At 53.0% G+C, this 56,576-nt stretch carries 62 protein-coding genes and 2 pseudogenes; 34 read left to right on the top strand and 30 right to left on the bottom strand.

Features of this window, described 5'->3' with window-relative positions; translation table 11 throughout:
• Positions 1–54: 54 nt before the first annotated feature.
• The 28 genes and pseudogenes from WFM45_RS23715 to WFM45_RS23850 all read left to right on the top strand — a co-directional run bounded on the left by WFM45_RS23715 (position 55) and on the right by WFM45_RS23850 (position 31,071).
• Entirely contained in the window at positions 55–1,215 is a 1,161-nt protein-coding gene (locus tag WFM45_RS23715) for a site-specific integrase (RefSeq protein WP_022649981.1), read from the top strand.
• 19 nt (positions 1,216–1,234) lie between these two features.
• Positions 1,235–1,711, top strand: coding sequence for a hypothetical protein (locus WFM45_RS23720; protein ID WP_333018135.1), 477 nt, complete (start codon positions 1,235–1,237; stop codon positions 1,709–1,711).
• Positions 1,712–1,857: 146 nt separating this feature from the next.
• Positions 1,858–2,694 (top strand): hypothetical protein, encoded by an 837-nt coding sequence (locus WFM45_RS23725; protein WP_336957471.1) that lies wholly within the window; start codon positions 1,858–1,860, stop codon positions 2,692–2,694.
• Positions 2,695–2,799: 105 nt separating this feature from the next.
• Entirely contained in the window at positions 2,800–4,005 is a 1,206-nt protein-coding gene (locus WFM45_RS23730; RefSeq protein ID WP_022649984.1) for a conjugal transfer protein TraF, read from the top strand.
• A 135-nt stretch (positions 4,006–4,140) separates the two neighbouring features.
• Positions 4,141–4,530 carry a hypothetical protein gene (locus WFM45_RS23735; protein ID WP_336957474.1) on the top strand — a complete coding sequence of 130 codons (390 nt, stop codon included), beginning with the start codon at positions 4,141–4,143 and terminating at the stop codon, positions 4,528–4,530.
• Positions 4,531–4,600: 70 nt separating this feature from the next.
• Positions 4,601–5,074, top strand: coding sequence for a DotD/TraH family lipoprotein (locus WFM45_RS23740; RefSeq protein WP_336957476.1), 474 nt, complete (start codon positions 4,601–4,603; stop codon positions 5,072–5,074).
• On the top strand, positions 5,071–5,877 hold the full coding sequence (locus tag WFM45_RS23745; protein ID WP_022649986.1) for a type IV secretory system conjugative DNA transfer family protein: 807 nt from the start codon (positions 5,071–5,073) through the stop codon (positions 5,875–5,877). The genes WFM45_RS23740 and WFM45_RS23745 overlap by 4 nt, the downstream gene beginning before the upstream one ends.
• 12 nt (positions 5,878–5,889) lie before the next feature.
• Positions 5,890–7,050, top strand: coding sequence for a plasmid transfer ATPase TraJ (traJ, locus tag WFM45_RS23750; RefSeq protein WP_336957478.1), 1,161 nt, complete (start codon positions 5,890–5,892; stop codon positions 7,048–7,050).
• Positions 7,047–7,334, top strand: coding sequence for a hypothetical protein (locus tag WFM45_RS23755; protein WP_022649988.1), 288 nt, complete (start codon positions 7,047–7,049; stop codon positions 7,332–7,334). Before traJ ends, WFM45_RS23755 begins: the two co-directional genes overlap by 4 nt.
• 71 nt (positions 7,335–7,405) lie before the next feature.
• A pseudogene (locus WFM45_RS24680) lies at positions 7,406–9,676 on the top strand (LPD7 domain-containing protein); the annotation flags it as partial.
• A gap of 1,289 nt (positions 9,677–10,965) precedes the next feature.
• Complete coding sequence (locus tag WFM45_RS23765; protein WP_022649990.1) at positions 10,966–11,316, top strand: hypothetical protein; 351 nt, start codon at positions 10,966–10,968, stop codon at positions 11,314–11,316.
• Positions 11,317–11,405: 89 nt separating this feature from the next.
• Entirely contained in the window at positions 11,406–12,023 is a 618-nt protein-coding gene (locus WFM45_RS23770) for a DotI/IcmL family type IV secretion protein (protein ID WP_179297403.1), read from the top strand.
• A 10-nt stretch (positions 12,024–12,033) separates the two neighbouring features.
• On the top strand, positions 12,034–13,014 hold the full coding sequence (locus WFM45_RS23775; RefSeq protein WP_336957484.1) for a DotH/IcmK family type IV secretion protein: 981 nt from the start codon (positions 12,034–12,036) through the stop codon (positions 13,012–13,014).
• Complete coding sequence (gene traO / locus WFM45_RS23780; RefSeq protein ID WP_022649993.1) at positions 13,014–14,321, top strand: conjugal transfer protein TraO; 1,308 nt, start codon at positions 13,014–13,016, stop codon at positions 14,319–14,321. The genes WFM45_RS23775 and traO overlap by 1 nt, the downstream gene beginning before the upstream one ends.
• On the top strand, positions 14,305–15,075 hold the full coding sequence (traP, locus tag WFM45_RS23785; protein WP_022649994.1) for a conjugal transfer protein TraP: 771 nt from the start codon (positions 14,305–14,307) through the stop codon (positions 15,073–15,075). Before traO ends, traP begins: the two co-directional genes overlap by 17 nt.
• Positions 15,075–15,599, top strand: coding sequence for a conjugal transfer protein TraQ (gene traQ, locus WFM45_RS23790; RefSeq protein ID WP_022649995.1), 525 nt, complete (start codon positions 15,075–15,077; stop codon positions 15,597–15,599). Before traP ends, traQ begins: the two co-directional genes overlap by 1 nt.
• A gap of 34 nt (positions 15,600–15,633) precedes the next feature.
• Complete coding sequence (locus tag WFM45_RS23795; protein WP_022649996.1) at positions 15,634–16,038, top strand: DUF6750 family protein; 405 nt, start codon at positions 15,634–15,636, stop codon at positions 16,036–16,038.
• Positions 16,039–16,221: 183 nt separating this feature from the next.
• Positions 16,222–16,947 (top strand): hypothetical protein, encoded by a 726-nt coding sequence (locus WFM45_RS23800; protein ID WP_063864836.1) that lies wholly within the window; start codon positions 16,222–16,224, stop codon positions 16,945–16,947.
• 86 nt (positions 16,948–17,033) lie between these two features.
• A complete protein-coding gene (locus WFM45_RS23805) occupies positions 17,034–20,087 on the top strand; it encodes a hypothetical protein (protein ID WP_022649998.1) in 3,054 nt (1,017 codons plus the stop codon).
• A 581-nt stretch (positions 20,088–20,668) separates the two neighbouring features.
• Positions 20,669–21,871, top strand: a complete 1,203-nt coding sequence (gene traW, locus WFM45_RS23810) for a conjugal transfer protein TraW (RefSeq protein ID WP_022650000.1) — start codon at positions 20,669–20,671, stop codon at positions 21,869–21,871.
• Positions 21,868–22,410 (top strand): conjugal transfer protein TraX, encoded by a 543-nt coding sequence (traX, locus tag WFM45_RS23815; RefSeq protein WP_022650001.1) that lies wholly within the window; start codon positions 21,868–21,870, stop codon positions 22,408–22,410. The genes traW and traX overlap by 4 nt, the downstream gene beginning before the upstream one ends.
• Before the next feature lie 57 nt (positions 22,411–22,467).
• Positions 22,468–24,627 carry a DotA/TraY family protein gene (locus WFM45_RS23820; protein ID WP_047625721.1) on the top strand — a complete coding sequence of 720 codons (2,160 nt, stop codon included), beginning with the start codon at positions 22,468–22,470 and terminating at the stop codon, positions 24,625–24,627.
• Between the two features lie 61 nt (positions 24,628–24,688).
• Positions 24,689–25,321: a plasmid IncI1-type surface exclusion protein ExcA gene (excA, locus tag WFM45_RS23825; RefSeq protein WP_022650003.1), complete on the top strand. Its 633-nt coding sequence runs from the start codon at positions 24,689–24,691 to the stop codon at positions 25,319–25,321.
• Between the two features lie 320 nt (positions 25,322–25,641).
• Positions 25,642–26,850 (top strand): secretion/conjugation apparatus DotM-related subunit, encoded by a 1,209-nt coding sequence (locus tag WFM45_RS23830; RefSeq protein WP_022650004.1) that lies wholly within the window; start codon positions 25,642–25,644, stop codon positions 26,848–26,850.
• A complete protein-coding gene (locus tag WFM45_RS23835) occupies positions 26,831–28,087 on the top strand; it encodes a hypothetical protein (RefSeq protein WP_126530067.1) in 1,257 nt (418 codons plus the stop codon). The genes WFM45_RS23830 and WFM45_RS23835 overlap by 20 nt, the downstream gene beginning before the upstream one ends.
• Positions 28,088–28,090: 3 nt before the next feature.
• The gene (gene trbC / locus WFM45_RS23840) at positions 28,091–30,391 is read left to right on the top strand and encodes an F-type conjugative transfer protein TrbC (RefSeq protein WP_022650006.1); all 2,301 of its coding nucleotides are present in this window, start codon (positions 28,091–28,093) and stop codon (positions 30,389–30,391) included.
• Positions 30,392–30,464: 73 nt separating this feature from the next.
• Complete coding sequence (locus tag WFM45_RS23845) at positions 30,465–30,734, top strand: hypothetical protein (RefSeq protein WP_022650007.1); 270 nt, start codon at positions 30,465–30,467, stop codon at positions 30,732–30,734.
• Positions 30,735–30,867: 133 nt separating this feature from the next.
• The gene (locus WFM45_RS23850) at positions 30,868–31,071 is read left to right on the top strand and encodes a hypothetical protein (RefSeq protein WP_123839396.1); all 204 of its coding nucleotides are present in this window, start codon (positions 30,868–30,870) and stop codon (positions 31,069–31,071) included.
• A 66-nt stretch (positions 31,072–31,137) separates the two neighbouring features.
• Here the strand turns inward: WFM45_RS23850 and WFM45_RS23855 are convergent, their stop codons facing one another.
• Both WFM45_RS23855 and mobA read right to left on the bottom strand, forming a co-directional pair.
• Positions 31,138–33,837 (bottom strand): relaxase/mobilization nuclease domain-containing protein, encoded by a 2,700-nt coding sequence (locus WFM45_RS23855; protein ID WP_336957494.1) that lies wholly within the window; start codon positions 33,835–33,837, stop codon positions 31,138–31,140.
• A 21-nt stretch (positions 33,838–33,858) separates the two neighbouring features.
• Complete coding sequence (mobA, locus tag WFM45_RS23860) at positions 33,859–34,194, bottom strand: plasmid mobilization protein MobA (RefSeq protein ID WP_311382344.1); 336 nt, start codon at positions 34,192–34,194, stop codon at positions 33,859–33,861.
• 230 nt (positions 34,195–34,424) lie between these two features.
• On the opposite strand from mobA, the gene WFM45_RS23865 reads away from it, so the two are divergent.
• Complete coding sequence (locus WFM45_RS23865) at positions 34,425–34,733, top strand: molybdopterin-guanine dinucleotide biosynthesis protein MobC (protein ID WP_336957498.1); 309 nt, start codon at positions 34,425–34,427, stop codon at positions 34,731–34,733.
• Between the two features lie 91 nt (positions 34,734–34,824).
• On the opposite strand, the gene WFM45_RS23870 is transcribed toward WFM45_RS23865, so the two are convergent.
• A complete protein-coding gene (locus WFM45_RS23870; protein ID WP_022650011.1) occupies positions 34,825–35,391 on the bottom strand; it encodes a DUF5983 family protein in 567 nt (188 codons plus the stop codon).
• 82 nt (positions 35,392–35,473) lie between these two features.
• Positions 35,474–35,716 carry a hypothetical protein gene (locus tag WFM45_RS23875; RefSeq protein WP_022650012.1) on the bottom strand — a complete coding sequence of 81 codons (243 nt, stop codon included), beginning with the start codon at positions 35,714–35,716 and terminating at the stop codon, positions 35,474–35,476.
• 784 nt (positions 35,717–36,500) lie between these two features.
• Here WFM45_RS23875 and WFM45_RS23880 point away from each other — a divergent pair.
• Positions 36,501–36,728, top strand: coding sequence for an XRE family transcriptional regulator (locus WFM45_RS23880; RefSeq protein ID WP_369798832.1), 228 nt, complete (start codon positions 36,501–36,503; stop codon positions 36,726–36,728).
• A gap of 18 nt (positions 36,729–36,746) precedes the next feature.
• Here the strand turns inward: WFM45_RS23880 and WFM45_RS23885 are convergent, their stop codons facing one another.
• From WFM45_RS23885 to WFM45_RS23980, 19 genes and pseudogenes are all read right to left on the bottom strand, one after another.
• Positions 36,747–37,577 (bottom strand): N-6 DNA methylase, encoded by an 831-nt coding sequence (locus tag WFM45_RS23885; RefSeq protein WP_336957504.1) that lies wholly within the window; start codon positions 37,575–37,577, stop codon positions 36,747–36,749.
• A 40-nt stretch (positions 37,578–37,617) separates the two neighbouring features.
• A complete protein-coding gene (locus tag WFM45_RS23890; protein WP_022650015.1) occupies positions 37,618–37,881 on the bottom strand; it encodes a hypothetical protein in 264 nt (87 codons plus the stop codon).
• 87 nt (positions 37,882–37,968) lie between these two features.
• Positions 37,969–38,328, bottom strand: coding sequence for a hypothetical protein (locus WFM45_RS23895; protein WP_022650016.1), 360 nt, complete (start codon positions 38,326–38,328; stop codon positions 37,969–37,971).
• 45 nt (positions 38,329–38,373) lie between these two features.
• Positions 38,374–38,646 (bottom strand): hypothetical protein, encoded by a 273-nt coding sequence (locus tag WFM45_RS23900; protein ID WP_022650017.1) that lies wholly within the window; start codon positions 38,644–38,646, stop codon positions 38,374–38,376.
• An 879-nt stretch (positions 38,647–39,525) separates the two neighbouring features.
• Complete coding sequence (locus WFM45_RS23905) at positions 39,526–39,648, bottom strand: type I toxin-antitoxin system Hok family toxin (RefSeq protein WP_176483648.1); 123 nt, start codon at positions 39,646–39,648, stop codon at positions 39,526–39,528.
• Positions 39,596–39,745 (bottom strand): annotated as a pseudogene (locus WFM45_RS23910) (DUF5431 family protein); the annotation flags it as partial. The gene WFM45_RS23905 and the pseudogene WFM45_RS23910, both read right to left, overlap by 53 nt.
• Before the next feature lie 190 nt (positions 39,746–39,935).
• Positions 39,936–40,166 (bottom strand): hypothetical protein, encoded by a 231-nt coding sequence (locus tag WFM45_RS23915; protein WP_022650019.1) that lies wholly within the window; start codon positions 40,164–40,166, stop codon positions 39,936–39,938.
• Positions 40,157–40,888 carry a plasmid SOS inhibition protein A gene (locus WFM45_RS23920; RefSeq protein ID WP_194514673.1) on the bottom strand — a complete coding sequence of 244 codons (732 nt, stop codon included), beginning with the start codon at positions 40,886–40,888 and terminating at the stop codon, positions 40,157–40,159. The genes WFM45_RS23915 and WFM45_RS23920 overlap by 10 nt, the downstream gene beginning before the upstream one ends.
• Positions 40,888–41,310: a conjugation system SOS inhibitor PsiB gene (gene psiB / locus WFM45_RS23925; RefSeq protein WP_022650021.1), complete on the bottom strand. Its 423-nt coding sequence runs from the start codon at positions 41,308–41,310 to the stop codon at positions 40,888–40,890. Before psiB ends, WFM45_RS23920 begins: the two co-directional genes overlap by 1 nt.
• Positions 41,311–41,352: 42 nt before the next feature.
• The gene (locus WFM45_RS23930) at positions 41,353–43,338 is read right to left on the bottom strand and encodes a ParB/RepB/Spo0J family partition protein (RefSeq protein WP_285934772.1); all 1,986 of its coding nucleotides are present in this window, start codon (positions 43,336–43,338) and stop codon (positions 41,353–41,355) included.
• A gap of 68 nt (positions 43,339–43,406) precedes the next feature.
• Positions 43,407–43,652: a DUF905 family protein gene (locus WFM45_RS23935; protein WP_032623592.1), complete on the bottom strand. Its 246-nt coding sequence runs from the start codon at positions 43,650–43,652 to the stop codon at positions 43,407–43,409.
• A 697-nt stretch (positions 43,653–44,349) separates the two neighbouring features.
• Positions 44,350–44,604, bottom strand: a complete 255-nt coding sequence (locus tag WFM45_RS23945; protein ID WP_022650024.1) for a DNA polymerase III subunit theta — start codon at positions 44,602–44,604, stop codon at positions 44,350–44,352.
• 162 nt (positions 44,605–44,766) lie between these two features.
• Positions 44,767–44,958 carry a hypothetical protein gene (locus WFM45_RS23950; RefSeq protein WP_022650025.1) on the bottom strand — a complete coding sequence of 64 codons (192 nt, stop codon included), beginning with the start codon at positions 44,956–44,958 and terminating at the stop codon, positions 44,767–44,769.
• A 42-nt stretch (positions 44,959–45,000) separates the two neighbouring features.
• Positions 45,001–45,501, bottom strand: a complete 501-nt coding sequence (locus tag WFM45_RS23955; RefSeq protein ID WP_336957514.1) for an antirestriction protein ArdA — start codon at positions 45,499–45,501, stop codon at positions 45,001–45,003.
• A gap of 390 nt (positions 45,502–45,891) precedes the next feature.
• Positions 45,892–46,671, bottom strand: coding sequence for a hypothetical protein (locus WFM45_RS23960; protein ID WP_022650027.1), 780 nt, complete (start codon positions 46,669–46,671; stop codon positions 45,892–45,894).
• A 362-nt stretch (positions 46,672–47,033) separates the two neighbouring features.
• Positions 47,034–47,456 (bottom strand): DUF1380 family protein, encoded by a 423-nt coding sequence (locus tag WFM45_RS23965; RefSeq protein ID WP_336957516.1) that lies wholly within the window; start codon positions 47,454–47,456, stop codon positions 47,034–47,036.
• A gap of 55 nt (positions 47,457–47,511) precedes the next feature.
• Entirely contained in the window at positions 47,512–47,733 is a 222-nt protein-coding gene (locus tag WFM45_RS23970; protein WP_022650029.1) for a hypothetical protein, read from the bottom strand.
• A complete protein-coding gene (locus WFM45_RS23975; RefSeq protein ID WP_022650030.1) occupies positions 47,730–48,422 on the bottom strand; it encodes a DNA methylase in 693 nt (230 codons plus the stop codon). Before WFM45_RS23975 ends, WFM45_RS23970 begins: the two co-directional genes overlap by 4 nt.
• Before the next feature lie 396 nt (positions 48,423–48,818).
• Positions 48,819–49,286 carry a hypothetical protein gene (locus WFM45_RS23980; protein ID WP_194514670.1) on the bottom strand — a complete coding sequence of 156 codons (468 nt, stop codon included), beginning with the start codon at positions 49,284–49,286 and terminating at the stop codon, positions 48,819–48,821.
• 365 nt (positions 49,287–49,651) lie between these two features.
• Between WFM45_RS23980 and umuD the strand changes: the two genes are divergently transcribed.
• Positions 49,652–50,080, top strand: coding sequence for a translesion error-prone DNA polymerase V autoproteolytic subunit (gene umuD, locus WFM45_RS23985; RefSeq protein WP_022650032.1), 429 nt, complete (start codon positions 49,652–49,654; stop codon positions 50,078–50,080).
• The gene (locus tag WFM45_RS23990) at positions 50,080–51,351 is read left to right on the top strand and encodes a Y-family DNA polymerase (protein ID WP_336957522.1); all 1,272 of its coding nucleotides are present in this window, start codon (positions 50,080–50,082) and stop codon (positions 51,349–51,351) included. Before umuD ends, WFM45_RS23990 begins: the two co-directional genes overlap by 1 nt.
• 3 nt (positions 51,352–51,354) lie before the next feature.
• On the opposite strand, the gene WFM45_RS23995 is transcribed toward WFM45_RS23990, so the two are convergent.
• Positions 51,355–51,744, bottom strand: coding sequence for a plasmid partitioning/stability family protein (locus WFM45_RS23995; protein ID WP_022650034.1), 390 nt, complete (start codon positions 51,742–51,744; stop codon positions 51,355–51,357).
• 4 nt (positions 51,745–51,748) lie between these two features.
• Positions 51,749–52,720, bottom strand: coding sequence for a plasmid segregation protein ParM domain-containing protein (gene parM / locus WFM45_RS24000; protein WP_022650035.1), 972 nt, complete (start codon positions 52,718–52,720; stop codon positions 51,749–51,751).
• A 236-nt stretch (positions 52,721–52,956) separates the two neighbouring features.
• Between parM and WFM45_RS24005 the strand changes: the two genes are divergently transcribed.
• Both WFM45_RS24005 and WFM45_RS24010 read left to right on the top strand, forming a co-directional pair.
• On the top strand, positions 52,957–53,595 hold the full coding sequence (locus WFM45_RS24005) for an AAA family ATPase (RefSeq protein WP_022650036.1): 639 nt from the start codon (positions 52,957–52,959) through the stop codon (positions 53,593–53,595).
• Positions 53,595–53,873 (top strand): hypothetical protein, encoded by a 279-nt coding sequence (locus WFM45_RS24010; RefSeq protein ID WP_022650037.1) that lies wholly within the window; start codon positions 53,595–53,597, stop codon positions 53,871–53,873. The genes WFM45_RS24005 and WFM45_RS24010 overlap by 1 nt, the downstream gene beginning before the upstream one ends.
• Before the next feature lie 98 nt (positions 53,874–53,971).
• Here WFM45_RS24010 and WFM45_RS24015 read toward each other — a convergent pair whose 3' ends face one another.
• From WFM45_RS24015 to WFM45_RS24035, 5 genes are read right to left on the bottom strand one after another with little or no spacing between them, the layout of a single operon-like run.
• The gene (locus WFM45_RS24015; RefSeq protein WP_022650038.1) at positions 53,972–54,751 is read right to left on the bottom strand and encodes a site-specific integrase; all 780 of its coding nucleotides are present in this window, start codon (positions 54,749–54,751) and stop codon (positions 53,972–53,974) included.
• On the bottom strand, positions 54,748–55,080 hold the full coding sequence (locus tag WFM45_RS24020) for a hypothetical protein (protein WP_336957527.1): 333 nt from the start codon (positions 55,078–55,080) through the stop codon (positions 54,748–54,750). The genes WFM45_RS24015 and WFM45_RS24020 overlap by 4 nt, the downstream gene beginning before the upstream one ends.
• A 25-nt stretch (positions 55,081–55,105) precedes the next feature.
• Positions 55,106–55,771, bottom strand: a complete 666-nt coding sequence (locus WFM45_RS24025; RefSeq protein WP_022650040.1) for a hypothetical protein — start codon at positions 55,769–55,771, stop codon at positions 55,106–55,108.
• A 30-nt stretch (positions 55,772–55,801) separates the two neighbouring features.
• A complete protein-coding gene (locus WFM45_RS24030) occupies positions 55,802–56,131 on the bottom strand; it encodes a hypothetical protein (RefSeq protein ID WP_022650041.1) in 330 nt (109 codons plus the stop codon).
• A gap of 59 nt (positions 56,132–56,190) precedes the next feature.
• Positions 56,191–56,496: a hypothetical protein gene (locus WFM45_RS24035; RefSeq protein WP_336957530.1), complete on the bottom strand. Its 306-nt coding sequence runs from the start codon at positions 56,494–56,496 to the stop codon at positions 56,191–56,193.
• Positions 56,497–56,576 lie beyond the last annotated feature (80 nt).

Raw genomic sequence — 56,576 nt, forward strand, 5'->3', positions numbered from 1 at the left:
TGTTATTGCATTTTTCGCACAAGGCCTTATTTTCTTCGCCTTTTGGGAGTAATGATGTCTTCTGTTGCGCGTATTAGAAAAATGTCTCTCAGTCGGGGCCTCGATAAGTATTACGAGTCGGTATCAGTTCACAAAAAGGGACATCTTCAGGAATTTTACCGGGTCAACGTCATTAAGCGTCACCCACTGGCTAACCGGAACATGGATGAGATCACCACAGTTGATATTGCAGCCTACCGTGATGAAAGGCTGATGCAGTTCAACCCAAGGACTGGGAACCCTATCACTGGCAATACAGTAAGGCTTGAACTGGCGCTTTTATCATCTCTATTCGGGATCGCTCGCGTGGAATGGGGAACCTGTCGAAGCAACCCAGTCGAACTGGTACGTAAACCTAAAGTATCCAAAGGTCGTGATCGCCGCCTGACATCCAGTGAAGAGCGCAGACTGTCCCGTTATTTCCGGGAACGAAACTTAATGCTGTATATAATTTTTCATCTCGCGCTTGAGACAGCCATGCGGCAGGGTGAAATCCTTAACCTGCAATGGGAATACATCGACCTGCAGCACGGCGTAGCACATCTGCCCGATACCAAGAATGGCTCATCACGAGATGTTCCTCTCTCACGTAAGGCTCGTAACCTGCTTCAGATGATGCCGGCCCAGCTAAAAGGTAAGTTGTTTTCCTATACGTCATCCGGTTTCAAAAGCGCCTGGCGGAATGCCCTCAAGGAACTCTCTATCGAGAATCTGCATTTTCATGATCTACGGCACGAGGCCATCAGCCGTTTCTTCGAACTCGGTACGCTGAACGTTATGGAGGTCGCAGCTATATCAGGCCATCGCTCGATGAATATGCTAAAACGCTACACCCATCTGAGAGCTTACCAGCTGGTCAGCAAGCTGGACGCGCGACGGCGCCAGACTCAAAAGATCGCCCCCTACTTCGTGCCCTATCCTGCCCAGGTCGAGCAGGACAGCGAAGAATCAGGTGACATCAAGGTAATGCTATGCGATTTCGAAAATCTGACAGTATCAGCGCCGACTCGCGAACTTGCTTTGGCCCGCGCCAGCGAACTGCTACTGCGGACACTGGCTCTTGCAGCCCAGCGCGGCGAACGAGTCCCCGCGCCGGGAGAGCTTCCTGTCAGGACAAACAATCACATCATGATATGTCCGCTTAACCCCGACCTGGCACTGTCGGCCCAGGTATAACTTTTCTTCTGGAGGGGCTGTGTTTCTGATTTTCCTTTCAGCAGTACCACTAACGCTACTGCTGTATTGCCCGATAATGACAATCGTCAGTGCCGTGACGCCCTGGAAAGGGTTCCGAACGGCCTTGGTTCGACATCGTAAGAAGCATTACACAACCCTGCATCTGTCGACATTTGACCGGGTTGGCCATCTTAATCTCCGGCGTGCGGCACGCTTTCACCGGAGCTTTCTGGTCACGTTGCAGCTGGCGCTACAAAGAGACAGCACGCCGGTGTACTTCACATCCCATCTGATGCGACCGGCACACCTGAAAAGCATGACTATCCTGATGTCAAAAATGGGGGAAACGCACCGCTGGCGCTGCACCACAGTCACGATACCTCCAGCCATCAGAAACGGGATACGGCTGCAAACATTTTTACAGGAATGGCGCTGGATAACCGTACCTGAAACCGGCGTGCTTGTACTCATTCGGCCGCGCCGGAAAGCTCGCTAAAAAAGCAAATACACAAACGTAATTAAAACGAACACGCAAACGCAGTCGATCTACACGATCGAATTAACTCGTTATACATACGCGTCACGATTAATTATTCTTTAACCCACTGAGTAACAAAGTTTAATTTCACTTAAGGGGGCCATGTGACAAACAGTCTCACAGCAATTTTCACCTCGCTTCTGGCGCTCCCCGACCTTGATCGGAACAGGATTGCAGAACTGCTTCAGCGCAATGATAAGAAGCCCATGCAGACCACATCACTTCGGTTGCGACCTGGTACCCGTCAACTGATTGATGAGCTGTCAGGCAAAATTGGAATTTCTCAGTCAGAGTTGCTGAGTATGGTAATTGAAGGCTCTTTTCGCGATATCTTCCTGCCATTCAGTAATACTGCAATCAGCGTTATAGACCGCTTTGAGCTACTGATGCAGTCACACGAGCTTAGCCCGACAGACATCGCAGAACTGCTGTCGTCATGGAATGTTCGGGTTAGTGTGCTACAGGACAGGGAACGTACAATGGACTATCTGTCCACCCCGCTTCTCCAGGCGCTCGCTGACTGGTTTTTCGTTTCTCCTGGCTGGTTGCTTGGAAGCAACGTTCCCCCTGTCGACACAGGCAGCGCGAGTCATCAATGGCCACAAACGGAAGAAACTTTCCGGGAGGTAATTATTCCTTCAGCCGAAAATAATAATGACAGCATTATTTTCTGGAAGACTGAAAATACAACTGAGGATAAAGATCAGGAACGAAACGGCATATTAATTAAGAAGAAAATATCTTCATCTCAGCTGACATATTTTCCGGTGCTATCCATTATTACGCGCACCCTGAATACAGAGCAGGAATGCTGGAAAGAGCGACTCCTCAGGGAACACGCAGCAACAGGTACTATCCGCCTCGTCACCTTAGGTGCAGGGCTGGCAACAGCACTTGAACACGGAACAACGTTACCCGTACTTATATTCAGACAGCTTTAAACCACGCTGAAAATCTGAATTAAAAAAGAAAAAGGAAATTTTGATGCTGCCGCATCAGGACCTTCTTTTGCCCTAAATCCAGACAGGACTACAGGAAATTTACTTATGAAAAAGACTCACATTGCAAAAACACTGATATCTTTCGCCGTCATGATGGCATTTCATGCGGGAGCTGCAACCTCTTATATGGAAGCCCGCAGCGATGCGATGGGCGGGACTGGCGTAGCTTCCGCACATTACGGTACAGCTGCCTTATCCAACCCGGCACTCCTGACGAAATTTGGCGCGAACGATGACTTCAGCCTGGTGCTGCCGTCCGTAGGTGTCCAGGTAGCAGACCCAGATAATGCCATCGATAATACCGATGACGTAAAGGATCTGTGGAACAATTTTGACAATGCAGTTGACCGCCAGAGCGGTGTCAGCGAAAGTGCAGCCGCATTACGCAACAAGTTGGAAGACCTGAAGGACGTAAAAGCAAACGGACAGGTCGGGGCATCTGTCATTGCTACCACTCCTAATAAAGTGCTTCCATTTGCGGTTGTCGTGAAGTCCTGGGGCACCGTTTCCGTAAACGGCAAGGTCAGTGATCACGATCTACAGTATCTCGATAATATCGCCAGCGGCGCCATCCCGTCAGATACGGTAGACAAGGATGCACTAACGTCCCGCGCTTATGGTCGGGCTGCCGTTATCACCGATGTCGGTGTGGCTATGGCGCACGAATTTGAAACAGCGGGACATAGCTGGTCACTGGGGATCACGCCCAAGTATCAACGCATCGATCTTTTCAACTACAGCGCAAAGGTAAACGACTTCGACAAAAATGACCTGAATTCGGATGACTACCGCAATACTAAAACCGGATTTAACGCCGACATCGGTCTGGCAACAAACCTCGGCGACAACTGGATGCTGGGTCTCGCGGTACAGAACATCATCGCCCGCACCGTTGACACTAAAGCAGTGAATGGTGAGAAAGAAACATTCAAAGTAAAACCACAGGCCACTGCAGGCGTGGCATGGAGTAACAGTATCCTGACCACCGCTCTCGATGTGGATCTGACCGAAGCAAGCCGCTTTGAGCGGGATGACAAACGCCAGTTCGCCAGTGTGGGTGCCGAACTGAATGCCTGGAACTGGATGCAGGTACGCGCGGGTTATCGTCAGAACATGGTCTCCAGCGAGGGCAACGCTTTCACTGCGGGTCTGGGCTTCTCTCCTTTCGACGTAGTACATCTGGACCTGACCGGTATTGCAGGAACCGATCGTACCTACGGTGCGGTCGCACAGTTGCAGTTCACGTTCTGATAGTTTAGGGGAAGCCCGCAATGGGCTTCCTCTGCCGTTTCTTTGTGTGTTATCCCCTGTGCACTGGCTGTAATCCCCCCGAACTTTCTCCCGCTGAGACCGTTGAAGATGAAATTTTTCCGATATGTACATGTATTGCATCAGATCAGCAGTGTTGCTTTCAGCAGCCTGATAACTGCGCCAGCCACCGGTTTTTTTATTCTGTTCATGTTATTTGGATTCAACCACTCGCTCGCCGACACCTTCCTTGAACAGGCCCGATCACTTACCGGTGATGCACCACCAGGCATGGTAAGAGAATGTAAACAATCAAACGATAGCGGCCCGCCATCTCCTCTTGTAATGCCTCAGGTATGCAAAACGGTATTAATTGATGAGGATGACTGGAAAGAGCGTGTTGACGATACCATCAGGCAGTTTTATCTCACTTTCTCTGTATTCGGACTTTTATTCTGGATGACCGCAAATAATCAACCATCTGAATTAATTGGCTGGATACGCAGGAAAAGTAAACATCAAAATTAACGGCATCATAAGCCTCGCCCACTGAATCTTCTGGCTTTAATCTCCGTCGCCCCCCGGCAAGGTAACTACCATGAATTGTTTAATGCTTCCCGGCATGTTGGCCATCTCCCTGCTCGCCGGCTGCCAGTCCTGGACTACGCCATCAACGTCTCCAGTTTCTCCTTCCCCCGACCGTTACGGCGCGGCCTCATCCGTTGCCGTTACCCGTCACACACAGTATCAGATGTGGAATAACGGTGTCTGGTCCGGTTCGAAAACCGCGCCATCATCCATGGAGATCGTTCGCTCCAACAGCGCTGACGTCTCTTTCGACTGGGAAGGTGATGCTGTGGAGCTACTGGATGAACTGGCGCGGGCACGTGGCCTGCAGTTCAACTACAGCGGCGTTCGCCTGCCCTTGCCCGTAACATTGCACGTTCGTGGCATGACGTTCAGCAATGTGTTGCGCGTTATCGAAGCGCAGACCGCATGGCGCGCAACCCTGAATCAGTACCCTGGGCTGCTCCAGCTCAACTTCATGCAACCGGAGACCAGAAAGAAATGAAATGCTTTCTCTTGTTACTATTCCCTGCTCTGCTCCTGACTGGGTGTGCAGGAGAGCGGCCGGCTTCACCGACAGATACAGGGGCACCACCTCCGGATATGCAGGCCTGGCTCAACCCGGAGCGACAAAGACCAGAAGGTCTGTCCGAAACGCGCTGGCAAATGCTTACTGATGCTGGCAGAACACTGGGATTCCGGGGAGGAAAATCCCAGCGGGCATGGGAGTTAACCCAGGCACTCAACGCCCGCGAATCCACCCTCAATGCCCTTTACGATTTCCGTCCACTTATCAGCCCTGAAGGCTGGCTTCCTCCGGTTATTGATGAAGCGCAGGACGTAGCACACATCACTCCTGATCAAATTCGCACAGCCTCAAAAGTCTGGACCATCATCCGACCGGAGCGATTCGTCAGTAACCCGCCCAGCTGGCGCAGCTGGTTACTACGCGGTCTGGCCACCACGGCAACCCCTGGCACAGAAGGTCTGGTTGTGCCGGAAGACAGCGCCCAGAGAAAGGTCTGGGAAGACGCACTGAAAAAAGGCTGGCAGGAAGGTCGCGAAAATGCCGATCTGACCTTTGAGGCCAGCATGAATCAACTCACCCGGGACTATCGCGGCATGATGCTTTATTCCCTGCTCTGGCGACGGGGCATGATTTCCCGGCCGGAAGTCACCGAGCAGCAGCAGACTGTTACTGGCAGTGGTCAGAAGCTCGTTACCGGCGATCGTGTTCGCCGACTCAAATCACATGCATCGTTTGAGCTACAGAAATCACGCTGGCGCCCGTCCGTTACCATCCAGTAAGGAGTTTTCCTCGTGAACATATCAGCTATCCCTGACTCGTTCGGGCTTTTCCCGTTCAGCGGTGCCTATACCGCCGACGAGTTCAGGACATTTTTTGCCTGGTGTTCGGCACATGGAGTCAGTGATGTGGATCTGGTTGGCGGCTCACCAGTTTCAGTGAGTCGTTATGGCCGACGTGAGAGAGTCTCAGACACCATACTGCCGAATATCATGCTGGGAAATATGCTTGACGACCTGCTGGGGCCAGAAGTGCGCCCCCGAGTGCAGGGTGGAAGACCGCTGGACAGAGCCATTCAAATCGACGGCGACATGCATGGGCGATATGGCCTGGAAAGGGGGGAACGCGTGCGGCTACGCGCGCACATCATCCAGGGGACATCTGCCCGGGAAGAAAAGGCTCTCTCCGTCACTCTGCGTGTGATCCCCCACATCATTCCCGATTTTCTGAAGCTGGGTATCGAGCCCGATCTGGCGGCGGCAATGCTGCCAAAAACCGGGCTGGGTCTTATTTGCGGTGAAACGGGTTCGGGTAAATCAACGTTGCAGGCGTCGTTGTATCGCCACTGCCAGGACACACAGCCCGATCGCAAAATTGTGACCTACGAAGATCCAGTAGAGTACATTCTCGGCCGCCCCGACGACCTTCTGCCGCCGCATCAGGCTCAGGTAAGACGTGACGTCGCAAGTTTTGCAGATGGGCTTCGCTCCGCAATGCGCCGAAACCCGGAGGTCATCGGTATCGGGGAAATTCGTGACACGGAAACAGCAGAGGCTTCTGTCCAGGCTGGTGAAAGCGGACATTTAACCATCGGTACACTGCACTCTAAATCACCAGGTGAAACCCTGAACCGACTGCTTGGTCTGTTCCCGCCTCAGATTCGTGATGCACGCGCCTGGGAGATGCTTGGGATGTTACGGTTTATCGTAGTCCAGGTACTTGTCAGAACGACAGACGGCAAACGCCGGGCTCTCCGGGAATACATCGTCTTCGAGGATGAGCTACGCGATGCACTACAGAATCTCCCGTCAGAGAAGTGGCCGGCCCACATCGATAACATCCTGAGACTGGAGAAAAGGCGCATTATCGATCAAGTGCGTGAAGGTTACGTAACGGGTGATATAGACAGACACGAAGCGGCACTCTACCTACCGACACAGGAGCTTAGACATTGAAACGAGAAGGATTCTGGCGCTATGCCACACCGCCTGTCACCTTTTTTGGTATCCCGCTGCCGTTCCTGTTGCTGTATCTGGTCTGGTTTCGCTGGCCGTCCATGAAGACGCTGTATATCTGTTCCGCCATTCTGGGATTCTTTGTTGCCCTGAATTTCTTTGGCTGGAGTGTACGGGCTATCTGCCTGCGCGTAATAAGTACCTTCAGGGGAAAGATTGCCTCCGGTCGCCCCTGGTGGTACCGGCATTTTGTTGAAAAACCACGAGACTGGACTGGTCTCTGAACCCGATGTAACCCGTTCGTTCCCCATAGCGCTCCCGCGCTACTCCCTCAATATCTTCCAGGAATGTGACCATGCAAAAAAGTCACCGCGTATGGCTTGCCGTACCTCACGAAGAGAAGGACGACGCCATCAACGCCCACCCGCGTCTCAGCGATGGGCAGAAAGCCCTTAAATGGGACGATGAGCACCGCCTCTGGTATGCCCGACCAGGAGCCGACCTGACCAGGTTCGAGCGATGGATGCCCCGCCCCCATGAACTGTCGATGAATGCGGACGATCCGGTAACAGAGTTTGCTCAAAAACTTGAAGAAGCAGGGCTGCTGGTTAAGGGGCTCCCCGTGATGGATGGAAGCCTTCAGCGCGTACCGACGAAACAGGACAAGAAAGGTTCGAAAAGCGGAGCTTACAAGGCTTACCTGGACGGGCGCCCTGCCGGATGGTACCGCGATTATCGCAGCGCCGACGCTAAACCGACGCAGTGGGTGTTTTCAGGTGGTGGCGAGATGGATCCGCTTGCGCGTCTTCATCTCCGTGCACACGCCCAGCAAACGCGTGAAGAAAATGCCCGTGCTCTGGAGCAACAGTACAACCGGCAGGCGGAGTACGCCGCCCGATATGTTGACCGCTACCCGCAGGCTACAACGAACGCCTATCTGACCCGTAAGGGTGTGGAGGCTGCGCCGGGTATAAGAATCAACGATAAGCAAGAACTTGTGATCCCCTTCAGCAATGCGCATGGCGACATACGCTCTTACCAGCGTATTCCGCTCACCGGCGGAAAAGACGCCCGCATCCTTAAAGACAGTGAAAAAACAGGTAACTGGTTTGCACTGGGGACGCCACAGAATGGCCTGCCTTTGCTGTTTGCTGAAGGATATGCCACAGCAGCCTCTCTGCATGAGGCATCAGGTCTGCCGGTACTGATGACGGTTGATGCGGGAAACATGATTGCCGTTGGCCAGAATGCTCGTGCCGTTTGGCCTGACAGTCCTTTTATTTTCTGTGCAGACAATGATCATCAGCTGAAGAATGCGCAGACAGGACAACCTGAAAATAAGGGCATCCTGAGCGCTGAGAAAGCGGCAGAACTCACGGGCGGCAGAGTCATCGCCCCTGATTTCACCGAAGAAGAAAAAGCACGCTTGCTGACGGACTTCAACGATCTCGATATCAGCAGGGGCAGAGAAGCCTTCCGTGAGCACATCAGCGACCGCCTCAGGTCTGCCGGCATCGATATCCGGACAGACTACGCACCCAACGATGCACAATTTCTCTCACAACAGGACCCAAAAATGGAAAATCTGGAAAGTCAGGAATCCGGCCAGTCTTCGATTGCCCCGGATGAACCTGTCGTTATTCCGTCTGAAAGCCACAGGCAGGATGAGTCAGTAAACCCAGCGCCTCCCGCCCCGCCTGAACCTGAAATAATCTCTCCGGCAGCGGTGATGCCGCCCGATGAAGCCAGTATCAGTGCGGCACCGGTTGAGAATAAGGCTGAACACGATGAACCCGCCCCCACGTCCCTGCGAGACGCTGATGTTTTAATTCCTGATACGCAGAGCACCACGGACGTGACGATCGCGACATCTTCTGCGGATGCCGGTCAGCGTAGTCATAGTGCCATCGAATCAGGATCGAATATACCGGTCCCTGGCCTCGATGATTATGCAGACATACGCGCGCAGATGGACGACCCACAATTTGCTGAATGGGTGAACAGTCAGTCTGATGACATTCCCCATATGCCTGCTCAGGAACGACAGACAGACCATGAACTGTCAGAAACGGGCAAACAAACCCTGAAGCCTGAGGCAGCGTCACATGAAACAGACGCTGAGTCTCCGGAGCCGATCGTTCCTGAATTACCAATCCCTCCACAGTCCCCCGGAGCAACATCAACCGGGCAAAAACAGGAGCAGACGCAAACTGCCGATGTGGATCCAAACACGTCAGAGCCCTCCCCGGGCAGGAAGGAAACGGCAGAGAGTGAGATGCATGAAGCGGATGGGCTTGTCTACGGACCGCGAAGGCCGGAACCGCTTCAGCGAGAAGATCTCGATGAAATCATTAAAGCCCTGTCAACGGAAGAACAGCGTGACAATAAGGTGCTTTACCGTCTCGACGGGGAAGATGCGTTTCACGATCTCGGCAACCGTCTCGAAATGTGTAACGGTGCGAGTGAGGACAAGCGCAAGGTGCTCGCCGCGCTGGCCGTGGCATCACGCTATTACGGCGGTGTGGTGGAGCTCACCGGCAGTACGCAGTTTAAAGAGCAGGCCATGCGGCTCATTATTGAATATGACCTCGATATCCGAATGAAGCTGCCTGCGCAGCGCGCGCAGCTTGAGACTATGCGGCAACAGTTTGGGGCAACCAGGGATTCAGTCACAACACATATTCCTACGCCGGATCTGAACCGACAGACTCCATCACCTGATGCCGCATCGCCAGTGTCACCGGCAACAGCCGCCCCCGAAGCTGTTACCCCTGACGCTCCGGGCATACCCGTGCCCCCCGTATCACCCACGCCGTCAGCACAGGCAACTGCCGCAAAGCAGCCTGCCGTTTCACCCTCAACAGAGCCTGTAGCGCCTAAGCAGGCCGACAGCATCCGGGTCCCTGATATGCCCGCTGAGCCCGCCCCCTCTGCACTGAAACCAGGCCAGAGCGTCACGGCGGTCCTCAAGAACTTTGGTGAAGCGATGTACGAAAATAAAGAGCAAAAGGGCAAGAGCTTCTTTATCGAGCTACAGAACCGCGGTGGAAGTCATACCTACTGGGGGCAGGATTTACGGGAGTTGATCGCGCACCACAAAACCGGCGATGTGGTCACGCTGACGCTCAATTCCCGTGACAGCTGGCAGGTACCTGGTGAGGAAAAAGAGCGCGTAAAAAATAACTGGTCATTGACGTCCGCCTCAACAGGTCTTGCCGTGGCACATGATCGACCGGAGCAGGGACAGCCTCTTCAGGCTTTCCCGGTCGATACGTTTGGCCGCCTCACACAGCAAATCCGACAGGCTTGGCCTGAGTACACCACAGACCTGAAGCTGCCACCTCGCCTGGAAGAGCGTCAGTTTTATCTGGGCGAAGACAGGCATCCTGTAAAGTCACCGGTAGCCGCGGCCAGCATTTCGCCACCGTCCACGGAAGCACCAGACAGGCTGGTACCCGTCATGGCCTCTATGGACACACAGTCAAACCAGTTAGATCTGCTGCTTGTCCAGTCTGCGGGGGAACACCTGCAGGGGATGGTTCGTCTGGATGGCACGCTGTATCCGGCACTGGCCACGCCAACCACAGACAACAGTCAGCTGGTTATTAATGCCATCACCGATGACGGTCCCCGCTTTGTAGGCTACGGACAGGCGGTGAATTTCGAACCCGACGGCACCACCCGTGCCGCACCTCAGCTGATGACGTTCCACCTGAAAGGTCGGGAAGAGGATACACCGCTTCCCGCCCGGCTCTACACACCGGAAAAACAGGCAGATACCTTGTTCCAGCGCCTCGGTTTTGAACAGACCTGGAAACAATGGGATGACGCCCGAAAGCCGGAGGGCAGACAGGAAAAAGCGCTTCATCAGGAACACTCCCACAGCCCCGGCCGCTAAGCCGATAAGGAGAGAGAATGCGATATCACATGCTTAAAGCCGGACTTTTGTCCGGCTTCATGCTTTTTTCTGCCGCCGCTGCGGCGGCAACCTGCCGAGCAGGAAGTGCTGCTGAAGCGGGTAGCCAGGCTGGTTATGAGCGAGCCAGGGCGGCCGCAACAGCCTGGGAACAGCGCGAAAGCAATGTCTCATCCTCCCTGCAGTCCTGTCTGTCCCGTATCAAGAACGTCAAGGTGACCCTGCCGCAATTCCCCGGGCTCGATGAAATCATTTCGCAACTGGAAAATAAGGTCTGCGAAGCGGCCCTGGATAAAGTCAACGAACAGATCCCAGACAACATCGATCCCTGGAAAAACTTCAACTCCTGAAACCTATGACAAAACAGACACAATCAGCCCCCCCTGCAAAGGGGCGGGCCCCCTCCCCTGCGGAGGATCCGCTGAAAAACGCCGTGAACATGATGAAAACGGCAGAAAAACGCCAGAAAATGGCACCAGAGCTGATGAAGAGTAACCTCCTGCTGGGGAGTGGCCTGCTTATCAGCATCATCCTCAATGCTGGCCTGACCTGGGCTCTGATACAACAGCCACGGGATTACTTTGCCACCGACAGTGGGCGCCTGGTTCGCCTGGCTCCCACTTCCGAACCAGCATGGAGCCAGGACGATGCCATCGCCTTTGGCAGCAAGGCTCTGATGCGGGCCTTTAACCTGGACTTCGTTCATTATCGTGAACAGGTATCCTCTACAGCATCGCTGTTCTCTGAAGCAGGACACGCCAGTTACATCCAGGCGCTAACCAACTCCAATATCTACGATGCCCTGAAACGCGAGCGTATGAATCTTACCGGTTCCGTAGGGGCTGGTGTCGTCATCCGGCGTGGGCGTCTGTCTGACGGAACCTGGTTCTGGACAATGCAGTATCCGGTACGTTTGCGCCTGGTTGGGCAGACGACCAGCAAGCCTGAACAACCGTTTGTTTTCGAAATTACCATCCAGCGCGTAGATCCACGACAGAAACCCGTCGGGATGGAAATCCGCCAGATGATCTCACGCAACGCTCCCCGCAATCTCTGAGGCTCCCGCCATGAAACTTCGTTATCTCATGACCACACTACTGCTGTGTGGTCCGGCCCTCGTAGCCGCCGCTGACAATACTGGCTGGCAGGATGCCAGGACGCCTGGTGCAACAACTGCCGCCGCTCCTCAGGGGGCAGAAGCGCAAACAACAGGTGTACCGGCAACCCGGATTAGTGGAGAGCTCCCGCCCCCGGAACAAAGCTCGCCGCTGGTAGATGAGGCAGCAGGTTTAGACTCGCCTCTGTCAGCGGATGAGATACGCGAATTGAGGCTTCGACTGACCGACAACGAGCGTTCTGTAAATGCCCCAATGATAAGCGTGGTTCCGCGTATCAGTTCATTAACCCTCAATCTTTCTCCAGGCGCCAGTATCCCGCTGGTACGCACGGCCATGAATAACCAGAGCGTCGTCACCCTGACGGACATCAGTGGCGCACCGTGGCCACAGTCAGATCCGCCAATTAATGCCAGCCCGAAGAGTTTTGATGTGAAGTTCAATGCTGGAACCAACATGCTGGCCATAACACCACTGCGCCCGTGGGCTGCGGGGAATATTTCCGTATATCTGAAAGGGCTTGATGTTCCAATCATGATCAATGTGACAAGTGGTGAGACAGACACCCGTACTGCCAGTCAGGAGATCGACAGTCGGCTGGATTTACGCGTCCCGCGTCTGGGTCCTGGCTCAGCAACCCCGGGCGTACCCGTCGATAAAATCGCACTCCACAGCGCCACGTTGCAGGCTTTTCTGGATGGCACACCACCAGAAGATGCCCGTCGCCTTAAATTCCAGGGCAACGTCCCTGACACTGCGATCTGGCAAAGCGGTGATGATCTGATGGTCCGTTCCCGCGCAATGCTGCGCGACGAGTTTGAACAGACACTCTCTTCAGCGGATGGTACGCATCTCTGGAAACTCCCCGTCACCCCGTTACTGACCTTCTCAGTAAACGGGAAATCCGTTCACGTCACGCCGGAGCTTCAGTAATGAGCGCAGAACAGGATGCCGGTAAGAACGGCAAAAAACTTTTTTCAATAATTGGATTTAGTGCCCTGGTTTTAGTGACCGCGGGTTATCTGGCCATGTCGTGGCTGACACATGACCCTTCAGGAACAGATTCTGCCGTCAACCTTAACGGTACGGCCTCAAGTGCCGTAACCACCACGACGGAGAGCCCGCGTTACCGTGAACTGCTTAAAGCCTCAAACGATTTAGGCGCGCAGGAAGCCGCACGGACCGATTCATCCTTCATCGCCAGTCTCCCGGTCGGCCTTGAAGTCACGGAACCCCCTCCGGATAAGGTGCCAGAAACAAAACCGGTGGACCTGCCACCTCCGCCGCCAGCAGCATCACGCCATGCGGAAAACCCGGCCGGAGAAGAGCAGGCAAACGAAAAGCGCCAGGCTCAACTGCAAAAACTGCTTAAGCGGATCAGTGACGCACAGACTGGCGGCGATGCACCGGTGCTGGCAACTGCCCTGGCAAGTGTTACGCAGACATCGCCAGCGACTGGCACAAGAAACCTGGCAGAGACAAAAACTGAAACAGAGAGTGCACAGGTCTTCATCCACGCACTTACGCGTGCGGCCGGTTATATGGAGACTGCCGTGGATTCAGATAACCCCAACTCAGAGGTTGTTGCGGTTATTCCTGCCGGGCCGCTGGCTGGCGCAAGACTTCACAGTTCGTCAGCAAAACTTGCCGGCAATGGACTGGATATCAGATTTACCAGTATGAGTTGGAACGGCATGGAGCTGAACGTCAATGCAAGCGCACAGAGTGAGAAAAACCTGATGTCTTCTGTGGCCTCCGATGTTAACCATCGATGGGGAACACACATCGTTCTGCCCGCTGTACTGGGAGGTCTTGGTGATCTTGGCGGTCTGTACAAGGATGCTAACACTCAGGTTATGCAGTCCAGTGTCGGTACCGTCACCGGACGAGTGGGTAAACCTGATGGCAGCACAGTGGCTGGCGTAATGGTTGGCGGCACAGCCCAGACCGGGGCGGAAGTCATCAAACAGGAGATGGCCCGTGAGCCGTTCCGCCAGGTCACCGTGAAGCAGAAAGAAGTTATCTCCATTCTCTTCGTTGACTCGGTTACTTCTGACGACATTGTCAGCAGTAATAAAGCGGCTCGTCCCGCAATCAATAGCACCTTATCAGCACCCGCTGCCGCAGAGCAGCAAACCGAAACCCGCCTGCAGGAAGCCATCGCGCGCCGCCAGGCTGAAATCCGTCGTCAGTATGGCGATACCGTACCCGTGAGGAACAATGATGAACCAGAAAATTGATATGCCTGAAGAAGAAACACTGGAAAGCGAGGATGATTTTGGCGCGCCAGATCCTCGCGAGAAACCGCCCTTCTGGAAGCGAGACCTGCTGTTTGGCTATTCTCTGCCGTGGCTTCTCGGGATAACGCTTCTGGCAGTGGCCAGCCTCTGGTACCTGTTCGGTCCATCACTGTCATTGACGAATAATACGCCGTCTGAAACCAGCTTCAGTGAAGTTGAAAATACACTCGACGGTGCACAGCATAGTACGGTTGAGTCTGTTCCGCAGCAGGCTGTCTCGCCAGCCGCGGCGCAACCGGCGGCACATACGTCCCTGCCAATGGCTCAGGACGACAGGGCGAGCATGATGACGGATATCCGTGACGAGCTGAACGATCGTGACCGCAAGATAAATGACTCTCTGACGTCGCTTAAAGACAGCGTTACGCGCCTGTCTGATGCTATCAAAAGGGATGAGGCTTACGCAGTAGAAACGCGTGCACAGCTTAATGAGCTGACACAGAAGCTGGCTGTTCTGGAAACCCGCGTAAGCACCTCTGATGCCTCAAAAACAGCTTCCCGGCCCCAAAAACGGCAGACAACCAGTGCTGTTGCAGGCATGAAAATCATGTCGCTGGAAGCAGGAATGGCGTGGATCAAATGGCAGGGCAGTACCTGGTCAGTCCGGGAGGGGGATACGCTGGGTAAAGTCACTATTCGTCAGATTGATCCTGCCACGCGCTCTGTGGTGACAACCGGAGGAACCCTGCGCTAATGGCACTGGATGCCGTCACGCTAATAGAGAATCTTGCTTCGGGCATCTTCACCGCTGGGCTGGATTTATTATTCAGCTGGTCCGAGATGATTGGTTTTTTTGGCCTCATCGCACTTCTGACCCGGCAACGTTCCAGTCGAAGTCCATTGTCCCCGGGCAAGTTTGCTATTGGCCTTTTTTCCTGCGCCGCGCTGGTATCTCTCCCCTCCATCATTAATGCCAGTGGTGCGCAGCTTGGCTTTGGCGCCACATCTTTTGATGCAATCGCGTATGTGCAACCCGCCACCTACGGCGTTGCTGCCGGGGCTGCTAACGCCGTACTTTCTCTGGTCCGGCTAGCAGGAGTGGGGTTTGTCTATGCGGCACTCGATATGTTTCGACGATCAGAGCTTGAGGGGCACACCGCACTCAGTTCAAGTGAAAGCATTCGCGCTGCGACAGTAAAACTGTTTGCAGGGACCGGTATGGTCTTTTCACCTCAGCTCATCGATGCCGCACTTGCCACTCTCGGCCTCTCTTTTTAACACACTTCGTTTTTTTATAACCCAAGGAGACACTATGTCACTTTTCCGTGCTATTTCCGCGCGTCTTTATGCCGTCGTTATTTTCTGCCAGCTGACCATGATGCAGTGCCGCGAGCGCATGATTCAGGGGCTGTGTGCTCTGGTCACGTTCCTGTTACCCGGCATGGCCTTCGCTGATGGCGATCTCGCCGATATGTTTGGTAGCGCCGCCTCTGGTGCCAAAAGCGGTAAAACTTCCGGCCTGGAAATTGCCCAGGCGATCGGTGTGTTCATCTTCATCGGTTCCCTGCTGTCCTTCAAAAAAGTGGGCACCAATCCGCAGATCACTGTGGGCCGCTGCTGTGCAGGTCTGGCCATCGGCGCACTACTGGCCGTAGTCCCTGAAATTATGGGACGAACCCAGAAACAGCTCGGTACCAGCTCTGTCAATATCAGCTAACCACAGGAAAGGGTCGGTGTTTACCGACCCTTTCAGGAGAAAACGATGAGCAAAAAGAAAAAGACACCTGACTGTCCATGGCTACATCCGCTTCCGGTTCCTGATGTTGTCCATTCCACAGCCCCTTTACTTCCTCCCCCCGAGAGCGTTTCTGGAGGGCGGTGTTATTGCTGTAGTGCTGACATGAAACATCTGTTTGTGTTACCGGAATCCCTGCCATTATCCCGACTTGCGGAAGACGCGCAGGATGCCAGGACCCGACTTGTCAGAGCGAAAGACACGCTGGCTCAGCTGGAGTCACGTCCCACCCCGCAGGTACCGGTTGAATATGAGAAACACGCCCGGGCTCTGAAAGCTGCCCGGACCGGGATGCAGCACGCATCACTTGCCGCCCGCCGGATTGCTTTGCGACACATCCCCAAAACACTGCTGACCGACACCAGTCTGCTGTCTGACATCGAACATGCTGAATTAGAACGGCTCACGACACCGTTTCACCTCTGTTACCTCTGCCATGCCTGGCATGCCCTCAACGGATTTGCTGCTGCTCAGGGGGTCATGGTCTGGCTACCGGACCTGCACCCACGTAATGTTGTTGCCCTGAACCGAAAAGCCCTGCAGGCCGTCTTCAGCACCAGACCAGGCGAGGTTCGGGAAGGCCGTCGGGTACTGTCGGAACTGACCCGCCATCGTCTTCCTCTGGAAGAACGTTTCGGGGGATGGCGACCAGCTGACTATGCAGATGCACTTAAACGTTTCCCGCCAGTCATGCGCGATGAAATGCGACAAAAAATGAACGGAGTGGCGTTGATCCTGACACCTGATTCAGTGACGGACAGTGACGTTCTGTCAGGAGCCTCGCAGACAACAATATTATCCTCACAGTCATCTGGTACCACTGTCACGTAAACCTAACGCAAGCCTTATCCCGCAGATGCGCCCACAGAAGCGCCTCGCCCATCAATACACGCCATTCCGGTGGAGTCTTCGCAGCTATGAATATCAACCGCCTTGTCTTCACTATTGAAGACGTTATGAATACCTGTTCCCGTTTCGCCGTCTCTGCTGACTTTGTCGACTACTGCGACATTCGTACGGTGATCGGACTGGACAAACAAGATCTGGAGCTCAGACCCTGGCTGGAAGCCCCTTATATAGGTGTCACCCATCATGGCTATTTCCTTTCTGTATTCGAAATATCCGGGGCATTGCGTGAAATGTCGGAAACAGCCTCAGACGATCATCCGGATGCGTTTGAAGGAATGATCGCGCACCTCGCGTCCACGCTCAGCACCACCTGGAAAAATATCGGCCATAAACTGGCCTTCATTTTCGAACGTGACCCGGAAAAAGGGCGTGACGAAGTCAGCGCCATGATCGCCCCGCAAATGCGTTCAATTCAGCACATCGGCGTCCAGCTGGATGACCTGCTTAATGAGAAGATCAATGTCATTTCTCCGTGGCTTGTTCGTGAGCGCTGCTGGCTTGCCGTCTGGAGCTCTCCGACACTGGTGAGTCATCAGGAACGAACCGATTTTAACGCCACCGTTCGGGCCATTCAGGATAAAGCACCTGTCGCGCGCTTTGGTCAGGAGCCCTGGCGCTGGCAAATGTCTGGTCTGAAGATCCGACACGACAGCTTTATCACCACTCTTGAAAAAGCACTCGTACGCGGTGGAGACGGCTTGCTTGTCCGCCTGCTTGATGTGCCTGAGTTCTGTAATGAAATCAGACGTGAAACAGCACGCAACAGCACATCGGCCGCATGGCGCCCGGCATTACCGGGGAAGGCTGCGCCAGCGGGTGCGCTTCAGGAGGGCGACGCTACAGCACTGCTAGCTCCCTTCCTGAATCTTCAGGTATTTGGTTGTACGCCAGAAACAGAAGGTAATCTGGTGCATGCAGGGGGGCTGTGGCACGGCATGGTGGCCATAACACTTCCGCCTCAGCATCCCCGCCCCTTCAATGAGCTTGTGAAATTGGTTCCACGTTCCGTTCCCTGGCGCATACGAATCGACATCATGCCTGGCGGGATGAAAGCGCTGGGCTGGAAAAAGACTATTTCATCATTTGGACAATTTATTCCCTCTATTCGCCCACTTTACGACGCTTTCACACAGCTGGCTGCAACGGATGAACGCGATCCGGTCTGCGTGATGACCATTGTGGCGTCCACCTGGGGGCATACCCGGGAAATATGCTCCCGTAATCAGATGCTGCTTGAATCAGCGTTGCAGGGCTGGGGAGTCTGTAACACGACCACCACATTCGGTGATCCTCGCAGGGGATGGGTCAACAGTATGCTGGCCGCGTCAGCGGGCTCCGGCCCTGTTCCGCTTTACCCGCCACTCTCCCATGCGCTATCGATGTTGCCCTTCAACCGACCAGGTACCGTCTGGCGAGGGGAAGGCAACCTGATGCTGCACACGGAAGACGGATGCGCCTGGGAAGTCGGGCTGGGGTCTTCTCGACAGAACAAGCATACCGAACTTGCCCCTGGCGATTCGGGTCTGGGTAAATCGGTACTGATTAATACCCTGACGGAAATACAGGTATCTTCCGCCCAGGTTTCGCTTCCTTATGTGGCTCACATTGATAAAGGATTCAGCGCGATGGGGTTAATCCAGCTGATACGTGACAGTCTGCCAGAAGAGAGAAAGGACGAAGCAGTCGGCATCATACTCAGCAACGACCCGTCTAAGTCACGCAATGTCTTCGACATCCTGTACGGCGCTCGTAAGCCAGTGACACCAGAAAAGCAATTTATCGCGTCCATGTTGACGGCCTTCTGTATCGAACCGGATAAAGGGACCCCGCCTAACCCTACAGATACCCGGCAAATAGTGAATCGCCTGATTGATCTGGCGTATGACATGCGTAGTGGTATTGAGCCAAACATGTTCCGTTCAAACGTAGAGCCAGAAGTGGATGCGGCACTGGAGTCATCCGGTTTGTGGGGTGAGCACGATCCGGAGTGGTGGACCGCGACACCATGGTACGAAGTACGTGACCTCCTGCATGAACGTGGACAGTTATCTGCAGCTCAGCGGGCACACTACCAGGCGGTACCAGAACTTGCTGATATGCCCGCGCTACTACGCAGTGAGGTTATTCAGGAGACTTTTGGCCGAATACAGCGTAACGGCTCACAGGAGCCCCTGGTGGAGTACATTGAGCGCTGCATGATTCAGGCCCGACAGGACTACCCGATGATGGCCAGTCGGACTCGTTTTGCGCTGAACCCGAACACACGCATTATTGCCGTAGACTTAAACAACGTAGCCGGCGATAAGACCCCGGCAGGCAGACTGAAAACCGGCATCATGTTCCTCTTTGCTGGCCACATCACTGCGGGTGATTTTTTGCTGCCGCAGTATCAGGATGAGGTAATGCAAATACTGCCGGAAGCCTACCTCCCGGGCATTATGCGACGCATCAACCAGCTCGATAGTGAAATGAAAACCAAAATCTATGACGAACTGCACAACGTCAAAGGCATTGATTTCATCTTCGAAGCACTGGATACGCAGGATCGTGAACAACGTAAGTTTGGTATCCGCACGGTGCTGAGTACCCAGTTCCTTACCGACTATCCGAAAAGCCTGCTCGACTCTGCCAACACCCTCTGGCTGCTGCGCTTCCGCCAGGAAGATATTCCACTTTTACGGGACAGTTTTAAGATCCCCGAACACAATCTTCATGCATTCCTGCGTATGCCAGCTGGTCCGGCTGCAGACGGTAGTGGCGTACCGATGCTATGTATGATGCGCACAACCCAGGGGACGCTGGCACGGATTGTCCGGTTTACGCTCGGACCGCTGGAGCTGTGGTCGCTTAACTCAGACAAAAAAGACGGCGCGCTACGCAGAAATCTCTCGGATACGATCGGTACTGCCCGTGCCCGTCAGTTACTGGCGGAGAAGTTCCCTCGCGGATCCGCAAAAAAACTCATTGAGTATAGGGAGCGTAACAGTGGCGCCCGTGGTGATAAGGGCGTCATCGAATTGATGGCAGACGAAATGATAAATGAGCTGGGGTATGACCTTTGATGTGTTCCATCCACCTGACGCCACGCTGTCGCCGCCCGGTAAAGGGCCAGGTCAGTCTTTCCCGCCTGGTGATCGATGCCGACGGCGTGGAGTTCGTCCTGCCGTCCCGGCACTTCCGTACAGACAGTGCAGTGAACTCCCGGGCGGTATACGCGACCGATCGCCGGGCAACGCAAGAGGCCTGTGGCGTGCTTCTTTCACTCAAAGCGCGACCACGCCAGCTGGTCACAACAGCCATCTGGCAGGTCAATGAGCCAGGCGAACCGGTGCGGGAATCGCGTCATGTGGTCCAGTGGTTGCTACCTGAAAATACAGGGGCGGTGTTAACTGATGATACCTGGTTATGGCCGGAGGGGGCAGATACCCCACAACTCAGCTCGGGAGACTGGCCGGTACTGGATATCACCCCTCCAGCTCATGCAAGAATCACGCGTCGTGGGCTGACAATCATAGACACCCGCAGCCGGGAAGGACGTATCAGCAGACGCTTTCAGACCTTCCCTCTGGTCGCCCTCGCCCCCGGCACACAGTCAACCCGCCTTCCCTGCGTGTTTACCCCGCTCAAATAAACGGAGAATCTCATGCTACAACGTCATCTCCCCGCGCTGGCGCTGGCCATCGCGTCCAGCCTTCCCACTGTTGCCAGTGCTTTAACGGTCAACGTGAACTCCAGCGTTCCGATCACGACTCAGGTTCTGCCTGAGATGGCCACCATCCAGGCAACTCTGGTCGAAATACTACAGATGCAACAGGCAACCGGCACAGCCATCACACAGAACGCCGACAAGCTCGGCGCCCTGATTAATCAGGATGGGCAGGCTACTCGTCAGCAAATGATTTTCAATAATGAAACCCAACGTCTGGAGGAGGCACGGCAGAGTTTTTCGGTACCGGATTCGATCTGTAGTGATTCCGCATCCGGTGTGGCAGCACAAAGTAAAAGTGCATCAGGCAGCGCCGCGTCAAAACTCTCATCAGGCAAAGGTGTTTCCAGTTCAGCGGTGCGGAAGAGGATTTCTACAGCATCGGAAGAACAGGCCCGCGACGCTTATGACGGTGCGAACGTACATGCCGCGTACTGTACGGCAGCAGAATATGAACGCTTTGGCGGAACCGGTATCTGCCCTGCCGTCAGTAATTTGCCCGGAGGTGACAGTCAGGTACGCTCCATCTATGGCGGCGCGGGACCTGAAGGGCAGGCACCGGCACTTTCCTGGTCACAGGAACAGATTGATGCCGCTATGGCCTACATGAAAAACACGGCTCGACCTTCAGCAGGCCGCACGCCAGGCAAAGGTGAAGTCAACACTGTTACCGGTCGTACGTATGTAGGGTTGCTCAACGAGTACAACGGTATCATCGATGCCGCGTCTGAACCTCAGCTCTCGCTGATTGCCGACAGTAAGACCAGTGAAACCACCCGTGATGCCCTGAAAGAAGCACTGCAGTCACCTTCCGCAGCGCAGTATTTTGACAATGTGGCTTCGCCGGAGGCGAAGGCGAAGGGCTACATGAGCCAGCGAGAATTTGAATCGTTTGAGGCCGGACGTCGATATGCCAACACAGCCTATCTCTCCGACCTGCAGCAAATGGACGGAGATAACCTTATGCGCGAACTCATCCGAACTACGGCACAGATGAACTGGCAACTTAACGACATTAAAGAGTTGCTGCGCAAAGGGAACGTGATCGACGGCCAGCTACTCGCCGCCTTTGCCCGCCAGTCCTACGCCCCACGTCTGAAACAACTCGAATCAGCCATGAACCAGGGAGCTGCCAAATGACACTGGAAAAAACAGTCGCACGGAAAAAAGGACTACCTGGACGTATTACCCGGGGACTGCTGAGCATATTTCTGCCATTGCAGGAAACGAAGTGGTATTTGCGGGCTGCCCGGCACATGACATCACGAAATATTGAGCGAATGCGTGATGCTTTTCCGGAGCTCATTACTGACGACAAACCGCCGGCTTCTCCTGACTGGGAAAAAGCCGTTGCGGAATCAGGTTGTACCCCCGCACAGCTGGATGAGGGGTATGTGAGCCAGCGCAGGCGCTGGCGAGTGCTGTTCTGGCTTATGGCCATACCGGTTCCGCTTGCAGCACTGACACCATTCATTATTGGTGGGAGTATCTCCGCGCACCAGATCAGCACCTGTGTGGTGCTGTTTTCCGGTGCTGGCGTGGCATGGTCAAAAGCGCTAATCGTAACCTACCGACTGTGGCAGTTACGCAACCGTCGCGTAAGTCTTGCTGAAAGAGGCACCTTTCAGCATTTCATGGCGGAAACCCATGCCGTACGAGATGCCATTCTCGGGAAATAGCTGCCCTTCTCTGCCTCCTGCCGACATCCCGGCATTCATGCATTATCCGGAGTTACCGTGAAAAATCTCATTCGTGCGCTTTGTGCAGGGCTGCTTATCTCTGTTACCCCGGCACGCGCAGGTGTCACTTACGATGACATAGTCTCTGCTGCAACCAATGCACAGGACCTCTCCCGACAGGCACTGGTCACTATCTTCGGCGATGTGGTGCTGGACCCTCTCGCCGCCGGCAATACCACGATGATCGGGAATCTGTTTGCTCTGTTTAACGGAATTATCGCCGTCCTTGCCGTCGTCTGGTTTGTATTTATTGGTCTGAAGCACATTAATAAAACGGGGCATCAGGGCAAGGTATTCAGCGGGGATCGCGATATCACCAGCACACTGAGCACAGTGTCAGGATTTTTGATGATTATCCCGACCGCCAATGGCTGGAGCATGTCCCAGCTCATAATTCTCTGGGGCGCGTCGATTATGGGCGTAGGTTCTGCCAACCTGATGGTGTCCAAAGCAGCCAGTGATATTGCCAGCGGCTACTCCCTGACTGTCCAGCCCACACAGGCTTCGACCCGAACTTCTGCACGCGGTATTTTTGAGATGCAGCTTTGTAAATATGCCATCAATACTGCGCTGGACGATTACAACAGCACGGCAAACTCGACCACAGCCAGAATGGCAGGGGTATCCGGTTCTTCTGGAGGGAATTATACCTACCGGGTCACCAACGGCAGCGGTGTGTGCGGCACGGCGACGATACCGGAACAACAGAAATCGGACTCCTCGTCTGGTTCCGGAAGCTTCTTTAACCCCTTCAGTAACCGCGATACAAGTGAAGTGGTGGATGCGCAAAACAAAGCTATGGAAGCAATGATCCAGGATATGGACAGCGCGGCCAGCGAGTTTATGGCAGGGTTTATGAATAAACGAACAACCGGCAACGGCACACTCCCGGATATTGAAACCCGCATTCAGAGAGCAGCCAGTACGTACGAACAAACTGTTCAGCGCGCACTACCGGCGCAGAGTGAACAAAATGGCATACAGGATGCTGTCAGGAATTACCTCGACACTTATGGTTGGGCGGCTCTCGGTGCCTGGTACCAGACTTTTGCAACGGCCAATCAACGCCTGACAGAAGTTGCCAGTCGCGCGCCGGCAACCAGTGGGATGTCATCCCTTGGGGAAATTGGCAGCGGAGACCTGTTCAGTGCGGTAATGAGCGCCTACCGTACCCAGTTACAAAACTCTAATTATGCACCTCCAGCAGGTACAGCAACATCACAAAACGAGTTAAGTGCTTCTGAAGGTAATGACCCAAATAGCATATTAATGAACTCGTTCGCTCCATTTTTCGTCAGTTTAACCAGCAACATCGCAACAAATTATAGTGGGACAGGAACCTCAACAGGGCAGGTAAACCCATTAGTTAAAATGAAAAATGTTGGAGATTACACGCTGGTTGCAGCGGAGGGAACTTTAACAGCATACACAGTCATACGGGCTGCTGTTGCGGGTGGAGAGTCATCCCTTCTCGGGAAGGTTGTCAATATGACAGGAGCAATTAGCGCTGTAGATAAAGGGCTTGATGCCATTTCGCCAGCAGTATATTTCTTGTTACTACTTATGTTTAGCGCTGGATTTACACTTTCAATCTATTTGCCATTTATTCCGTTTATCTTCTGGATGACTGGTATTGGTAACTGGATTGTCAGTGTTCTAGTAGGTTGCGCTGCGGGACCTCTATGGGGGGCAACTCACCTAGGTACGTCTCAGGATCGAGGCAGTCGTGCGGCTTATGGTTACATTTACTTTATAGATACCATGATTCGTCCCGCACTTATGGTTTTTGGATTTTTCTTTGCATCTGTTGCGATTGTTGCTACTGGCACTATCCTTCATGCACTTTTTGGTGTCGCACTGGTCAATGTTCAAGCCAACTCGTTAACAGGTTTATTCAGCATGGCTGGTTTTTTAATGATCTATGCTCGAATTTGCACGACACTGGTATCTAGCATATTTGCCTTACAGGCATATTTACCTGACTACGTCATTTCGTTCCTTGGCGGTAGAGATGCAGCAAATACTCTTGGAAGCATGGCTGGTTCTGTCAAAGATATGTTCGTAGCCGGTGGGAGGAATATACGGCATACCCCTGGCGTTAATACGAAGGGTATGAATGGTCCAGGGGAAACAAATAATGATGGAATAAAAAGTTGAGATGTGGACATCTATCCAGTAGTGCTATAACATTGAGTGAAATACCTAAGGAGGGTTTACTGTGAAAGATAGATTCCCTAAGTGGTGGGTTTTATACTCTGTTGCAAAGTCTTTATTTTTAAAGTTCGGTATAATCTCTTTCTTGCTGATTTTTTTTCTATGCTCCATTTCAATCATCATGGATGAGTACGTACGCCCGGAGGCATATCTATACGCCATAACAAGTTGCTTACTGTTATTCGGTCCATTTGCCATCAATTATGTTATAGCCAAGAAACGCAAAAAAAAGATCCTTGCTGTTGTTGAGAAAATCAAGGAGACGGGTCATTTCAAACCGGAAAGCGGTTCTGAGGGCTGGCTCTTCTGGAAAAGTACCTACCTGGGTTTCGACTTTCAGCAAGGAACCTTTTTGTACGTCCGAATCTACCCGGGCAATGTCATGGATGTCATTGGCTTCGATGCTTACAGCCTGACACGTACAGAGGTTGAAGATTCAAAGTTGCGTCTCTTCACAAGGTTCACATCATTGCCGATGATTCCTATCGATACCGGTGCTGCATCCAGTATTGCTAACCATCTGCATGCAATGAACAACAAAGGATACACCTATAACTTCAACTTTAACGATGTCGTGAATAAAAAACGTGCCGAGATCGAATCTCTGACAGGGCTACCTGTTCCCGTTCTTGCCTGAAACACATCCAATACCCTCCAATAAATAGCCGGTTTAATTGCCGGCTATTTTCATTGATTTCATTAACGCAGATCATCGCTCTGAAAATTCACTTTAAAACAGATGATGATAATAAAAACCACAACCCATCTTATTAATGACCCTCACTAAAACAAAGGAGATCCGTATCAGATCCTCAACAATCTAATATTTGACCAATCAATATAATTTCACCTGCCGTTATCACCAGTAAATACGCTTGCTAACTTTTCGTAAGCTCGGGCTCTGCTGCCCTCTTTTATTCAGTTAGTCTTCATCGTTTTTATTTAGGGAGCTTTTCCATGACATCCGCTCGCGCGGGAACGACTGACCCGCTTGAATTTCTTGGAGCCCTCGCCATCCTGGGCATTATGCTTCTGCTTGTTGCATGGCTGTTCTTGCCTGAGTTTGTGTACTGGTCATGTTTCATTTTGCATACCCTGTGGGGCATGGCTGATTTTGGCCCCTTCCACACCTGGGCCGCACCGCGTTATAACCTGCTGGCCGTCACCGCCAACAATGCCGAAAACATCACTTACGATCAGTGGATCAACGTGATGAAGCAAACGACGGTGATCCTGATGATATTCCTCATTCCCCTGTCTACCGCTTCGCTGTGGAGCTGGTTATGCCATCCTGCACGAAACTGGCAAACGCGACGGGTACTCAATATCAGCACGCTGCCCTTCGCTATGGAAACCATTTCTCCTGCAATTGCCCCCATTCTTAATGAGGGGAATTCCAGTCGCCTGTTGCTTGATAAACGTCGTCAAGAAAGACGTCCGGCACAAAGCCCTGAGGGTTTCGCTGAAGAGCATGAACTCATCAGTAATATGCAGCTCGATGTTGCCCGCTGCAGGGCTGTTTTTATGGCCCAACTGGGGCGTCCACTTAATGGATGGAAAAGTCTCGCCCCTCATGAAAAGGCATTATTCGCAATATTCGGCCTTCAGTTTTTCCTGGACGACCGACCGGCCGCACGTCAATTAATGGATGCCCTGAACCGCTCCTGTCGGATAAAAAGCCGCCGTGATAAGGGGAAATTCTCAGTTCCGGTCTATGCGCTGGCGAGAACCGCTTTTAAGCGCGTCATCCAGAGCGAAGGCGCGAAACAGTGGTTGCGTGAGCACCGTTACGTCAGAAGTGGTCTGGTCTGGCTGTACGCACATGATTTACGGCTGACACCACCTAACTGGCTATGGCTAAAGGGGGTAGACCGCCCACTCTTCTATGCCCTGCACCGGGCAAACACCACCAAAGGATTTATTGAAGGTGCAGGTATCGTCGCCGTCGCCCGCACCGAGAGTGAGGCTATCCGACTTGGCCTCCCCTGCCCGCAAGCCTGCGTCGATGAAGCCATTGAGGGATTGCGCATCGATATGCTGTCCCTGGGGCTAATCTGGAACGAACCTCAGCCAGACCGCGACCGCAAGCGTCGCATCCGGACCAACTGGTCACTCACGGAAGACGTCATCACTCGCCCGGGTGACGATGACGATCTCATCTTCTGAAATTTCGCTCATTTCTGACGCTAATTATCTTACTGTCTACTGGAGTCTCATTATGTCGCTGGAAAGCACCTACACCACCTTTCGTTGTAACGACACCATTGTGGTTTTACATCAACACGGACATGGTGTTCCTCAGGCTCTGTTCACCTTTCGTGAGCCTCAGCGTATGGCCATCCACGATAAAAAGCTCATCGCTTTTTATCCATATTCAGCAGAAGCCGTGACACTTCTTGATGACCCGATGCACGATGCAGCGGAAGTCTTCAACACCATAGCGCGACACCTCAAAACCCAGAGTAAGGCAATAATGAAACGCCGTATGAAGTCCCTTGCCCTGTTTGTGAGCGGCGCGCTGATAGCATCTTCGTTATGGCTCCTGGGTACGGACAACCATTTCTCACTCAATGTGGGAAACCAGACACTGACTATCCCGGCAGAACCAGGCGCAATCGCACCGGCCCGGCCGCGGCAGACTGCCGCTGTTCAGGAGCCAGCCAACCCGGCGGCAGGCAATACAGTCATTCAGGCTGCCCAGGCTGAATCCGACAACATGCAGAATATTATGAAGGAAAGTCATAAATCCTTACCGGCTTCGCCTTCTGAAGCCCTGAAAACAGCACCGGCAGCGGTAACGTCAACCACATCAGTAAAAAAAGAAGCGACGGAACAGTCAGCGCGACAGAAGATGGTGGAAATACTGAAGCGCAGTACCGATCGAGGTCTGTTCACCATCCAGCTCTCAACCGGGCATGAGCGTACGCTGTATGCATTCCTCGATCCAACCTGTGCGGTCTGCAGAAGTATGGAGCCGGCAATCGAACAGCTGGCGCAGCGTTACAACGTTGTTGTATTCCCTGTATCAGTCGTGAATGACGGCGGCGATGCTGTAGAGAAGATCATTCCGGTTTTATGCGAGAAGGACCAGACAGCTCGTGCTGTTGCATGGAGTGTTCTTTTCCGACCGGACGCAGGTATGCTGGTTCCGGGACAGACAACACCTCCACAGGTGAGCTCAGACTGTTCCGCGTCGGCTCAGGCCGTAGTAGCCGTAAACGATACTGGCTTCCGCACCTTTGGTTTTTCAGGTACGCCGACAGTGCTGACTGACACGGGCATTCGCCTGGCAACGGGCATGCTGACCGCGCCGGATAAAATTGATCACTTCCTGAAAATTACAGATCCAATGTCACCAGAACAGGTCGACCGCTTTGTGAGTTCCCTCAGTATCCAGGAGTAAACCATGAATTATACGCCCGTTAACCAGGCGCTCATGAAGCGCAATGCCTGGAACTCCCCTGTTCTTGAGCTTTTGCGCGACCACCTGCTGTATGCCGGAATTATGGCAGGAAGTGTGGTGGCGGGGTTTATCTGGCCACTCGCCATACCGCTTTTGCTTTTGCTGGCCATCGTGGCCAGCATCAGCTTTGGAACACACCGCTGGCGTATGCCCATGCGAATGCCTGTCCACCTGAATAAAGTAGACCCCTCTGAAGACCGGAAGGTACGACGCAGCCTGTTCAGAAGGTTTCCCTCACTGTTTCAGTATGAAACAACGCAGGAAAGTAAAGGTAAGGGAATATTCTATCTCGGCTACAGGCGAATGAATGATATCGGTCGCGAACTCTGGCTCACCATTGATGACCTGACCCGTCATGTGATGTTCTTTGCCTCGACCGGTGGAGGGAAAACCGAAACCATCTATGCGTGGATGCTCAATTCATTTTGCTGGGGTCGGGGCTTCACCTTTGTTGACGGTAAGGCGCAGAACGACACGGCGCGCACCTGCTACTACCTGGCCCGCCGCTTTGGGCGTGAGGATGATGTGGAATACATCAACTTCATGAATAGCGGCATGTCCCGCAGTGAGATGATCCACAACGGTGATAAAAGTCGGCCACAGTCTCACCAGTGGAACCCCTTCTGCTATAGCACTGAGGCCTTTGTTGCTGAGACGATGCAATCAATGCTGCCGACCAACGTACAGGGGGGAGAATGGCAGTCCAGAGCAATTGCAATGAACAAGGCGCTGGTTTTTGGCACAAAGTTCTATTGCGTCCGTGAAAACAAAACCATGTCGTTGCAGCTGCTGCGCGAGTTTATGCCACTGGAGAAACTGGCAGAGCTTTACTGCCGTGCCATAGACGATCAATGGCCAGAGGAAGCTGTCTCTCCGCTCTATAATTATCTGGTAGACGTACCGGGTTTCGATATGGCCACCGTTCGCCAGCCTTCAGCCTGGACAGAAGAGCCGCGCAAGCAGCACAGCTACCTGACTGGGCAGTTTCTGGAAACCTTCAACACATTTACGGAAACGTTCGGTAATATCTTCGCTGAGGATGCCGGTGACATTGATATTCGCGACAGCATTCACAGCGACCGGATACTCCTGGTCCTTATCCCGGCAATGAACACCTCTCAGCACACAACCTCTGCACTGGGGAGAATGTTTGTTACCCAGCAGAGCATGATACTGGCCCGGGACCTGGGACATCGTCTGGAAGGGCTAGATTCCGAAGCTCTCGAAATCACCAAATACAAAGGCCCCTTCCCCTACATGAACTATCTCGACGAGGTGGGAGCCTATTATACCGAGCGTATTGCCGTTCAGGCCACACAGGTACGTTCCCTGGACTTTTCTATCGTCATGATGAGCCAGGACCAGGAGCGCATTGAAAGCCAGACCTCAGCCACAAACGTTGCCACCCTGATGCAAAACGCCGGCACTAAGGTTGCGGGTAAAATCGTAAGTGATGATAAAACGGCAAAGACAATCACTAATGCCGCAGGACAGGAAGCCCGGGCGAACATGGTCAGCCTGCAACGGCGTGACGGTATCATTGGTACCTCCTGGATCGATGGCGACCACATCAATATTCAGATGGAGAACAAAATCAATGTGCAGGATCTGATTAAATTGCAGCCAGGTGAGAACTACACGGTGTTTCAGGGCGATCCGGTTCCGGGAGCATCCTTCTACATCGAGCCGCAGGACAAAACGTGCAATGCACCCGTCATTATCAACCGATACATCACGATTAACCCACCGAACCTTAAGCAACTACGTAAACTTGTTCCACGAACAGCGCAGCGACGTCTTCCTGCTCCGGAGAACGTCAGCAAAATCATTGGTGTTCTGACAGAAAAGCCCTCGCGTCGGCGTAAAGCGGCAAAAGCTGAACCCTGGAAGATAATCGATACCTTTCAGCAGCGTCTGGCCAATCGCCAGGAAGCGCATAATCTGATGACTGAATATGATACGGACCACCGTGGACGGGAAGAAAACCTCTGGGAAGAAGCGCTGGAGGTAATCAGAACAACCACTATGGCAGAACGTACAATACGGTACATCACGCTTAATAAGCCTGAATCGGAACCGACGCAAGTAAGCGCTGAAGAAATTCAGCTCGCACCAGATGCGATACTGAGAACGCTGACACTCCCGCAGCCGGCTTATATTCCTCCTTCCAGATATCGAAACGAGCCATTTATCTCCCCGAAACTGCCTGATTCACCACATCCGGATATGGAGTGGCCAGAGTGATAGTTCAAAAAAATTGTCTTGTTTCAGGAACAGCTGCCGATAAACAAAATGATATAGAAATGAAGGAAATGAAATGAAGAAACTACTATTTGCCGCCCTCTTTGGTTTTTCATGCGTTGCCGCTGCAGCGCCCCAGCCCGTTATCGACACCGATGCCGTGGCGCAGCTGACTGAAATCCGTAACATCCTCCTCACGAACCAGCAGAAGGTGTACGCCTGCTCCGATGGCGAGAAGCTTTATACTGTTGGGTTGCAGATAAAACACGATGGTTCTGAATACAAATGTGTTTTAAAGAAAGACCATGCTGAATGGGAATTAGTCCCACGCATCGCATTCAACTAAATAAGGCCGCGAAAGCGGCCTTTTTTTTGACCTGATTATGCTACCCTCCGGATTGGGCACAGATTCACACTATCCCGTTCTGCTGGCAGTACGAGAAATTGATAAGTATGATTGATAAAACAGGGGGCAGAGAATGAACATTCCTAAACAGACACTGGTTTTATCTATTGCAGGTTGCTCACTTCAGTTATTCTTTATTTTCGCTTCTTTCATAGGTGCTGATGATAGTTTTGCTGTCTTCTGGACATCATGCGGCTTTGCCTATGTATTGCTTGCGTTCCATGTAGTCACGGGCGTTGTCGCTTGTTATGACATAAAACATCCTCTAAAAGTTTAAAAGGCCGCATTTGCGGCCTTTTTTATTTCTTATCTGCGGGCTAAATTCCATCTGGTCCCCGAATGCTTATAACGGTGAAGGTGGTTTCCAGTTTGGTCCTGACTCATTGCGCACAGCTTCTGTATTACTCCCCTGATTCGTCATTTCAGCAAAGCGCATCTCGCTTTCAACACGCACCTGGTCGACCTCCGGTCGCGAGATCTGGTATTCACCTTCATCACGGTGGTTCACATTGTGCCATGCCACCATTTTGGCAAAAGCTGTATTGAACTGTTCATTATTCCCTTCCGGAGCCATCGCGACGCTCGGAGAACGGCTGAAGAGAACCGGCGCGACTTTGACCATATCCCGCTTAAGCGCATCGTAATCGCCACTGTTCCGGAAAATAACCCTGTCGCCATAGTCGGTACAAATATGGCGGCCTGTCTCCGGATCGCGGAACTGGACGCGACCGTTCTTCTTCAGTGAAGCCCGCAGGCCAGGAACACCGGAATACATCGGCGTTCCGCCTGGCTCACAGATAACGACACATCGGTTGTCTGTTGTAGATTTCACCGCATTACCACGACGATCCCTGTAATCCCATCCTCTCAGCTGCGATATCGCAGCCTTGTCACCTTTCACCGCTTCAGCTTCAACCCACTGCCGGTAAGACGGCGGATACCATTTCCCCTGCCCGATAAGCTCAGCTCGTTCAGCCTTCATGGTTTCTTTCAGCGCAATCAGTGCCTGCATGCGCTGAAGCTCTGCAATATGATAATGCAGCTTCCTCACCAGAGGGTCACGATGTTCGATACGGATGCGCGCTTTACGTATCCTGCATTCGTCATGAATCGCCTGGTAACGTTCACGGCCATGCAAATCAGGGCGCTGCCAGTTAGCCCGCCAGGCTGCATAACGGGCTTTCAGATCTTCTCGCGCAGCTGCGCGCGCTTCGCGACGCTGGCGACGCAATTCAGGATCACGCTTCATACCCGGAATATCGCGGTCGCTCACGGCCAGTTCCGGATTGTAACGGCTGGCCGGCTTAACACGTTCAAAGATGTCTGCCGGCACCGAAACAAACGAACCAGCATGGGGTTCCGCACGCGCAAGCGTCAGATCAGGATGAACGTGGCTGGCCTTTACAGGGGTCTGTTCGTGATTGTAAGCGTCCATCACAACCAGGCCCTGCTGCTCGCGCATCAGCAACAGCCCCTGACGCGCCAGTAGCTCATGACAGCGTTCCCAGGTAAATTCACCACTACCGATAAGCGACTCAATGTCCTGACGGCAGTGTGAAACCGCATAGCCCCAGAGGCTTTCCTTATCAGAGAAAATCTCACGTTTCAGCGCCCCCTGCGGGCCCGAACCTGTTCGCAGTTTTCGCCATTCCCGGTCGGATACTGGGGTGGCTTCCAGACTGCCGCTGGTGAACTGTTCCGCAGGGGGAACCTGCTGGAAAATGTCTTTCGGTACCGGCTGCCAGCCTCCTTTATACGAGTCCAGAATAGCCTTCGTTAGCGCAGGCCACACACGTTCCGCCCTGACAGGTGTACGCGTTGAGTCATACCCGTCACAGATAACCAGACGGTCATGCTGTTCTTTCAGATACAGTCCAGACTGTGCCAGAAGCGTATGCACTGACTGTATGGTTCGCTGCGTTGGATCCTGATCAAGTGCAATCAGCGGCGCCCGTAAACGTGCGATCGCATAGTCCGATAAGGATTCTTTCTCTGTCATCCGTTCAGGGCGAGACGGCATAATAATCTTGTCTGGTTCATAGCGGCCGACAGCCGGAACTTGCGAGAAAATGTCCTGTACAGGAGGAACAAACTCACCCAGTTTACGAATAAGTTTATCGGTATCAAAGGCGTGTCCAAACGCAGAAAGCGTAACGCCAGGACGTTCACTGTCCCAGCCATCCTTCACTTTTAGCTCGCCGCTCTCCTTTGTCAGGAACAGGCCTTCTTTCGCAAAACGCTGATGGAGAGAAGACCAGTCGGTCACCGGTGACTCCCGTAAACCAGCTATTGCCGTGTCAGCGATATATTCTCTCAGGCTCTGATTACGGCCACGTTTCCAGGCACTTTGACGATCGCGTTCAACAGAGGTACGACGAACAATACGATTATCAGGGGCAATCACATAGCAGCCATTGTCAGGTGAAAACCCATGTTTGAGCTCCAGTTCACGACAGGCCTTACTCAGTTTTTCCTGGCTGTAAGCAAGACGGTTAAGATAACCAGTCTCCGGATGTACGCGATTTACAGCGATGTGAACGTGGAGGTTATCCGTGTCAGTGTGAACGGCAGCAACGAACTGATGGCCCGCTAAACCGAGACGGGAAAGTGTATGGCTGACCGAATCGTAAATCTGTTCAGGGCGCGGACTTTCGTGCGACTGCCAGCTCAGAATATAGTGGAATACAGGGTCGCTTTTGTTATGGGCAAACTTCGCTTTACGTGCGGAGAACTCCATTTCTTCAGCTGCACTTTCAATTGATGTGCAATTGTGGAAACAGGTCACACCGTAAAAATTCACCCATTCCCCGCCGTCAGGCATCACGTCAACCAGCGAGATAAACGACTCATCACGCAGTTTAGTAGCGTAGTCAACCAGACGGGAAAAGCGGCTGCTGTGCGGCATTTCTGGCTTTGTTCCGGAAGCTTTAACGGCTTCCATTAAATCATCATCGCGCGGCTCATCACGAACAGAAACGTACGAAACCAGGTCCCCAAAGGAGGACTTGCCGTCTTGTCGTTTCGGTGGAATAACCGGGATCATGATGTTGTTCTTCTCTCCGTGCTAATCGTTGTTCATGAGTTTATTTCTGAGCGTGGTCGACAGTTCTGTTATTGCGACAAGGACCGTGGAGTATTCCTTATCACCCACTCGTTTCCCTTCAACAAAGAGATGCTTTTGCAGTCTCCCCAGCCTTAAAAGCTCGGTCATAAAGCTGTCGTCGATGAGTGAAATCATCTTTCTGTTCATCGCTGCGTTACGGATATAAGCCGATACGCTTTGCCCCACTGCTTCCGCTTTCTGTTCAATCTCTTCGATTTCATCCGGCGTGAATCTCAGGGTCTTGATTACGGTTTTCTGCCGTTTATCACTTCCCCTTCGGGATGCTTTGTCGCTCATGTGTGCTCCTTACTCGGGTGTCGGGGCGGAGCCCTGACCAGGTGGCATTTGTAATATCGTGCGTGCGCGGTATTACAAATGCACATCCTGTCCCGTCTTTCGAGCCATTATACGCTTCGCTGGCTGTTTCGCCTAGTGGCGATTTGACGGCATAGGCAGTGCGGAGCACTGCCACTTTTGAGTGGTCAATGTTATGATTTGGATGACAATATTCTGAAAGGGGTAAGAAGATGAGTAAGAAGGCGTTTTATTCAGATGAAGATATCGAGCTGGCAAAGGTTGCTCTGGCTGGTTTACCGGATCTGACACCTCAGCGCAAATCACAAAAGGAATTTCTGGATGCAATCCGTGATGACCTGTTAGCACTGGTAAAAACCAAAGGTTACACGGTCTCAGACATTAAAGAGACACTAAAAACCACGGGGTATGAAATCAGTGAGAGAGCACTTCGTGAAATCGTTCGTGATGCTGATAAAAACAAACCAGCCCGTAAAAATCGCAGGTCGACGGCAGAAAATTCGTCATCACCAACGAAATAATTCCTGCATCCTGAAGATGTGATGTACTAAAATTTTTCTTACCAGGATGAAATATTTTTTCAGCCTGGTAAGAAGGGAGATGATGTAGAAATTACCATTCAAAGGTCGGAACGTCTGCCAGCATTTCTCCCCATGAAGTAAAATGAACCATGCTGATGTCAGCCTTTATCATGGCAGTGTAAATCACTATTCTCGCCGCTTTTGAAATACCATGATGTTTCAGAATGAGAAGCGGATAACTGACGGCATCAACACGAATGATGTAACCCAGATCGGATTCATGGATCCATTCGCTTTCATACTCAGCGTGACATAGTTCGCTCAGAATCTCGCTATCCCTCCGCGTAATATGGCTCAGACTACATTCCAGAACAGAACGCAAAACTTTGTGATTAAGTTCAGTACGCTGTCCCCATCCGAGCGATGCAGTAACATCCTCCCATGTCCATTTAGGGTTATCAGGAACCTGAGCAGTAAGCTGTTTAAATGGCAAGCTAAGTGCCGTCGACAGGTTCAACCCTGATGCAATAATACGCGGATAAAGTTCACTGGCTGTACATGAGGAAATCAGTTCTCCATTCACAAAGAGAGCTTCATCACCGTTATCAAGACGGATACAGGTGACGCCATGAGGCGCACGGGATATGTAGTGTGGCATGTTCCATTCCTTCCAAAAATGTGCCGGATAATACTCCGGCACTGTGTTATTAAATTACCGCCCCGTTGCAGAGCGGTGGTTATCAGGCGTACGCGCGGGAAAGCTCAAGTGTACTCAGGACGTGATCCCATTCAGCCCCGTTAAGTGCTGGAATATGGATCGGTTTATGAATACGCCCGCAACGGACAAGTGATGTCCCCAGTTGTTTCAGATGTGGCGCGATAGCGTCTGGTTTCAACGTTTCGCGGATTTTCCGTGGATGACGGGTTTTAACCCGCTCCTTTACAAAGTATTCGCGACATGCGACGATGAACTGGTCTTTCATAGTGCCTCCTCAGAGTCATTGTGATAACGAGCTGTTACAGCAGCCCGTGTAAACAGGCAGGGCACCCGCCCTGCTTTTTTATTGCCAGTCTTCCGGCAATATCCTGCGCGTCTTACGACGCAAATCTTGCAGGCCATCCGGCCTTTTCTGCCGTCGTCCTTTTCCGTTTTCTTGCAATGAGGGAAATGCCTTCATTACGCTAATGCCCTGACAGGGTGACGATGGAAAGCAGGGGTGAAGGACAGATTATTTGGAGCCTGCGAGAAAAAATCTGGACGGAAAGCGTCAGCGTCCCTTGCTGAACAGAGGCGCTCTGTCAGAGTGCATAAGTAATGAAAGGCTTTCACGGCAGAAACGGACAGGAAGGCAGAAGGCGCCGGTTAATCCGGCGTTCCCTTGCGGCCGCCGTGGCGGTCAGTGGGAGCGGCGCTGCCGGAACGGCAGCTGCAAGCGGGATGGGTTCAGGTATCGCTTGCTATCCGTCAGGACGGAGACGCGTGCGGCTCCGCGTAGCGCGGTGGGCGTACGGCCACCACGCGAAGTGCAGGCGACGACCCGGCAGCGACGGGGAGCCGAAGGTACCCAGATGTCAGTCCTGACAACATGCTTTTCGTCGTCATTTAGCATCACATTAATCCACAAAAAAAAATCAATAAAAGTGCAGAATCTGCACTTTATTCATATATACTTTCCCACAAAAAAAACACTAAAATAAGTGCAGAATCTGCACTTATTTAGGTATCAGAAAATGACGGGTTACGAACTTCGTTTATGGCGAAAAGGTATGAACTGGAGCAGTGACAGGGCGGCCGAAGAGCTTGGAGTCAGCCTGCGAACATGGAAAGTTTACGAGAAGTCGGAAAAGGTATCGCGGGTAGTAGAGCTGGCAACCGTAACACTTTCTATCGCTGCTGCTGTTCCTTCCTTCGGACACCGGAAAAACACCAAAGAAAAGATAATTACCATGATCCAGACTCTAACCGGAGCAGCTGGACTCATCGGGAGGCGCTGAGCACCTCCCCTGCCCGTATCAGGCGGCTTTCGATAAATCGCACATAAAGTCCATCATGGCTTTAAGTCTGCGCTGAGTGTTCAGCTTCGCTTCAAAGTCGTTGAGATAGTAAACAGGCGTATACCGTACACGATTGAACTGCATCGTGAGCGTGTTCCCTGTCACCACCTCCGCCGCAATCCCCAAAAGAGACAACTGGATAAATGCCATATCGGCAGCAACCGGATCAATATCGATGCAACTGGCGAACAGGTGCGCGGACGGATTGATATCAGCCTCAAGCAGACATTCAGCATAGGCAATAATCATTCCTGCCGAACCGCAGGCCGGATCGCTTATCGTCGCGATACCCTCCCGCGTGACCGTCTCTTTGATGCCGGAAACCAGCATTCTGGCCATCATTGACTGGACAGAATAGGGGGTAAAATATTGCCCCATACCTCCCGACCCCAGCTCAAGCTCCATAAAAATTGAGCCGATGAAGTCATGGAATTTAGCCTCCAGCGCGCAAACCATCAGACGGAACAACTCATGAAAATTGCGGATATCGTCCGCATCGTATCGCGCGCAGATCTTCCGGCAGTTTTCCGCGCTCTCTGGCGTTCTCACCCGCGCAATATCCAGTTCGCTCGCGGCAAGTCTGACAAAATCGCTGAATACATCCCAGCGGTGAAGGTGGCGGGCAGTCTGGTTAAACAGACTGATAAACTGCTTACGCGCAGTGTCGATGCTGATAAGACGCGGGGGGACTTGCTCTGACTGGACAGCCGGAGCCGTCTGCACGACAGAGCGGGCGGCTCCGCGCCTTTTTGTCTCATTGAAGAAATCGGCAAAGCTAATCTGGGTCATGTTTTTTTCTCCTGCCGCCCCGTCAGGGGCGGCGTTGTTGTCAGTTACAGGCGCGGCTCAGTTCAAGCGTGCGCAGCACATGACCCCACTCGCTCCCGCGCATGGCGGGAATACGTACGGATCGCCCCTTTTTCCGGCAGTGCGCAATATGACGCCCCAGTGCCCGCATTTCCGGACTGAGGGCATTGCAGGCGATTTCACCGCGTTTGATACGCACCTGCTTTTTCACGGGCGCGTTTTGAGCCTCCTGCATCTGGACATAGAGGGCGGTTGGTGTAACAATCGAAACTTCACTGAATTGCATGGGTTTGTTCCTTTTAGTGAAAGCCGGATTTTTTCGTTGGAATCGCTCAAATCCGGCGTGGATGGAGCAGGTGTAAGCCTGCTTTTTTCATTTCTGGCTCTGGCTCTCAGGGCTGAATGCTGCTTTCACCTTCGCCACGATATCGGCGTGATTCAGGTTGCTGTAATCACGTACGCGGAAATAACGCTTTCCAATACGGACAAAAATGTCCGTCACGTTCATACAGATCATCTCTGCCAGCATGAAGGTTTCAGTGTCCTGCGCGGTGTCACAACGCCAGTTGATCATCGGTGGGTGCATTCCTGCCGCATCGTGGAATTTGTTCACATCGATTTCCACGGGGGCGATCAGTGCGGACTTTTCACGGCTCAGCCAGTAGGCCATTTCCGATTCGGCGCTGGCGCTGGAATCAAGAGAAGCGAAAGAATCAGTCGTGTGTAAATGCATGGTTTATCTCCTTTTAGCAGTACATGCCGGATATCCGGCGTGGGGTTACAGCTGTACGTATTGCAGGTTGCGTTTCAGTTCAAAAAGAAAATCAGGTTGAAACGACCAGGCGCGCCAGTTAAGCGTTCCGTTGGTGCGGATCTCCACCTGCACATCGCCGTATCGGGACACATCGGACACGGTGACAGTGACGCCCTCTTTCAGCGCAGTGGCCTGAGCCACCCACTCCTTCGCGACAGAAACAGGGTTTTGTTCTTCCTCCATCTTCCTGGAAGATTCTTGAGCGGCGGTTTTGACGTTGACGTTTCGTGTGTGCATCCTGGTTTTCTCCTGTGGTGATGGTTGCCCATCTCCCTGGTGAGTTCTCTCGCGGCAAAGGGCAAAGGAGCGACGGCGGGGCGGCAGGAAAAGGGCGCAGACAAAAGTTTTTGCAGTCCCTTGCAAAAAGTTTTGGCGGCGTTCATTTAACCCTTTGGATGACGTCCTGACGGTGCTACGACCAGCCCTCCGCGTGAGGACACACGGGGGATGGACTCACGCGGGTGAACAGGAGTGCACACACCCGACACGTCGGAACGGCGTGTCGCCATTAGAGCGACGGCTTCGCCGGCGCGGTGAAGGCGTTCCGGACGGTACGGCCGGAGAAGCCGCAGTTGTTGACCTTTGCCATCAGACCCTAGCGATAGCCCGAAACCGCTTGCGGGTTCGGCGGAGACTGGCTGGTGCGTAAGCAGCTGCCTGGCGGAGTGGGGCTCGACGACTGGACCGCCACGCGGGCCAGGAGCCGAAGGTGGCCATTGCCCTGCCCGTCTTTCTGGCTCTGCCCATCACGGAACTGCAGCGAAGAGAACTAACCAGCAGGATATCGATCAAAACAGACAGGATGAGGCACTCGGAAAAGTCCTTTCTGAAGCACAGCTTCAGCAGACTAATCGCAACAGCGTGAATTAACAGCAGCCAGGAATTGATTGATTGAGCGAGGACAAACCAGAGGGAGCAGAGGGGCAGCGCCGGAGGCGCGCCCCGCTTCCCCCGAACCCCGCAGGGGTACGGTCCGTCCCGGAAGTTCAGGCGTGCGGTCGCGTCGGGATGGAAAAAGGGGCTACCGGCGAACCGGCAACCCCTTCATAAAGGCGCTTCAGGCATGTCAAACCAACTCAGCCCTGAAAAGGCGGGGTTTCCCCCGCCTCCAGGTTGCTACTTACCGTTGGATTCGTAAGCCAGAATTGCAGCGACCTCCCGTTGTCCGTCCCTCAGGCGAATTTCGCAAAGCGATTTTCGCGTCAGGTAAGTGAATATCAGCAGTGTGAGACACACTATGAGTACGCACCAGATAACGGTACTTCGCGGCAGTTTCATGGTTTACTCCTCCTTGCATTAAGCACGGTAAGAGGCCATACTGTTGTTGATCAGACATACAGGGGGCCTCGTGGGTTAATGAAAATTAACTACGGGGCTTTCTGCTTTCTGCCACACAACACGGCAACAAACCACCTTCACGTCATGAGGCAAAAAGCCTCAAGCGCCATCGCCATTATATCCCGACGAGCCGATTCTGCCCAGGAATAACAGTCTGATTACTGGATAAATCCTGACCTTTACCTGATTTACTCAGGATCACTTCTGCCTGTGGACCAGTTATGTATCTGTTCGTCGAGCGCCTCAAGATGCTGATCAATGCTTTCTGCGAGTCGCTCACTTTCAGTCTCCAGCCAGCCGCTTAATCCGTCCCACTCATAGCACATCTCTTTCAGCTTTTCCGACATAGTCCGAAGTTTATTGCGCTGGCTGCGGGCAACCTTCAGCTCCGTTTTCCACGGATTGTTTCTCACGGCCATATAGACCTCAGCGTGATTTTGTTCGGTACCATCCAGCGCTCCAGCTCTTTCTCCGCCGGTGTTGAGGATCCCGCCACATCATGTACATCGAGAACAATGTCTTGCGCACGGTCGTAGTAAGCCTTCACCAGATGAGACAACGAGGGGCTGCGTTCCGTCCACGCCCACAACATTCGCTGGATGTCATAGTCCCGTATATCCTGCTGGGACCAGAACTCATACCATGCACGCAGTGTCTCCGGTGTCTGAAATGCCAGGTCGATTTCAGCCTGCCCCACGCGGTTCTGGTACTTCTCTTCCTTTTCACGGTGTCGCCGTGATTCCTGACGGGAATAAAGATTATCCTCGCGCACTTCCCGCTGCGTGTGGCGCTCTCTGATGCTGAACGCCTGCTCCGGAAACAGGTTCTGCACCATGTCGGTACCGAGCGGAGGGTAACACAGGCGACCGCGGCTACTGATCAGTATGTCAAACGCCTCTTCATATCGGGCCAGAGAAATTTTATCGCCCTTCAGCCAGTACGCCCCGCGCACCTGGTTGATCGCCTTTCCACTAATTTTACTGCTACCAGTCAGGAACCGGAAAAATGCTCTGGAATAGGGATACGGCTGCGGGTGTCGGCTTCCGTACCGCCCGCCCCCCTCTTCTACGGCAATAATGGCTCGTAACGCTGCCTCACGCTCCGGCAGTTGCGTGACAAGAGAAAGGTGACGAGGGATCATCAGGCCACCTCCATGCGCAGCGTTGAGAGAATATCGAATATTGAGTATCCATCACTGTCCAGCCTGCTGGTCAGGCTCAGCACATGGTTTATCACAGCAGCGTCAAATTGTGGGCATGAGCGGATACAGGATACTTCCTGCCCTTTTCTCCAGACCAACAGCATGATCCAGTCCTGACTAAACTCACCAGGACTACACAGAACCACTTCAAATCGGCCATGAGTGGGCGAAAAACGGATCTGCACGGGAAATAAGCCCCCGAACTCGCTACGATACTCCCCGTTAACATCCCAGTTTTCAGGCGCACTCAGTGCCCCCATAACAGCGTGTGTCATCTCACGGCGGTAGGAGTAACCAGCGGCGCGGCAGGTTTCGAAATCTTCACCGATCATGGAGGAAAGCTTAAAGTTTGGCATATTCATCAGATATCTCCTTATTGCCGCCCCGTAGGGCGGCTATCCTTATCAGGCGGCAATTGCCGCGTTGTCAGTGTCGGTATCGGTGCTGTCTTTTGCATCAGGCTGCGGTGACTGTAACCATGCAGGAACCCAACGGTTCTGCTTCATAAAGAACTCCGCATGCACTGCCGCGTCGCCTTTCTTCATTTTTTCTGCGTCAGCAGCGGCACCAGTCAGACCTGCATCTTTAAGTGAAGTGACTATCTGTGAATGTTTCAGGCTACCGAAGTAGTTCTCTTTTGTAGGCTGCCACCAGTCGCGAAGGTGAAAACCTATCGCGGCCTCAACCGTATCGAGAGGGCTACGTGATGTGTGTCCATTATCACGCGTCTGTACACCATCTACGGAACAAGCCGCACAGAAGGCCAGCAATGACATCAGTACCTCTCCGTTCAGGGCGAAGAAGGTCGTGAAGTCCTTCTCCCATCCTGCTGGCAGCAGGGTTTTCAGGCGCTCTTTTTCGGTCATCAGGGCTTCAAACGCTGCGCCTTCTTTACCGGATGGGGCGTTCTCAGTGAGGCTGCTGTGAGAAACGGTCAGGTTGATACGGAACGGATGCGGCGTGGTCACACATCCAGCAAAAACGCAGGTACACATACGCCAGACCATAAGCGCCACAGCCTTTTCAGGTTGCTGCATTAGCGCGGCCTGTACCGCCAGAGTGCGCTCGGATGACATTTTGGTGAGCAGCGGGATGCTGATCCCTTCTGCTGCATCAGGTCGATGCATATGAGTCACGGCAGGAGACTGCGCGGAATCCTCTCCGTTACTGTCATGGTCAGGTAAATCAGACATGCGGCATATACCACGCTGAATACGAAGCGCACCGTGCATGTAGCTCACCACCACGCCTGATTTTGCTTTCAGATCTTCTGTCCACCCACGAAGCTCAGCGGCATGTTCAATGAGGGATATTTCGCTGCTAATGGCCTCGGCTTCATCACTGTCAGGATCCAGAGCGTTAAATTTGTCGGACAGTTCATCGATACGGCGGCTGTCATCTTCGCTGTAGATTGCATCTGGCTCCGGCAGAATGCGGTAGTCCTTTCCGTCAGGTCCGTAAAGGTTAATTGCAGCCAGACGTCCGGTACCCCACATCCAGCCCTCTTTTTGATGGATTTCCTGAGCGATCAATTCAAGTTTTTCCAGTACCAGACGTTCAACAAGCAGACTGTCTACTGTTCCGTCCCCTTCCTGCTCACTGAACAGATCTTCACGGACAATTCCGCCTGCGGCTTCATAAACTTCCCGCCCGATAAATGCGAAACGTGGATGCGAGACAGAAATTTCACTTTCCGTAATACGATTTTTAAGTGCGTTTACGGTAGTGCGTCCCCATTCCTCCTTTACGCTTTCGTAAACAGCAACCTGACGCTCAGGATCGCTTTCAAGACACAACACCTGACACTGTTCAACATCAAGCTGACCTTCTGCCAGAAGTGCAAGCAGTGACGGGGCAAGACTGGCAAGTTTGAGCATGCGCTGGACGTGGCGGGAACCGTACCCAAGCACCTCACCAATCTGCGCGGGAGTTTTTCCCTGCGCCGCCAGTGTACCAAACGCTGTGATCTGCTCGGCAGGGTGCATGGTTTCAAGCTCGTTGTTCTCGGCGTAAGAAGCCTCAACAGCAAGCTCGTCGCTGACACGTTTAACCGGAACCTGATAATCTGGTTTGATACGCCCCATTTCAGACATGAGCGTCAGCGCAGTCAGACGCCGACCACCTGCTGCCACACCGTATTTTCCCTCGGGCAGGGCATGGACAACCAGATTGTGAAGCAGTCCGAGGCTTTCAATGGAGTTAGCCAGTCGCTTAACGCTCTCGGTGGTGTAGGGAATCGTGCGTACGTTCAGCGGTGATTTAATGAGATCGGTCAGCGGAACATACTCAATGACTGCCGCATCGAGGGCTGTTTTCAGCGCCTCGTTTCCGGCAGTTTTATTCTTACTGGTTTTTTTTGGTGCTTTTGATTTAACATCTGCAACTGTCATGATTTAGTACCTCTCAGTATTAATGATTGTCTTGCCCTGCGGAGTGACAGCTCCGACAGGGCCCCTTCTTACTGCTGTTTTCTGGCTCTGTAACTGGCAAGAGCGCGGTTAAGCAATGCCCCCACGTCGTTCTCAAAGTTCCACGCGCACTTCGTCAAAAACCCTTCTTCACCCCGCACAACAAGCTGAAAATAAGTACCCTGATCGTTCTCAATACTGACGTTGGTGTACTGCGCCACCAGAGCGGTCGCCTCTTCACGGGTAAACGGCCCCTGAGGCAGCACCACGGGTGCAGTGACAGTACTGCCATTCAATAGAGCCGCCAGTTCGTTTTCTTCGGCGGTGGGTTCGCGCAGCAGCACTGGCTGATTCAGAAATTCCTGTAATGTTTTTCCCACTGAATACTTCCTTTAAAAAAGTGGCTGGTTTTAAAACCCATCACCCGTTGAGTTACGGGAGCCGCGGTTTTGACGTTTCGCGGGAACCTGCTGAACTTTCCCGGGGGATAAAACATCACCCGTTTGAGAACCTTCGCCGCAGGTGCGTAAACGACACCGGCCGAGGCAGATGTCCGGGGCGGACGCAAAAAGTTTTTGCCTGCAAAAAGTTTTGGTGGCCGTGCGTCAGCATTCACCCTGGACAGCCACGAGGACTGTGGCGGTCTCAGCACCCGGAGGAGGGACTCAAAGGGGTGTAAAAGGACCGGATGGAATGGGCAGGGACACGCCGCAATGACGGGAAGCCGCGCGCGGCGAAACGACATTGCCCCCTACATCACGACGGGGTATTTACGGCGTGATGCAGGGAGCGCAGGAAACGGCGCGACTGAGCGGCGCAGCCGGAACGGCTGCTGCAAGCGATGGGGGTTGCGTCATGGGATGGACACCCGCTGCCCCGCAGGGGCCGGGCAGAGACAGCTTTGCTGGCTCTGTGCGAAGCATGACAGCCCGCCCGGACGCCCACTGCAACAAAGGCAATGAGTTTGATTCACAGCATATCTTACTGAAAAAATTACTTTTTATTTGCCTCGGCCATTTCGGAATATTGTGGATCGCTGGCTTTCGGCAACTGCTGGCTAAGCTGGCGGTAATGGCGCAACCTTTCCAGAAAATATTCGCGAAGCTCTTCGGGCACCTCTCGTGCCACAATTTCCGGCACCACTGGCTGATTTAGCCGCTCTTTAAATGCCACACCTGACGCGGCCAGGTCTACGGCGATCCTGTCCTGATCCTCTTTTGAACGTACCGAAAGATTAAATTCGCTCATGTTTTTCCTCTCTTTCACGCGCCTGCAACGAGATCGTTGCTGACTTTTTCTGCCGGGGCGGTTTGTAACTGCGCCGCAGGCGCGGTAACAACCGCCGGCAGGCAAAGCCTGCCAAGGTTTTTCGCGCGGGCTAACAGGCGGATGATACCGCCTGCCAGGTTATCAGTTACCTTTTCCACCCTGCAAAATGAAATGACCGCCGATATACACCGCACGCTGGCAGGTCATGTAATAGCATATTTCGTCGATCACCTGCTCCGTTCTTAATTCCCGTTGACCATTTTCACGTCGACGGGCGTTAATAATATTTTTGTACTGACGCAGGATGTCACGGGTCTGTGGATCAAGTTTCATTTTTATTCTCCTTTGTGGCGGGGTCCTGCCCCGCCTCTGACATCAACCGTTGAACACGTAGCCATCCAGAAATACCAGACCATCCAGGAACAAATCCCGCGCCCAGGCTCCCATATCGAAATAGCAACGCAGCGATTCCGGAATGTCATTGAGAAGGCCGCACTCTTCTGCCATAGTCCAGGCGTAGCCCTCTTCGCTCTCAGCTTCTCCGCAATAAGCATCCTCGAAGGCGTCATAATCACACTCTCCGGAGTATTCCACCCAGGCAATAAATGCAGCATCCATACCGTCTTCTACTGCGCGCTTGTAGGCTTCAATGAAATTCCAGTCAACGGAAGATTCGGATGCAAATGCTGACGGGATCCCTTCCCAGTCCTGGAACATGAGTTCCGGGTCGGATTCATTGGCGTGCAGCTCGTTGCAGGCTTCCAGAAACTCTGCTTTATCATCAAAGTCGGTGAGGTCAAACCATTTACCGTAGAGGCTACCGCAGTTGTATTTGTGGTATGTACCTACATAAATCGCCGGGGTGGTAGTGTTCATAAAACTCCTCCAGTGTCTGTGTCGTCTGAGTTCCGGCTTACGCCGTGCCGATACGACAGCCCGACTTCGAGCGGAAGATGCAGGGGCGACACCGGAGGCCGCAGCGCAGATAAACAGCGATGACGGTCTGGACGGTTCTCCCGCGAATATTGAGCGGGAGAACGACGGGAAGAACGGCATCAGGCGTAAAAATCTGCGACCGGGCGAGGATGGCGGCGGAGCGAACCCTTGCATCTGAAGCGATCGGGCTAAAGTGAAGGCACGGCGTTAGCCGCAGACCGCACGGACGTTTTCACCTGCGTCCCCGTAACATCGTGGAGGGGGCGCCGGTAAAGCGGAGCGTGCGACATCCTTTTCGCAATAAGGCGGGGCGCATTGCCCCGCCCAAAATCAGGCGGCAATCCGGATGCCGGAGAAGGATTTCATCATCGCGTCAATCTCGGTTCGTGCGCTGCTGACCACATCCCGCAGCCAGTGTCTGTCAAACCAGTCGCGGGATGGGCTGTCAGGGTGACGAAGGGCATAAGGCACGTGGGTCTGCCCGACTGTACGGCCATTGCATTCCAGACGGATTTGCAGACGGCGAAAGGTTTCCTTCCCGTCGAGTACCGCTTTAAGACGCGCGTCGAGCGTCTCATTATCCCACTGCGCATCATCCTGCACCTGCTCCACTTCCGTTACTGTCAGGAGGAAATTACGGGTTCGGCGGGTAAATACCAGCGGTTCAGCGGCGGGGCGCAAGGCTTCCATCAGGCGGTATCCGGCGGATGCCACGCAGCTACAGACGTGGTTAATCTCGTCACGCAGGGCTTTCAGCAGACAGAGGATATGTTTCGTGGACATAGCCTCAGGGCAATTATCATATTCAAGCGAAATGGTTCCGGCATGAGCCTTACGATGCCCCAGCGAATTACGATAAAGGCGGACAATCAGTTCACTTCCTGCCAGTAATGACAGCAGCACCTTCATTGCCTGATCGGACATCAAACCACGCAGTGCAATCTCAGGTAACAGACGCTGCAACTGTAAAGCATCGAGCTGGCCATAGAACGCAACGCCTTCTCCTCTGGAGTAATTCAGGCTTGTATCGATATCCATGTTGGCTGGCCAGCCGCGGGCTACGAGCGTGTTTCGGGTATGACGGTGCATAAAGCGGTAAGCAATGGTCATGATATTCTCCTCTTCTGAATGCGGCGACGTCTTCGCCGTGCCGACACGACAGCCCGACATCGAGCGGAAAATGCAGGGGCGACACCGGAGGCCGCAGCGCAGATAAACAGCGATGACGGTCTGGACGGTTCTCCCGCGAATATTGAGCGGGAGAACGACGGGAAGAACGGCATGAAGCATTAAATCACTGCGACCGGGCGAGGATGGCGGCGGAGCGAACCCTTGCATTTGCAGCGTTCGGGCTAAAGTGAAGGCACGGCGCTCACATCCGCCGCGCCAGCGCGGCATAAAAAGCGGAGTTAACGACATCCTCTTTCGCTGTGAATTGTCACCGGTTGCCGGGGACGCTCCCCCGGCCGTTCTCAGGCTACCTGCGCGTCTTTCAGTGCGTAGACGTCATTCCTTGCTTCCTTTACGGAATCGGGTTCAGGCCGCCCGGCCTCCCAGGCCATTCCGGCGCGATGCTCCAGCTCACACTCATAGTCGCGCAGGACGCGTGCAAGTAAAGCTGCCGGTACACTCACCTGACGGTTTGCCGCTTCCCGCTGATGGGTCAGGAGATCGCTGACAGTCAGATTATTTACCCCCTCCTGGCGGTATTGCGTCATTTTCATTTCACCAAGCGCCTTCATCACCGCCCGGATTTCAGCCTCGTCCGGTTCTGGCTGGGTTTCACGGCAGGCCACGCTAATCCCCTCTTCCGTCCAGACCAGCAGGACCAGGGGTTCGTCAGACGTGAACATGGTTTCAAGCTGTACACAAAGTTCTTTGCGGGTTCCGTACATTTTTTTATCTCTTTCGTAAGTGGTTACAGGCCGGGCATCAGCCCGGCAGGGTCAGTCAGCCCTGAAAGGTTTCGTCCAGCACTAGGGCTTCGCGGTAGGCTTCCAGAAGCAGGGTGTTGATCCGGCGCAGGGTCTGGGCGGCCATACGTTCAGCCAGCGTTGCCGCGTCGTGCCGGTGCTGAGATTCGAGGCGGTTCAGCAGCATCCGCACGTCACACATGGCATTGCTGAGCTCGGCCACGTCCGCGCGCAGGGATTCAAGGCCCGGGTAGTTCATGCCGCCTCCGGATAATCAGGGTAAAACGTACCGTCATTGGCCGCCGGCATCCTTCTCGCCCGTTCAACCTGTGCCAGACGGCGAACGCCGGCGGCGTGGTACTGCTCAAGCATCTCGATCCCGATATAGCGGCGGCTGGCTTCGGCGGCGGCCACGCAGGTGGAGCCGCTACCGGCGAACGGGTCAAGGACAATGGCCCCCGGACGCGTGAGCGATTCAATCAGTGGCCGCAGGCTCTGCACCGGCTTCTCCGTCGGATGGTGTCTGTTGCCCGTGTATTTCCAGGGGATCACGTCCGGGATGGGGCGGTCCGGGGTTTGCGGTCGCCCCTTCGCGAGCAGGTAAGCGTTCTCATGGGTGTAGCCCACGAACGTTGATTTGGAGGCATAACTCTTCGCAAAAACGATATGGCCAACAACGCGGAACCCGGCCGATTTCCACGCATTGAGAAACAGATCTGCGCGGTTCCATGCGTAAAAGCTCACCATCAGACTGTCGTTTTTGAGTACGCGGTACATTTCGTGGCACGCTGGCTGAAGCCATTCCGACGAATTGTCCCCGGCCAGAGTGCGACCGGTACGGTCCTTAAAGCCAACCAGATACGGGGGATCGGTAAGAATAAAATCAACGGCACGTGCCGGAAAACGGGACATCACCTGCACGCAGTCACCCAGGATATAACGGGACATAGACACACTCCTCTCTGATATGCGGCACCCTGTTGCGCCGTGCCGCCACAAAAACCCGGCTCTGAGCGGAGGGCGCAGGGGCGACGCCGCAAGCCGCAGCGCAAGCCTTTCACGGGCTGAATGCTCCGTGAAAGGTGCGAACGGGTGAGGACGGAGACAACGTGAACCCTTGCGACCGCAGCGGCCGGGTTAGCGTGAAGGCACGGCGTTGAACACGCCGCCGGCTGGCGGCAGAAAGGCGGAGGGCACCGACATCCTTTGGTACTGATTCTGGTAGCTGAAGTAGCCTCCCGTGTATGACAGAATGACCATAAGTGCGTGTCAGTACACCACTTTGTAGGATCATAAGCCTGGTATGTTTTGGGACGCCACCGACCGGAGGCGTCCTTTTTTCCGTTAGCCCCCCTTTACGTGGTCGATAGCGAACTGCAATGTGTCCCAGTTAAAACCGATGCAGGCATCATGGCTGTGGTAACAGACACGCATGGCTTCAGCAATCTCCCCCTCTGTCAGGCTGTCATTGAGGGACATAAAGTCATCAGCCAGCCAGAACGTTCCCATACACAGCGCATCCTGCGGATACTGCTGTAGCCGTGCGATGAGATCTGCCACGGTTACTCCCTCGCGGCAGGCAGATAGCGACGGCAGCACACGATCGGCAATGTCATTCCAGTTCCACTCTTCGTCCTCCGGAACTGCCTCTTGAATAGTGCAGGTTTCCACACCCGGCATCAGGGAAAGCTGCTCCAGCACCTCCCCCAGGTAAAGTCGTTCTCCGCAGGCATCCTCACTCCACAGATAATGGTTGTTGATATACACGGCAAACTCGCCGTTGTTGAGTTCAATACAGGTCAGTCTGAACATGGCTGTGTCCTAAGCATCCGGCACCCAGTTGCACCGTGCCGACACGACAGCCCGACTTCGAGCGGAAGATGCAGGGGCGACACCGGAGGCCGCAGCGCAGATAAACAGCGATGACGTTCTGGACGGTTCTCCCGCGAATATTGAGCGGGAGAACGACGGGAAGAATGGCATCAGGCGTAAAAATCTGCGACCGGGCGAGGATGGCGGCGGAGCGAACCCTTGCATCTGAAGCGATCGGGCTAAAGTAAAGGCACGGCGGGGAACTTCTTTAGGCAACATAGAGTTAAAAAATGGGCAAAGCAAAAACTTGAAAGTACACTCAATAAAGCAATAATACTGTATATAAATACAGTTCGGAGGTGCCTATGTTTGAATTATTGCGTGTCGATTGCGAGCCGGAAATTATCCCAATCCCTCTTTATAGCGAGGGATGCCCGGCGGGGTTCCCGTCCCCGGCGCAGGACTATGTCGAAGCCGAACTTGACCTCAACGATTACTGTATATCCCGACCCAGTTCGACATATTTTGTGCGAGCTATTGGTAATTCCATGACTGATATTGGGCTACATTCTGGCGATCTGATGATTGTTGATAAAGCCGAAAATGCACACCACGGCGATATCGTTATAGCTGAGATTGAAGGTGAATTTACTGTTAAGCGATTATTGTTGAAACCGAGACCAGGGTTACAGGCAATGAATCCAGCCTACCCTACTCTATGGCCAGAACCTGAGCAGCTACAAATTTTCGGTGTCGTAACTGCCTTTGTACATAAAACCCGGGGACATGACTGATGTTCGCCCTGGCAGATGTGAACAGCTTCTATGCGAGTTGTGAGAAGGTCTTTCGTCCTGACTTACGTGATAAACCGGTGGTCGTTCTTAGCAATAATGATGGTTGTGTAATAGCCAGATCGAAGGAAGCGAAACAGCTTGGGATCAAAATGGGGATTCCCTGGTTCCAGCTGAAGACAATGCAGTTCCCGGAGAAAGTGCTTACGTTTTCCAGCAATTATGAGCTTTACGCGAGTCTGAGCAACCGGGTCATGGCACATCTGGAAGAACTGGCGCCCCGCGTAGAGCAGTACAGCATCGACGAGATGTTCCTGGACATTCGCGGCATCGATGGCTGTACCGACTTTGAAGATTTCGGCCGGCAGCTGCGCGAGCACGTCCTAAGAGGAACCGGACTGACAATTGGCGTTGGGATGGGGCCAACAAAAACTTTAGCAAAATCAGCGCAATGGGCTTCAAAAGAGTGGCCGCAATTTGGGGGCGTGCTGGCCCTGACTACTGACAATCTTCGTAGGACGGAGAAACTGCTCTCACTGCAGCCAGTAGAGGAAATCTGGGGGGTTGGTCGCCGCATAGGCAAAAAGCTGAATACATACGGCGTGACGACTGCGCTACAGCTGGCGCGCATGAATCCTGCCTTTGTACGCAAAAACTTTACCGTAGTGCTGGAGCGAACCGTACGCGAGCTGAACGGTGAGGCCTGTATATCTCTTGAAGATGTACCGCCCGCGAAGCAGCAGATTGTCTGCAGCCGATCATTCGGGGAGCGCATCATCACTTACGAAGCGTTGCGGCAGGCTATCTGCCAGTATGCCGAACGCGCGGCTGAAAAACTGCGGGGAGAGCATCAGTTCTGCCGGCACATATCGGTCTTTATCAAAACCTCCCCTTTCGCAGTCAACGAAGCGTATTACAGCAACGTGGCCAGTGAAAAACTTCTTGTGCCTACCCGTGACACCCGGGACATCATTAACGCCTCAGTAAAGGCCCTGGATCGTATCTGGATCGACGGGCATAGATATGCAAAGGCTGGCGTAATGCTGAATGACTTCACCCCTACGGGAGTAGCACAGTTAAATCTTTTCGATGACGTTAAGCCGCAGGAACGAAGCGAGGAGCTTATGAAAGCCCTGGATGGCATAAACCATTCAGGGCTCGGGAGGGTATGGTTTGCTGGCCGCGGAATTGCACCAGAATGGCAAATGAAAAGAGAGATGCTTTCTCCGGCATACACGACCAGGTGGTCCGATATCCCCAAAGCCTCAATTTGAGTATCAGAAGAGGCCTTTCATTTTGACCCGGGCCTCTTCCAGTCGACGCTGCTCATCATCTTCAGCAATTTCAGGCTTGATTGCAGAATCAAAATTTCCTGCGCCCAGTTCTGCAAGCACATCACGGATATTGGCCTGGGATGGCTTCCATCCCGTTGTCTGACTGATTAAACCTACCAGGCTATCCGCCGTGAAACTCTTATCCAACAACAGCGCAAGTAAGCCAGGAAGCCGCGGGTCGAGGTGGTGAAGTGCTAAGCCGGAAATAAGCGCTCTCCTATATAAATCTCCTCTATCGTTCCGTGGGACAGAATCAATAATGTCTAAAGACACATTGTCCGCCACCTGGTCCGGATGAAGATAAACAGTAAACTTCTTCCGTTCCTCGCTCACAGTCCTATTCCCCTTTAAATGCAGCGATGGCTTCTACGAGTGATGTTTGCGGTGAATCCATCATGACAACCTTCGAGCCCAGATGTTGCCATGCTGCTTTAACAGCATCCTCGATCAGTGGCGCACCGCCACCAACAATATAAACGCGGTTAACGTCCCTAAACCCAGCCAAGTCATCGACAACCTGGGCACCCAGTGTAGCGATCGCGCTATCGATGGTATCCAACACCAGTGCCGTCTTGCTTTCGTCGTTGATAACCTGCCGGACGAAGTCAGCGTTTGTACGCTGTTTGATAAGTTCATCGGCGACCATAGCACTCGTGTTGCTGGAAGCCATTTTTAACGCCGTGAGTGCAGCGTTCGTTACCAGCGATACGCCGATATCAGAATTTCCGTGTATCGCGCTGACAGAGTCGAACTGGCCAACGATAACGCCAACGTCGAGAGTTGTACCTCCGAGGTCAATCACCAGAGACTTTTCGAACTGCCCTACATTGTCTTTCACCAGACGTTCAAATACGGCAGGCAAGGATTCTGGCATGACTTCGACGTGCTCGATGGTAAACACCTCGCCTTTGTTCAACTTGACTGGACGCATCAGGTTGTCGATTTTCCTCTGAATATTCAGCTCATTCTTCTGACAATCCCTTGTGTAGAACTCACTGATAGGCAAAGTAACAGTCAGTGAGACAGGCTGAGGTTTCAGCCCGCTGTTCAGAAGTGCATGGTGAACCGCCAGAACGTTTACATCGGTATATTGATACTCAATATGAGTAGTAAGAATGGATTCATTGCTGACTTCGTCATAGGTGTATTTTTTACCTTCAAGCTCATAGTTGAAGGTCTGACGTACGCCCATACCTTCCACCTTCCAACCCTGACGAAAAGAGTTAGATGACAATGACTTATAAAGTTTCTTATTGTGGAGCCATGCAAGTTTTACAGTTGTAGAACCATCATCACAATACACTTTCATCCTGAACCCCTTAATACTCAAATTGAGAAAAATGATTGAACTTAAGTGCCTAAGCACTCAGATTGAGTATTAAATCATAAGTATGAAATATTAAAACACAAGTAATATTTATGATTTATTAAAAAATAAATCATATCTCACACTTCATACTTCATATTTTTGATTACAGTTGTTGACTATAACTACGTATGTGACAAAATAAATCATACTTCACACATCATATTTATGAGGCAGAAATGATTACTGTCGTAGGTGGAAACAAAGGCGGTTCAGGTAAAACTACAACGGCATCAAACTTAGCAATAGCTCTAGCCCATGAGGGCCAAGACGTATGCCTGTTAAATGGAGACTTACAACGGACGGCCGCTAAGCACCATGCTGAGCGTGAAGCATCGGGGATAGAGCCAACTTTCACGCTCATCGAAAAATTCGATAATCTGACACAAACCCTTCGAGCATTAGACGAAAAGTATGATCATGTAATCGTGGATGTGGCAGGCAGAAACTCAAGAGAGTTCATTACTAGTGGAGTAGTCGCACATCAGATCATTGCACCATTACAATGCTCACAGCCCGACCTTGATACATTGACGGAACTTGCTCAGCAGATTGAAGCTATGCGTGATCTCAACCCTGAACTGAAGGTCTATTGCTTACAAAGCATGGCCACAACAAACCCAGTGCTAAGAGGAAATGAGCGGAAGGAGTTTCTGGAATACCTTGAAGAGTTTCCAACTATTGAAACGCTGCAAACAGTAATCTGTTTCCGCAAGGTCTATCGAGATTGCATGAGCAATGGAACGGGTGTCGTAGAAACGAATAATGAAGCGGCTAAAGCAGAAATTATGCAGCTAATGAAAGAGGTATTCGCATAATGGTTAAAAAGCCGAGCCAGCAAGCGACAAGCAGAACAGGTGTCACAGCAGAACAAGCTGAAGCCCTCGCGCAGCGCCTTGCCGATAAACCCTACGGAGCACCAGAAAAACCGGAACCTGAAAAACAGTGCCGCACGACAATCTCATTAGGGGAGTCTATGTTAGTGAAGGTCGAAGATATAGCACTGCGGAACAAGCGTAACGGGAAAGATCCTAAAAACGTCAGTGCAATAGTCAGAGAAGCCCTTGAACTTTACTTTCAGAAAACTGGCGAGTAAGAACGATATTACATCATAAGTATGATGTGTGAAGTATGACTTAGGCCGCATTAGCGGCCTTTCCAATATCATGCAGGTCCTCATAGCTTACAGAGAAGTTAAATGGTTCCTTTAAGTAATGACACAGCTTCAGTCTCCGGCATCTGGAACTGCACGCGGTGACGCGCCGCCACATCCAGCGCAAACACTTTCGTGTACACCTCCGTCGAGCTGATGCTCTTATGCCCCATTAAACTCTGAAGCACCTTGAGAGGAATACCGGCATACAGCATGTGCATGGCATAGCTGTGGCGGAATGTGTGCGGTGTCACCGGCACGGAGAACGTCACCCCGTCAGCCGCTGCTGCTTCAACCGCTTCGCTGAGCCAGGTGCGGACCGTCCGGTCGGTAATTTCCCAGATGCGCGCCTTCTCGGTTCTGCCGCTTCGCTTGTTACGTCGTTCAAGAGGTATTTTCAGCGTGGCCACCATCATTTCCAGCTGGCTGACATAGCTCGCATCGGAAAGCGGTACCAGCCGGTGAGCCTGACTGCCGGCGGGTGCCCGGCCTGCCGTTCTGGCGGCTTTTTCAGTCCTTTGTTTGAGTGTGGCCAGCTGCACGAAAGGGTAGGGTGGCACCAGGGAAAAATCACTCCGGGTCAGCGCCAGCGCCTCGTTAATACGGGCGCCGGTGTTCCAGAGGGTGGCCAGCAGCATCTTGCGGTGCAGATCAGGCACATAGTGGAGCAGGGCGCTCACTTCCGGCGCCAGCAGATATTTCGGCAGTTCGTCCTGAACGAGGGCCATCTGGCGCAGGGCCAGTGCGGCAGGGTAGTCGATGGCCACCGGCAGCTGCGCGGCCGAAAATGAGACACCCTGGCCGGGTATTGCCGGCATCATTGCTTGTTGTCCCTGCCGGACAGGTATTGCTCTGTAAGTCGTGCCAGTGCTTTCTGCGCGTAATCTTCGCCCGGGAGCAGACTGATTTCACCCCGGCGTTCCATCCCGGCGCCGATGGCGCTCAGCGTCGTCATCACCGGCAGCAGCCGGCGCAGCTGCTGGGCATGTCCGCACGCTGTACGGATACAATCGGCAAACGCATCCTCATCGCGGGAATATGTCCCGGGCGCAGGACGTTCCCTGCCGTCCTTTTCAGACTGCAATTGCTGACACAGTTTCAGCAGGGAAATAATGTCATTGGCGGCTTCGTTTGCGCATGGTCCGTTCATATATCTTGGTATCACCCTAATTTCCTTACAAATCATAGTCAGGAACCTCACGAGCTTGTCGTGCTCTGGACTTTCGTTGTTTTCGCCACTCAGCCCATAAGACGTTCTGTACTGACCAGGGGCTGTTATTATCAAGGTGTGATGAAGGCATGGCATTAAGTCGCCTCAGTCGCCTGGCCAGTATCATGGCACGCAGACCCAGACGTGAATACTGATAACGGCGTTCTTTAAAGGTCATCTGCCAGTCGGGAGGATTATCATAGTCACTGACAATACTGATATAACGGCTGGCTTCTGGGATCAGCACTGACAGTTCACGAATACGGTAAAGAATCCTGCTGGGTAGTACCCGCCAGTCACCGTCAATATCCTCTGTTGAGAATGGCTCAGCGCTAATACCAGTACGTGTGTACCCTTTATCATCTTCAAACCCTTCATCATTAACCACCTCCGCGCATCCCTGGGCAAATCGTTCGAGGCGAAATACCAGCTGAGTGGAAATAAAATAAAGCTCAGATTCTCGCTTTGTCGCTGCTGCTTCCTTCTCCCGCTGGGTTATCAGCCGCTGCCCGTACCACACACCACCGAATGCAGCACCTGCAGATGAAACCGCCGTAATGATCTGCGGCCACAGGCTGGCGCTGTCCTTCACCACCTTCACGCCTTCGGTCGCGATAAACCAGTCAGCCATATTTGCTCCCTTACTGAAAAATCCCGCCGGTCATACTGACGCAGCGTCTTCACGGAACGGCTCAAAGGCCAGCAGGGCGTCAGCCCTGGAGGCCAGCTCGGTACAGTCCCCGCGCTGCGGGTCGATCTCTTCATCTATGGCCTCGTTATACCGCATGCGCAGCCGCCATCCCGTCACGGGAGGTGCGTTCTGTATGGCCAGCACCATCCCTTCCGGCGACAGCAGTTCGCGGAGGGTGTAGCAGGCGCCGATCCGGGTCGAGTCCCGCAGCCACATCACGGGGTACTCGCTGACCAGCTGGTCATACACGCATTCCGGCGTATGGAAGTAATTCCCGTCCGCCCTGCATAAATCACACATAGTCTTTCCTTTAATGAGGTATCCCGCCGGGCATTATCAGTTCATGGCCAAAGGAGGTATTAACCGTAGAGCGTGCAATAATGAATCAGAGCATCGTTATCCAGTTCATCATCGAAATGTGATGGCTCGCTTCCTGGCGGTCGCGGAAAGACTACCGCAGCCTTATCCGTAACATCCCAGCCTTTGGTGTAAACATCGAGATCATTCCGGGCCACAACATAATCGTCCCAGGTCACAATCTGACACACCCCCTGTTTACGTCCTTTCGGTACCGGAGCACGCCACCATAATTTTTCATAACCCAGGGCGATAAGTGCCGCGTGCATTTCAATGAGGGTGATCTTCTTACGCGCAGCTGATGCCATACAAAATCCTTTTCCTGTAAATAGTCACTCAGAGTAATGATGACGCGCAGCATAATCCACTGCGCACAACCCTGCGTCTG

It is taken from the genome of Serratia sp. KG1D (assembly GCF_037150675.1).
Taxonomy (GTDB): domain Bacteria; phylum Pseudomonadota; class Gammaproteobacteria; order Enterobacterales; family Enterobacteriaceae; genus Serratia; species Serratia nematodiphila.

Bases quoted from the DNA above. Each gene is read 5' to 3' on its own strand.
- WFM45_RS23865 (WP_336957498.1), top strand. From the start codon at position 34,425: ATGAGTAAGAAGGCGTTTTATTCAGATGAAGATATCGAGCTGGCAAAG.
- umuD (WP_022650032.1), top strand. From the start codon at position 49,652: ATGTTTGAATTATTGCGTGTCGATTGCGAGCCGGAAATTATCCCAATC.
- WFM45_RS23745 (WP_022649986.1), top strand. From the start codon at position 5,071: ATGAAATGCTTTCTCTTGTTACTATTCCCTGCTCTGCTCCTGACTGGG.
- WFM45_RS23845 (WP_022650007.1), top strand. From the start codon at position 30,465: ATGAAGAAACTACTATTTGCCGCCCTCTTTGGTTTTTCATGCGTTGCC.
- WFM45_RS23950 (WP_022650025.1), bottom strand. From the start codon at position 44,958: ATGAAACTTGATCCACAGACCCGTGACATCCTGCGTCAGTACAAAAAT.
- WFM45_RS23965 (WP_336957516.1), bottom strand. From the start codon at position 47,456: ATGTACGGAACCCGCAAAGAACTTTGTGTACAGCTTGAAACCATGTTC.
- WFM45_RS23880 (WP_369798832.1), top strand. From the start codon at position 36,501: ATGAACTGGAGCAGTGACAGGGCGGCCGAAGAGCTTGGAGTCAGCCTG.
- WFM45_RS24015 (WP_022650038.1), bottom strand. From the start codon at position 54,751: ATGATGCCGGCAATACCCGGCCAGGGTGTCTCATTTTCGGCCGCGCAG.
- WFM45_RS23960 (WP_022650027.1), bottom strand. From the start codon at position 46,671: ATGACCATTGCTTACCGCTTTATGCACCGTCATACCCGAAACACGCTC.
- psiB (WP_022650021.1), bottom strand. From the start codon at position 41,310: ATGAATATGCCAAACTTTAAGCTTTCCTCCATGATCGGTGAAGATTTC.
- WFM45_RS24005 (WP_022650036.1), top strand. From the start codon at position 52,957: ATGATTACTGTCGTAGGTGGAAACAAAGGCGGTTCAGGTAAAACTACA.
- WFM45_RS24025 (WP_022650040.1), bottom strand. From the start codon at position 55,771: ATGGCTGACTGGTTTATCGCGACCGAAGGCGTGAAGGTGGTGAAGGAC.
- WFM45_RS24020 (WP_336957527.1), bottom strand. From the start codon at position 55,080: ATGAACGGACCATGCGCAAACGAAGCCGCCAATGACATTATTTCCCTG.
- WFM45_RS23835 (WP_126530067.1), top strand. From the start codon at position 26,831: ATGACGATCTCATCTTCTGAAATTTCGCTCATTTCTGACGCTAATTAT.
- WFM45_RS23980 (WP_194514670.1), bottom strand. From the start codon at position 49,286: ATGTTCAGACTGACCTGTATTGAACTCAACAACGGCGAGTTTGCCGTG.
- WFM45_RS23915 (WP_022650019.1), bottom strand. From the start codon at position 40,166: ATGGCCGTGAGAAACAATCCGTGGAAAACGGAGCTGAAGGTTGCCCGC.
- WFM45_RS23770 (WP_179297403.1), top strand. From the start codon at position 11,406: ATGATGAAAACGGCAGAAAAACGCCAGAAAATGGCACCAGAGCTGATG.
- WFM45_RS23850 (WP_123839396.1), top strand. From the start codon at position 30,868: ATGAACATTCCTAAACAGACACTGGTTTTATCTATTGCAGGTTGCTCA.
- WFM45_RS23830 (WP_022650004.1), top strand. From the start codon at position 25,642: ATGACATCCGCTCGCGCGGGAACGACTGACCCGCTTGAATTTCTTGGA.
- WFM45_RS23800 (WP_063864836.1), top strand. From the start codon at position 16,222: ATGAAACATCTGTTTGTGTTACCGGAATCCCTGCCATTATCCCGACTT.
- WFM45_RS23775 (WP_336957484.1), top strand. From the start codon at position 12,034: ATGAAACTTCGTTATCTCATGACCACACTACTGCTGTGTGGTCCGGCC.
- WFM45_RS23875 (WP_022650012.1), bottom strand. From the start codon at position 35,716: ATGAAAGACCAGTTCATCGTCGCATGTCGCGAATACTTTGTAAAGGAG.
- traW (WP_022650000.1), top strand. From the start codon at position 20,669: ATGCTACAACGTCATCTCCCCGCGCTGGCGCTGGCCATCGCGTCCAGC.
- WFM45_RS23890 (WP_022650015.1), bottom strand. From the start codon at position 37,881: ATGCAATTCAGTGAAGTTTCGATTGTTACACCAACCGCCCTCTATGTC.
- WFM45_RS23945 (WP_022650024.1), bottom strand. From the start codon at position 44,604: ATGAGCGAATTTAATCTTTCGGTACGTTCAAAAGAGGATCAGGACAGG.
- WFM45_RS24010 (WP_022650037.1), top strand. From the start codon at position 53,595: ATGGTTAAAAAGCCGAGCCAGCAAGCGACAAGCAGAACAGGTGTCACA.
- parM (WP_022650035.1), bottom strand. From the start codon at position 52,720: ATGAAAGTGTATTGTGATGATGGTTCTACAACTGTAAAACTTGCATGG.
- WFM45_RS23715 (WP_022649981.1), top strand. From the start codon at position 55: ATGTCTTCTGTTGCGCGTATTAGAAAAATGTCTCTCAGTCGGGGCCTC.
- traO (WP_022649993.1), top strand. From the start codon at position 13,014: ATGAGCGCAGAACAGGATGCCGGTAAGAACGGCAAAAAACTTTTTTCA.
- trbC (WP_022650006.1), top strand. From the start codon at position 28,091: ATGAATTATACGCCCGTTAACCAGGCGCTCATGAAGCGCAATGCCTGG.
- traX (WP_022650001.1), top strand. From the start codon at position 21,868: ATGACACTGGAAAAAACAGTCGCACGGAAAAAAGGACTACCTGGACGT.
- WFM45_RS23930 (WP_285934772.1), bottom strand. From the start codon at position 43,338: ATGACAGTTGCAGATGTTAAATCAAAAGCACCAAAAAAAACCAGTAAG.
- WFM45_RS23730 (WP_022649984.1), top strand. From the start codon at position 2,800: ATGAAAAAGACTCACATTGCAAAAACACTGATATCTTTCGCCGTCATG.
- WFM45_RS23895 (WP_022650016.1), bottom strand. From the start codon at position 38,328: ATGCATTTACACACGACTGATTCTTTCGCTTCTCTTGATTCCAGCGCC.
- WFM45_RS23955 (WP_336957514.1), bottom strand. From the start codon at position 45,501: ATGAACACTACCACCCCGGCGATTTATGTAGGTACATACCACAAATAC.
- WFM45_RS23855 (WP_336957494.1), bottom strand. From the start codon at position 33,837: ATGATCCCGGTTATTCCACCGAAACGACAAGACGGCAAGTCCTCCTTT.
- WFM45_RS23900 (WP_022650017.1), bottom strand. From the start codon at position 38,646: ATGCACACACGAAACGTCAACGTCAAAACCGCCGCTCAAGAATCTTCC.
- WFM45_RS24035 (WP_336957530.1), bottom strand. From the start codon at position 56,496: ATGGCATCAGCTGCGCGTAAGAAGATCACCCTCATTGAAATGCACGCG.
- traQ (WP_022649995.1), top strand. From the start codon at position 15,075: ATGGCACTGGATGCCGTCACGCTAATAGAGAATCTTGCTTCGGGCATC.
- WFM45_RS23975 (WP_022650030.1), bottom strand. From the start codon at position 48,422: ATGTCCCGTTATATCCTGGGTGACTGCGTGCAGGTGATGTCCCGTTTT.
- WFM45_RS23990 (WP_336957522.1), top strand. From the start codon at position 50,080: ATGTTCGCCCTGGCAGATGTGAACAGCTTCTATGCGAGTTGTGAGAAG.
- WFM45_RS23795 (WP_022649996.1), top strand. From the start codon at position 15,634: ATGTCACTTTTCCGTGCTATTTCCGCGCGTCTTTATGCCGTCGTTATT.
- WFM45_RS23920 (WP_194514673.1), bottom strand. From the start codon at position 40,888: ATGATCCCTCGTCACCTTTCTCTTGTCACGCAACTGCCGGAGCGTGAG.
- WFM45_RS23765 (WP_022649990.1), top strand. From the start codon at position 10,966: ATGCGATATCACATGCTTAAAGCCGGACTTTTGTCCGGCTTCATGCTT.
- mobA (WP_311382344.1), bottom strand. From the start codon at position 34,194: ATGAGCGACAAAGCATCCCGAAGGGGAAGTGATAAACGGCAGAAAACC.
- WFM45_RS23740 (WP_336957476.1), top strand. From the start codon at position 4,601: ATGAATTGTTTAATGCTTCCCGGCATGTTGGCCATCTCCCTGCTCGCC.
- WFM45_RS24030 (WP_022650041.1), bottom strand. From the start codon at position 56,131: ATGTGTGATTTATGCAGGGCGGACGGGAATTACTTCCATACGCCGGAA.
- WFM45_RS23870 (WP_022650011.1), bottom strand. From the start codon at position 35,391: ATGCCACACTACATATCCCGTGCGCCTCATGGCGTCACCTGTATCCGT.
- WFM45_RS23885 (WP_336957504.1), bottom strand. From the start codon at position 37,577: ATGACCCAGATTAGCTTTGCCGATTTCTTCAATGAGACAAAAAGGCGC.
- WFM45_RS23970 (WP_022650029.1), bottom strand. From the start codon at position 47,733: ATGAACTACCCGGGCCTTGAATCCCTGCGCGCGGACGTGGCCGAGCTC.
- WFM45_RS23805 (WP_022649998.1), top strand. From the start codon at position 17,034: ATGAATATCAACCGCCTTGTCTTCACTATTGAAGACGTTATGAATACC.
- traP (WP_022649994.1), top strand. From the start codon at position 14,305: ATGAACCAGAAAATTGATATGCCTGAAGAAGAAACACTGGAAAGCGAG.